The following is a 57,671-nucleotide window of genomic DNA, read 5'->3' on the forward strand; positions in this document are numbered from 1 at the left end:
AAAAAGTTGCTGAAAACAACTTGGTAGCAATCGAAGGCTTGAACTTCGACGCACCAAAAACAAAAGAATTCAAACAAGTTCTTGCTAACTTATCTATCGACTCTAAAGTATTGGTTGTTCTAGAAAAAGGTAACGACTTTGCTGCTTTATCAGCACGTAACTTACCAAACGTTTCTGTAGTAACTTCTGATAATGTGAGTGTGCTAGACGTTGTATCAAATACAAAAGTGTTAGCAACACAAACTGCTCTTACTCAAATTGAGGAGGTGCTTGCATAATGAACTTACTAGACGTAATCAAACGCCCAGTGATCACTGAAAAATCAATGCTTGCCATGGATGACAAGAAATACACTTTTGAAGTGGACACTCGCGCAAACAAAACTTTAGTAAAACAAGCGGTAGAAGCTGCTTTTGACGTTAAAGTCAAAAACGTGAACATCGTGAACGTACGTGCGAAATTCAAACGTATGGGCAAATATGCAGGATATACAAAAAAACGTCGCAAAGCGATCGTTACATTGACTGAAGATTCAAAAGAAATCCAATTATTCGAAGCTGCTGAATAAGCACTAATAGATAACTCATTAAATTAGGAGGGAAAAACGTGGCGATTAAAAAGTACAAACCTACCTCAAATGGTCGTCGTAACATGACAGGTTCTGATTTTGCTGAAATCACAACATCAACACCTGAAAAATCATTGTTACAACCATTGAAAAACCATGCTGGACGTAACAACAACGGCCGCATCACTGTACGTCATCAAGGTGGCGGACACAAACGCCAATATCGCGTGATCGACTTCAAACGTAACAAAGACAACGTTGTTGCAACTGTTCAAACGATCGAATATGATCCAAACCGTTCAGCTAACATCGCGTTAGTACACTATGAAGATGGAGTGAAAGCTTACATCTTAGCACCTAAAGGACTAGAAGTGGGTATGAAACTTGTTTCAGGTCCAGAAGCAGATATCAAAGTCGGAAATGCTCTTCCATTAGAAAACATTCCAGTTGGTACTGTTATCCACAACATTGAAATGAAACCTGGTAAAGGTGGACAATTGATCCGTTCTGCTGGTACAAGTGCTCAAGTACTTGGTAAAGAAGGCAAATACGTATTGATCCGCTTGAACTCTGGTGAAGTTCGTATGATCTTAGCTGCATGCCGCGCAACAATCGGTTCTGTAGGTAACGAACAACACGAATTAATCAACATCGGTAAAGCTGGACGCTCTCGTTGGATGCGTAAACGCCCAACTGTACGTGGTAGCGTAATGAACCCTAATGATCACCCACACGGTGGTGGTGAAGGTAAAGCTCCTATCGGACGTAAAGCACCAGTTTCTCCTTGGGGTCAACCAGCTCTTGGTTACAAAACTCGTAACAAAAAAGCTAAATCAGACAAACTTATTGTTCGTCGTCGCAAAAATAAATAATTACTTTGACCATGTGTCGCACATTTTGAGAGGAGGTTCACCATGGGTCGTAGTTTAAAGAAAGGACCTTTTGTCGATGAGCATTTAATGAAAAAAGTTGAAGCTCAAGCAGGGGTTGAAAAGAAAAAAGTTATCAAAACTTGGTCACGTCGTTCAACAGTTTTCCCAAGTTTTGTTGGATATACCATCGCAGTTTATGATGGACGTAAACATGTACCAGTTTACATCCAAGAAGACATGGTAGGACACAAATTAGGTGAATTTGCACCTACAAGAACTTATCGTGGACATGCTGCTGACGATAAGAAAACGAAACGCTAATTTGAGGGGAGGATAAATCCAAATGGCAGAACAAATCACATCAGCTAAAGCAACTGCAAAAACAGTTCGCACTTCACCTCGAAAAGCCCGTTTAGTAATTGACCTTATCAGAGGTAAAAGTGTCGCAGATGCAATTTCAATCTTGAAATTCACACCAAACAAATCTGCTGGAATCATTGAAAAAGTATTGATGTCAGCAGTTGCGAATGCAGAAAATAACTTTGACTTAGATGTTGAAAACTTGGTAGTAACCGAAGCTTTTGTTAACGAAGGACCTACAATGAAACGTTTCCGTCCTCGTGCAAAAGGATCAGCTTCTCCAATCAACAAACGTACAAGTCATATCACGGTAGTCGTATCAGAAAAATAAGGAGGGATAATCAGTGGGTCAAAAAGTACATCCAATTGGAATGCGTGTAGGCATCATCCGCGACTGGGATGCTAAATGGTATGCTGAAAAAGAGTATGCTGAGTTCTTACACGAAGATTTAAGAATCCGTAAATTTATTTCAACTAAACTTGCTGATGCTGCTGTATCAACAGTTGAAATTGAACGCGCAACAGGTCGCGTAAACATTTCAATTCACACAGCTAAACCAGGTATGGTTATTGGTAAAGGCGGTTCTGAAGTCGAAAGCCTAAGAAAAGAATTAAACAAATTAACTGGTAAAAGAATCCATATCAATATCGTGGAAATCAAAAAACCAGATCTAGATGCAAAATTAGTAGGTGAAGGAATCGCACGTCAATTAGAAAACCGTGTTGCTTTCCGTCGCGCTCAAAAACAAGCCATCCAACGCTCAATGCGTGCTGGCGCTCAAGGGATCAAAACTCAAGTATCTGGTCGTCTAAACGGAGCAGATATCGCTCGTTCAGAAGGATACTCAGAAGGAACTGTTCCTCTTCATACTTTACGTGCGGACATTGATTACGCATGGGAAGAAGCAGATACAACATACGGAAAACTAGGAGTTAAAGTGTGGATCTATCGTGGAGAAATTCTTCCAACTAAAAAAAACACTGAGAAAGGAGGGAAATAATCATGTTAGTACCTAAACGTGTAAAACACCGTCGTGAATTCCGCGGAAAAATGCGCGGGGAAGCTAAAGGCGGAAAAGAAGTAGCATTCGGTGAATACGGTTTGCAAGCTGTTGATTCACATTGGATCACAAACCGCCAAATCGAAGCTGCTCGTATCGCAATGACTCGTTACATGAAACGTGGTGGGAAAGTATGGATTAAAATTTTCCCTCACAAATCTTATACTGCCAAAGCAATTGGGGTACGTATGGGTTCTGGTAAAGGGGCACCTGAAGGATGGGTTGCACCAGTAAAACGTGGTAAAATCATGTTTGAAATCGCAGGCGTTCCTGAAGAAGTAGCTCGTGAAGCGTTACGTCTAGCTTCTCACAAATTACCAATGAAAACTAAGATCGTAAAACGTGAGGAAATGGGTGGTGAATCGAATGAAGGTTAAAGAAATCAGAGAATTAACCACTGCCGAAATGCTTGATCAAGAAAAACAATTAAAAGAAGAATTGTTTAATCTTAGATTCCAATTAGCAACAGGTCAATTAGAAAACACTGCACGTATTAAAGAAGTACGTAAATCGATTGCACGCATCAAAACTGTGTTGCGTGAACAAGCTAAGTAATTATGGAAGGAGGCCATTAAGCGTATGACTGAAGGAAGAAATCAACGCAAAGTTTATCAAGGTCGCGTGGTTTCAGACAAAATGGATAAAACAATTACCGTTGCTGTCGAAACAAAGAAAAACCACCCTATCTATGGCAAACGCATGAACTATTCTAAGAAATACAAAGTGCATGATGAAAACAACACAGCAAAAGTTGGCGACATCGTGAGAATTATGGAAACTCGTCCATTATCAGCTACAAAACGTTTCCGTTTGTTGGAAGTAGTCGAAGAAGCAGTTATTATCTAATAACACGAGATTTTCCTATATAGATTGAATGCAAAATCTGAAAGGAGGATACACAACGTGATCCAAGCAGAAAGTCGTTTAAAAGTCGCTGATAACTCAGGCGCACGTGAAATTTTGACGATCAAAGTCCTTGGTGGATCTGGTCGTAAAACTGCTAACATCGGTGATGTGATCGTTGCTACGGTTAAACAAGCAACGCCAGGTGGGGTTGTCAAAAAAGGTGACGTCGTTAAAGCCGTTATCGTTCGAACAAAATCAGGAGCTCGTCGTACAGACGGTTCATATATTAAATTTGATGAAAATGCTGCAGTGATTATTCGTGATGATAAAAGCCCTCGTGGAACACGTATCTTTGGGCCAGTTGCACGTGAACTACGTGAAAACAACTTCATGAAGATCGTTTCACTAGCACCAGAAGTTTTATAATCTTGAGACACTTATCAAAGGAGGTGCGAAACAGTTATGTTTGTTAAAAAAGGCGATAAAGTTAAAGTTATCACTGGAAAAGACAAAAACAAAGAAGGCGTTGTACTAGCAGCGTTCCCGAAAAAAGATAAAGTTATTGTCGAAGGTGTAAATGTCGTTAAAAAACACCAAAAACCTTCTCAAGCTGCTCCTCAAGGTGGAATTGTTGAGATGGAAGCGCCAATTCATGTTTCTAACGTGATGGTGGTTGACTCTACTGGTGTAGCTGGCCGAGTTGGCTACAAAGAAGTAGACGGCAAAAAAGTCCGTGTTTCTAAAAAAACCGGTGAAGTTTTAGATAAATAAAAGTTTAAGGAAGGAGGGTCTTACTGAATGAACCGCCTAAAAGAAAAATATCTTAAAGAAGTAACTCCATCATTGATGGAAAAATTTAACTATAGCTCTGTTATGCAAACACCTAAAGTTGAAAAAATCGTCATCAACATGGGTGTTGGTGATGCGGTATCAAACGCTAAAAACTTAGATAAAGCAGTTGAAGAATTAACTTTGATCACTGGTCAAAAACCAATGATTACAAAAGCTAAAAAATCAATCGCTGGATTCCGTTTACGTGAAGGAATGCCAATTGGTGCAAAAGTTACATTGCGCGGAGAAAGAATGTACGAATTCTTAGACAAATTGGTTTCTGTTTCACTACCACGTGTACGTGACTTCCATGGTGTAAGTAAAAAAGCCTTTGACGGTCGTGGAAACTATACTTTAGGTATTAAAGAACAATTGATCTTCCCAGAAGTAGATTATGATTTAGTAGATAAAGTACGTGGTATGGACATCGTTATTGTAACAACAGCAAACTCTGATGAAGAATCTCGTGAGTTGTTGACACAATTAGGCATGCCATTCCAAAAATAATTAAAGGAGGCGAACTACGTGGCTAAAAAATCAATGATTGCTAAAAACAAACGTCCTGCAAAATTTTCAACACAAGCTTATACTCGTTGCGAACGTTGCGGACGTCCACATTCAGTTTATCGTAAGTTCCATCTTTGCCGTATTTGCTTCCGCGAACTTGCCTATAAAGGTCAAATTCCCGGCGTGAAGAAAGCTAGCTGGTAAAAAGTAAATTCGCATAAGAAGGAGGTAAAAGATCAATGGTCATGACAGATCCAATTGCAGATTTTCTAACTCGTATCCGTAACGCAAACATGGTTAAACATGAGTCTTTAGAAGTACCTGCATCAAAAATTAAACGTGACATCGCTGAAATCTTGAAACGTGAAGGTTTCGTTCGTGATGTTGAATACATCGAAGATGACAAACAAGGCGTGATCCGTGTTTTCCTAAAATTTGGTAAAAACGGCGAACGTGTTATCACAAACTTAAAACGTATCTCTAAACCAGGTTTGCGTGCTTATGTCAAAGCTGACGAAGTACCAAAAGTATTGAACGGTTTAGGTATCGCAATCATTTCGACTTCTGAAGGTGTTGTCACTGATAAAGAAGCTCGTGAAAAAAATATCGGCGGCGAAGTTATCGCTTACGTATGGTAATCAAGTAGAATCTACAAGGAGGTGTCTTTAAGTGAGCCGTATCGGAAATAAAGTCGTTGTTATCCCTGAAGGAGTAACAGTTACTCAAGACGGAAACAACGTTACAGTTAAAGGACCAAAAGGTGAATTGACTCGTACTTTTTCAGCAGATATCAAAATGAATATCGAAGGAAACGAAGTAACTTTCACTCGTCCAAACGACAGTAAAGAAATGAAAACAATTCATGGAACAACTCGTGCGAACTTCAACAACATGGTTGTAGGTGTCAGCGAAGGTTTCCAAAAAGCGTTAGAACTAATCGGGGTTGGGTACCGTGCACAATTACAAGGATCAAAACTTGTATTGAACGTTGGTTACTCACATCCAGTAGAAATCACACCACCAGCTGGAGTAACTGTTGAAGTACCAGCTAACACACAAGTAATTGTTAAAGGTGCGAACAAAGAAGAAGTTGGCGAATTAGCTGCAAACATTCGTGGAACTCGTCCTCCAGAACCTTATAAAGGTAAAGGTATTCGTTATGTTGGCGAATATGTACGCCGTAAAGAAGGTAAAACTGGTAAATAATCGTTTAGAAAAATTGCATAGAAGCCAGCAGCAGGAAAAAGGCATTTGGCTGAAGTTTACCTTCAAAAAAATATATTTTTACTTGTGCCGCAGCTTCTATTTTTCGAAACGTATTTACTGCTTGAAATAGTAGTACAATAAAAATAAAGAGGTGACAATTGTGATTACAAAACCAGATAAGAACAAAACACGTCAAAAGAGACATCGTCGTGTACGTAACAATATCTCTGGTACTGCTGAGCGCCCACGCTTGAACGTTTTTCGTTCTAACAAAAACATCTACGCTCAAATTATTGATGACGTAGCGGGTGTAACGCTAGCAAGTGCCTCTACCTTGGATAAAGAAATTTCAGGTGGAACAAAAACAGAAGCAGCACAAGCTGTCGGTAAACTAGTTGCTGAACGTGCAGCTGAAAAAGGCATTAAAGTAGTAGTCTTTGACCGTGGTGGATACCTTTACCATGGCCGTGTGCAAGCTTTAGCTGAAGCTGCTCGCGAAAATGGACTAGAATTTTAGAAGAAGGAGGAATACCATTCATGGTTTATATCGATCCAAAACATTTGGAATTAGAAGACCGCGTTGTTGCAATTAACCGTGTAACAAAAGTTGTTAAAGGTGGACGTCGTCTACGTTTTGCTGCTTTAGTTGTTGTCGGTGACAAAAACGGACACGTAGGATTTGGTACAGGTAAAGCTCAAGAAGTTCCTGAAGCAATCCGTAAAGCAATTGAAGATGCGAAGAAAAACTTAGTTGAAGTACCTATGGTTGGTTCAACAATCCCACACGAAGTAATCGGTGCTTTTAGTGGTGGTAGAATCCTAATGAAACCTGCTGTAGAAGGTTCTGGGGTTGCTGCTGGTGGACCAGTTCGTGCCGTATTAGAATTAGCTGGGGTAGCAGATATCACTTCTAAATCTTTAGGCTCAAATACACCAATCAACGTTGTTCGCGCAACAGTTGAAGGTTTGAAACAATTGAAACGTGCAGAAGAAGTTGCAGAACTTCGCGGCAAATCAGTTGAAGAATTAATCGGATAAGGAGGACAACAATAATGGCTGAATTAAAAGTTACTTTAAAACGCAGTATTATCGGACGTCCTCAAAACCAACGCGATACAGTTAAAGCGTTAGGTCTTACAAAGATTAACAGTTCAGTGGTTAAGCCTTCTAATGAAGCAATTAAAGGCATGATCAATACTGTTTCTCACCTAGTGGACGTTGAAGAAATTTAATTTAGAAAAATCATAACTAGAACATTAAGGAGGTGCCAAACCTATGAAACTTCATGAATTAAAACCTGCTGAAGGTTCACGCCAAGTACGTAACCGTGTTGGTCGTGGTACTTCATCTGGTAACGGAAAAACTGCCGGACGCGGACAAAAAGGACAAAAAGCTCGTTCAGGCGGCGGTGTGCGTTTAGGATTTGAAGGGGGACAAACACCATTGTTCCGTCGTTTACCAAAACGAGGATTCACAAACGTGAACCGTAAAGACTATGCAGTCATTAATCTTGATGTATTGAACCGCTTTGAAGACGGAGCTGAAGTAACTCCTGTTGCTTTAGTTGAAGCTGGAATCGTGAAAAACGAAAAAGCTGGAATCAAAGTATTAGCTAATGGGGAACTAAACAAGAAATTAACTGTGAAAGCAGCAAAATTCTCTAAAGCAGCTCAAGAAGCAATTGAAGCGGCTGGTGGATCAATCGAGGTGATCTAATGTTTAGACTATTAAAAGATGCTTTTAAAGTAAAAGACATTAGATCGAAAATCCTATTTACTGTATTTGTGTTGTTTGTATTTCGCCTAGGTGCACATATTACTGTACCAGGCGTAAATGCTGCTTCATTGCAAAACCTTTCTTCTTTGCCATTTTTCAACATGTTGAACTTGGTAAGTGGTAGTGCGATGCAAAACTTTTCCATTTTCTCAATGGGGGTTTCACCATACATTACTGCTTCTATCGTCATTCAGCTTCTTCAAATGGACATCGTGCCTCGATTTGTTGAATGGTCGAAACAAGGGGAAGTTGGTCGTAAAAAACTGAATCAAGCGACTCGATATCTGACATTAGTATTGGCATTTATCCAATCTGTCGGTATCACTGCTGGATTCAATCAATACGCTCAATTAGGTTTCGTGAATAATCCTAACGTAGCAACTTACGTAACGATCGGTTTGATTCTAACAGCCGGTACGATGTTTGTTACTTGGCTAGGAGAACAGATCACAGAAAAAGGTATCGGAAATGGCGTATCAATGATCATTTTTGCAGGTATCATTTCTAGATTGCCTGAAAGTATCAGAGAAATTTATGAAGATTACTTTATAAATATTGATCCTTCAGACATATGGAAATCTGCTATTTTTGTGGCCATTTTACTAGTAGCGGTCTTGTTGATCGTGACATTCGTAACATTTTTCCAACAAGCTGAACGCAAGATCCCGATCCAATATACGAAACGCGTAGCTGGCGCGCCTACAAGCAGCTATCTGCCGTTGAAAGTAAATGCAGCTGGAGTTATTCCAGTTATCTTTGCTAGTTCGTTTATTGCTACGCCAAATGCTGTTTTACAAGCATTGAGCGGTAGATTCGGTTCTGAAAACTGGTACAAAGTGATGATGGAGATCTTTAACTATAATACAGCACCTGGTGCTACGATTTATACGATTCTGATCGTTGCCTTCACTTTCTTCTACGCCTTTGTTCAAGTAAACCCTGAGAAATTAGCGGAAAACTTGCAAAAGCAAGGAAGTTATATACCAAGCGTACGCCCTGGTAAGGGGACTGAAGAGTATGTCTCAAGATTACTGATGCGTTTAAGTACAGTTGGTGCAGTCTTCCTTGGTTTAGTGGCATTGCTTCCAATCATTGCTCAAATGGTTTGGGATCTTCCACAATCAATCGGATTAGGCGGTACAAGCTTACTGATCGTTATCGGTGTAGCTTTAGAAACTGCGAAACAGTTAGAAGGCTTAATGCTGAAACGTAAATATGTTGGATTCATTGAGTAAGAAAGCGTGTTGAGGTTTTCCCTCAACACACGTTCTCACACATTTATTAGGAGGGAAAACAATGAACCTCATTTTAATGGGGCTGCCAGGCGCAGGTAAAGGAACACAAGCTGAAAAAATCATTGATGCTTATGGTATTCCGCACATCTCAACAGGAGATATGTTCCGCGCAGCAATGCAAAACGAAACAGCTCTTGGCCTGGAAGCAAAGTCTTATATGGATAAAGGTGCATTAGTTCCTGATGAAGTAACAAATGGAATCGTGAAAGAGCGACTAGCTGAACCAGATACAGAGAAAGGCTTCTTATTAGATGGCTTTCCACGTACGCTAGATCAAGCAAAAGCTCTGGACGCAATGCTAAAAGATTTGAATAAAAAAATTGATGCTGTCATCGATATCCATGTTGGTGAAGAAATCTTGGTCGAACGTCTAGCCGGCCGATTTATCTGCAGCAATTGTGGAGCAACTTACCATAAAATTTTCAACCCTACAAAAGTTGAAGACACATGTGATCGTTGCGGTGGGCATGAATTCTATCAAAGAGAAGATGATAAACCTGAGACGGTTAAAAATCGTCTGGCTATCAACATCAAAAATAGTGAACCAATCTTGGCTTATTATAAAGAACAAGGTTTGCTAAACACTATTGATGGTGCTCGTGAAATCGATGCTGTATTTGCAGATGTACAAAAAATCATTGAAAAATAGCACGATTGCCCGTAGCCGACTTGCATTATGCAGTTACTCTTGTCAAGTTCAATAAATTATGATAGAATATGTCAGTCCGACTTCTAGAGAATCCTCTAGATGATCCATTTTGAGAATTTTGAGGTGGGAACTGCAGTTTCCGCCATTTTATCGTGTGAAAATGCGAAACAAGTACAAGGAGGTACTGTGCGTGGCAAAAGAAGATATGATTGAAGTCGAAGGTACAGTCGTCGAAACTTTGCCGAATGCAATGTTTAAAGTTGAACTAGAAAACGGACACCAAGTTCTTGCTACTGTTTCAGGTAAAATTCGTATGCATTACATCCGTATCTTACCTGGTGACAAAGTAACGGTTGAATTGTCTCCATACGATCTTAACCGTGGCCGTATTACTTATCGCTTTAAATAATTGTACTCCGTAAAACTACAGGAGGTATTATCATGAAAGTAAGACCATCAGTAAAACCAATGTGCGAACATTGTAAAGTAATTCGTCGTAAAGGACGCGTTATGGTGATTTGCCCAGCAAATCCAAAACATAAACAACGTCAAGGATAATTGGAGGTGCTATAAATATGGCTCGTATTGCAGGAGTAGATATTCCTCGTGATAAACGTGTAGTAGTTTCACTTACTTATATCTATGGTATTGGTAACACTACTGCTAAAAAGATCTTAGCTGATGCTGGTGTATCTGAAGATGTTCGCGTTCGTGAATTAACGAATGAACAAACAGATGCTATCCGTGCAGAAGTAGATAAATTAAAAGTTGAAGGGGATCTTCGTCGTGAAGTGAACTTGAACATCAAACGTTTGATGGAAATCGGTTCTTACCGTGGAATCCGTCATCGCCGTGGATTGCCTGTTCGTGGACAAAACACGAAAAACAATGCACGTACTCGTAAAGGCCCAGCTCGCGCTATCGCTGGCAAGAAAAAATAATTCTTAAGTGAAGGAGGTTAAAACTTCATGGCAGCAAAAAAAGTGAATCGTAAACGCCGTGTGAAGAAGAATATAGAAGCAGGTATTGCACATATCCATTCTACATTCAATAACACTATCATCATGATCACTGATACTCACGGAAATGCATTAGCGTGGTCATCAGCTGGTTCATTAGGTTTCAAAGGAAGCAAAAAATCAACTCCTTTTGCCGCTCAAATGGCAGCAGAAACTGCTACAAAAGCAGCAATGGAACACGGATTAAAGACTGTTGAAGTAACAGTTAAAGGACCTGGTTCTGGACGTGAAGCAGCAATTCGTTCATTACAAGCTACAGGTTTAGAAGTGACTGCAATTCGTGACGTGACTCCAGTTCCTCATAATGGTGCCCGCCCTCCAAAACGCCGTCGTGTTTAATGAGTGCCGCTCATTTTGAGTTTTATCAGTAACGTCATTGAACAAGACACTTTTCGTTTTGAAAGGGGTAAAGATAAGAATGATTGAGTTCGAAAAACCAAGAATCGCAAAAATTGATGAAGAAAAAGATTATGGCAAGTTCATCGTTGAACCTCTTGAAAGAGGGTATGGGACTACTTTAGGGAATTCCCTACGTCGTATTTTATTATCTTCTTTGCCAGGTGCTGCCATCACTAATATTCAAATCGATGGTGTACTGCATGAATTCTCTACCATCAAAGGTGTTAGAGAAGACGTCACTCAAATCATCTTGAACATTAAAGGCTTAGCGCTGAAAATGTATGGCCAAGAAGAAAAAACCCTTGAAATCGATATTACCGGACCTGCTACAGTAACTGCTGGCGATATTATCGTTGATAGTGATGTAGAAATTCTTAACAAAGATATGTACATCTGTAGTGTCTCTGAAGGAGCTACGTTCCATGCTCGCTTAACAGTGAAACCTGGACGTGGTTATGTTCAAGCAGATGAAAATAAAAAAGAAGATATGCCAATTGGCGTTCTTCCAGTCGATTCAATCTACACACCTGTTCGTCGTGTGAACTATCAAGTTGAGAACACACGTGTTGGACACCGTGAAGATTTTGATAAATTGACGATGGAGATTTGGACAGATGGTTCAATTGAACCGTTGGAAGCAATGAGTTTGTCTGCGAAAATCATGACTGAACATTTGGATATTTTTGTGAACTTAACTGATGAAGCAAAAAATGCTGAAATCATGGTCGAAAAAGAAGAAACACAAAAAGAAAAAATGTTGGAAATGACGATCGAAGAGTTAGACTTGTCTGTTCGCTCTTACAATTGTTTGAAACGTGCAGGAATCAATACTGTACAAGAACTTACAAATAAATCTGAGCCTGAAATGATCAAAGTCCGTAACTTAGGACGTAAATCATTAGAAGAAGTTAAAGCAAAATTGCACGACTTAGGTTTAGGTTTACGTAAAGAAGATTAAAACCTTTTACGAAGGAGGGAAACCAACGTGAGTTATCGTAAACTAGGACGCACATCTAGCCAACGTAAAGCGATGTTGCGTGATTTAACAACTGATTTATTAATCAACGAACGTATTGTGACTACTGAAGCTCGTGCGAAAGAAGTTCGCTCAACTGCAGAAAAAATGATCACTTTAGGTAAACGCGGAGATTTGCATTCACGTCGTCAAGCTGCGGCTTTCGTACGTAATGAAGTTGCCAGCGTGCGTGAAGAAAATGAGGACATCGTCATTGAATCAGCTTTACAAAAACTGTTCAACGATATTGCACCTCGTTACGCAGAACGTCAAGGCGGATACACACGCATTTTGAAGACAGAACCAAGACGCGGTGATGGTGCACCAATGGTTGTCTTAGAACTTGTCTAAAATCACACTAATAACATCACTTTATAGATGATTCTTTTAGAGTGTTATGATGTTGGAAGATATTTTTCCGAGTCTAGCTCAGCGCTGCTCCTCAAGCGAATATCGCTTGGGGAGTAAGCACTCATCATAAAGTGTTTTTTTATACCTTCAATTACCTGTCATGACAGATATGTTTGAAGGCATAAAAAAACATTTTAAGCGAGAAATAATTGAAAATTTTGTCTTTTTTTGATAGTGTTAGTAGGAACTTTAGGATGAAGAAGGAGTAATCATGGAGCCAATTATTGAATTAGAAAAGATAAATTATAAATACCAGCCAGATGATCTTCGCCCCGCATTGAAAGATGTCTCCTTTACAATTGATAAAGGTGAGTGGATCGCTATTATTGGACACAATGGTTCAGGAAAATCGACACTTGCCAAAACGATCAATGGATTGCTTCTGCCAGAATCAGGGATCGTGAAAGTGGGAAATCAAATATTGGATGAAGAAAATATTTGGACGATCCGACAGATGGTTGGAATGGTTTTTCAAAATCCAGACAATCAGTTTGTTGGTTCGACAGTAGAAGATGACGTTGCTTTTGGTCTTGAAAATCAAGGGATTCCCAGAGAAGAAATGCTAGTGCGTGTGAAAGATGCACTTGAGAAAGTTAGAATGGCTGAGTTTGCTTCACGCGAGCCTGCTCGTTTATCAGGAGGGCAAAAACAACGTGTTGCCATTGCCGGCGTGGTTGCCTTACGACCTGATATCATTATTTTAGATGAAGCAACCAGTATGCTAGATCCAGAAGGTCGTGAAGAAGTGATCTCTACGATCAAGAAGATCAAAGAAGAAAGTCAATTGACCGTTATATCTATCACTCATGATATTGATGAAGCAGCTAATGCCAATCGGATACTAGTGATGAGACAAGGAGAACTTGTCCGCGAAGGTACACCAAAAGAAATTTTTTCTGCTGGTCCTGAACTGATCGACTTAGGTCTGGATCTACCATTTCCTGAAAAACTGAAGAGCGCACTGAAAGAACGTGGGGTTGATGTGCCAAGTGAATATATGACAGAAGAAAGGATGGTGGATTGGTTATGGACATCCGTTTTGAACAAGTAGACTTCACTTATCAGCCGAATACACCATTTGAACAAAGAGCCTTATTTGACATCAATATGACGATCAAAGAAAACAGTTATACTGCATTAGTAGGGCATACCGGAAGCGGGAAATCAACCTTACTTCAGCATTTGAATGCGCTTGTTAAGCCAACAAGCGGTACAGTCCATATTGGAGAACGAGATATTCAGCCGGATACGGATAATAAGAATTTAAAGCCCATCCGAAAAAAAGTTGGTATCGTCTTTCAGTTTCCAGAAGCACAGCTATTCGAAGAAACGGTAGCAAAAGACATTGCTTTCGGTCCTAAAAACTTTGGTGTCAGCGAAGAAGAAGCACTAGTCCTAGCAAAAGAAACATTAGAACAAGTTGGGCTGGATGAAAGCTATTTGGAACGTTCGCCATTTGAACTTTCAGGAGGGCAAATGCGTAGAGTAGCAATCGCTGGTGTGCTTGCCATGAGGCCGGAAGTACTTGTATTGGATGAACCAACGGCAGGACTTGATCCCCAGGGTAGAAAAGAAATGATGGAGATGTTTTGGCGTCTTCATAAGGAACAACAGATCACTATTGTATTAGTTACGCATTTAATGGATGATGTAGCCAATTTTGCAGATTATGTCTATGTGTTGGAAAAGGGACGAATCGTTAATAGCGGGGAGCCGCAAGAGGTCTTTCAAAACATTGAATGGCTAAAAGAAAAACAACTAGGCGTACCTACTGCCACCGAGTTTGCAGAAGAATTAATGGCTAAAGGGATGAACTTTGCTACCTTGCCTTTGACAGCTGAAGAATTAGCAGACGCTATTGTCCATTATGCTGGAGGAAATGCCCATGATGAATAAATTGATATTTGGTCGTTATATGCCTGGAGATTCCTTGATCCATCGATTGGATCCCCGAGCTAAATTATTAGCCAGTTTTTATTTTATCGGAATCATTTTTTTAGCAAATAATTGGGAAACGTACCTTTTGTTGGCATTTTTCACATTACTTTCTGTCTTCTTGTCAAAAGTAGATTTGAAATTTTTTATCCGAGGCATTCGCCCATTGATCTGGCTAATCCTCTTCACTGTAGCTTTGCAGGTCTTGTTTACAAGTGGCGGAGAAACTTATTGGAGTTGGGGTGTTTTCCATATCACTGAATTTGGTGTGATGAACGGCCTCTTTATTTTCTGTCGATTCGTGTTGATCATTTTTATGTCGACTCTACTCACGCTTACTACACCGCCTTTGGAATTATCGGATGCGATTGAGTACTTGCTTCGTCCATTGAAAGCCGTACGGTTCCCAGTCCACGAAATTTCATTGATGCTGTCGATTGCTCTTCGTTTTGTGCCTACATTGATGGACGAAACAGAAAAGATCATGAACGCTCAGCGCGCTCGCGGTGTTGATTTTGGTGAAGGAAACCTAGTTCAGAAAATGAAAGCAGTCATTCCTTTGCTGATTCCTTTATTTGTCAGCAGCTTCAACCGTGCGGAAGATCTTGCGACTGCTATGGAAGCAAGAGGCTACAAAGGTGGGGAAGGAAGAACGAAATATCGTGTATTGCATTGGCATAATAGAGACACGATGGTTATCATTGCTTTTGTATTATTAACTGTGCTACTGATCTTTTTAAGAGGATAAACGTTCAGTGGGCCGCTATCTATTCTTTTCTTGCTGATCTGTTTGCAAGAAAGGATGCGAGCAGTGTATGACAAGAAATATTAGGGTCTGTGGCAGACTAAGGTCACAGGCCTCTTTCTTTTATCTGAAAAGAAAGAACGAAAAAATTTTATAAAAAAATCATTATTCCAGATAACCTTTTAGGAACAAAGGAGAGAAAAACATGGTACGTTACAAAGCAATCATTGCGTACGACGGAACAAATTTTAATGGATTCCAAAAACAGCCAAATGGGCGTACTGTTCAAGAAGAAGTAGAAAAAACATTACAAAAAATGGCAAATGGAAAAGAAATCACGGTCTTTGGTTCGGGAAGGACAGATGCCGGAGTACATGCGATCGGGCAAGTAATCCATTTTGATTATCCAGAGGAGCGTCCGTTAGAACGAATGCGTTTCGCGCTAGATACCCAGTCACCAGAGGATATTGCTGTAAGACAAGTAGAAATTGTTTCAGAAGACTTCCACGCAAGATATTTGGTTAAAGAAAAGACGTATCAATTTCGAGTGGATATAGGGAAACCACGCAGTCCTTTTCGACGCCATTATGCAAGTTATTTTCCTTACCCTCTTGATTTGGAAAAAATTCAGCGGGCGCTTCCTGATTTATTAGGGACTCACGATTTCACCTCTTTTTGTGCATCAGGAAGCTCGATAGAGGATAAAGTACGTACGATCTACGAGGCTAAGATGGAGGTAAATGAAACAAAAGACGAATTGTTGTTTACATTTAGGGGAAATGGCTTCTTGTATAAGATGATACGGATCTTAGTAGGAACGCTTTTGAAAATTGGCAATGGCCGATTGCCTGAAGATAGTATCCCAGATATTATTGCGAAAAAAGATCGTAATGCAGCAGGACCTACAGCACATCCTGAAGGACTTTATTTGTATGAAGTGAAATATGAATAAGAGGTTGTGACAGAAGTGGTCAGCTTCAAGAAATAAGAAGGAATTTACGAAAATTACTTCTCAAAATTTTGCAAAATTTCGGCTTATTTTCGAAGGAGCTACTTCTGGAACACCGTGAATCAGAGGTTGTGAAAAAGCTATCCTGCATCAAGTAATAAGAACAGCCAAACAAAAATAGCTCGTCATATTTTTCGTTTGGTTGGGCTTATTACCGCAGATGCAAGCTTTTGAACACCGTTTAAGGAAGAGGTTGTGAAATCAGCGTTTTGAGCTAATACCGAAGGTCAGCTGATTGAACACCGTTTAAGAAAGAGGTCGTGAGCCTGTCATTTAACTCTGAGTCACAAGGAACAATTTCAAAAAACAGCTTCTCATCTTTGATGAATATCGTGACTTGTGGACGAGGCGTTGATAAGTGAATCATCTTTTTGTTACCTATTTTTTCTGTAACCAAAAAACGATGGAACGTTGTTTTGATTGCCCTTAATGAGGACAGTCGGAACAGGTTTGTCATTTTTATATTTAAATGGCACAAATTTTTCTAATTATTTGTCATTTAGCGCTGAAAATTTTTGCTATTTATCTAAAAAAGTGATAACTACTTAAGATGAAGCAGAATATTTACGCCATACGGCATACAACCGCGAAAAATATAAAAAAAAGAAAACGATTGAACGCGTTTTTGCAGTCGCAAAGGAAAAGCATGGAATGCGCTACATCAAGTATCGAGACTTGGAAAACAATCAGGTGTATACGCTGATTGTTTTTGCTGCAATGAATCTGAAAAAGTTGTCCACTTGGCAGTTGGAACATATGTCTTCATATCTTTTATTATACAAAAATAGCAAAAGCACCAGTCTACACTCTTAGTAAAGAGGAAACTGATCCTTTTGTCTACATTCTTAAAGTACTTAAACTAAGTACTTTATTTTACTCTTTAGGATTGATACAGTAGCATCTATCCCTTTATTAATAATCTTTTATTTTTTTAAATAAAGATGTTGTCTCCATCTTCAGGCACTAAAACTTTTTCGGAAATTCCTTTTTCTTTATTGAAAGACTTTAATTCTTCTCTTGACAGTCCCCAATGGTTTACAGCTTCCATATGAACGGCAATAATTGTGGAATCTGGTATTGCTTTATGCAATTCATATAAATCGTCTTTCCCCATAATAAGAGATTCTCCAACTAAAAAATGATTATCTCCAGCATTTGCTACTATGATTTCTGGCTTATACTGATCAATAGTTTGTTTAACAGCTTCATACCAAACTGTATCTCCTGTAAAGTATAGTGTCTTCTCAGTCGAATGTTTGAAAACAATACCGCAAACATTACCTACATAATTCAAGATTTCTCCTCTGCCATGTTTGCCTTTTGTTTTAACCAATTGTATAGATTCAAAAACTGTGTCTTCTCGTAGTACCTCCACATTTTTAAAACCATATAGTCGAATTTCATTCGCATCATTTTCATCTTGCACAAATAATTTTATTTCTTTAGGTAGGACCTCTTTCGCTATATCGTCCCAATGATCTAGATGTAAATGTGTTACAATAACAGCATCAATACCGTTGATAATATCTTCGACTGGCATTGGCAAATCAACTAGAGGATTCATTTGATCTTTTCTTGGTGATGGAAAAGGACCTTTCGAAATAAATGGTGGAAGTGTTCCTTTTTCCGCTAACATTGGATCAATTAAAAATTTTTTACCTCCATAGTCTAAGATAGCTGTTGCATTACGAATGTGATGTATATTCATAAACGTTGTCTCCTTTTTGTTGATATGAAATATTTTTAGTATAATTCAATTCCATACAATAAATAAACCGAACAAAAAAAGTCTTTTACTATTTTTACTTAATTTATGAAAGGTTGTTTACCATGTTAGACCAAACAGATATAAATATCATTGAGGAACTATCAAAAAATAGTCGAATCACAATGAAAGAACTTGGAGAAAAAGTACATTTGACTGGACCCGCTGTCTCGGCGAGAGTGACAAAACTAGAGGAAAGTGGAGTTATTGAAAATTATACAGTAAAATTAAATATGGAAAAGCTAGGGTTTTCGATTCACGCTTTTTTAAGTATAATTACGCAAAATTTAAATCATAAACCCTATTTATCATTTATTAAAAATCATGAAAAATTCTTGATTAGAAATTATAAGATTAGTGGAGGGGGCTGTTATCTTTTGGAATGTAGATTTACTTCAAAAAAATCAATGAACAGCTTTTTGGAACAGCTTAATGAATATGCGAATTATAAATTATCTATTGTTATAGATTAATAATAAAACTAGCAGATGGTAAAAATACTAATATGCGAGACACACATTCAACCATAACTATATAACTTATCAATTTAAAACTAAACTGATGGAAACAAGTAAGGCAAAAACATTTATATTTTGCCCTACTTATTTTTTTAATTAAATTCATTGATGATTCATATTTAGAAAATTCTATGAAGGCCAAATGAGTATCCTGTAACTTTTTTAGATAAATAGCAAAAATTTTCAGCGTTAAATGACAAATAATTAGAAATATTTGTGCCATTTAAATATAAAAATGACACCAAGTATATCATGAACGCACAAAAAGACCAACAGGGTATACCTTGTTGGACTAAATAAATGTCAAATTCCGTTCTCAACTGTGCATATTCATTCTATGTTCCATGTACCCCATTATCCTCCTGAATACTCATTCCAATGTTAGTTAATTTTTCTAATTCTTCTACGCTTAGATAAGCGCCATATTTTACAATTTCCTCATCAATGACAATAATCGGTAAACTTTTCAAATCTTTTGTCTGCAACAAGTTAAGAATTTTAGGGTTGCTAATAAAAGGCAAGATAGAGTCACTTAAAAAATATAAATTTGTTTCTATCTGTTTATTCTTAATCCGATTATAAAACTCTTTTAGCATCGTATCCTCATGTAATGATTGAAAAACGAAGAGTCCTTCATCATCACTTCTATTTAAGACATAGTAAGAAATTATCATTTTCCTATTGTCAATCCTCCCGCAGTGCAAGAGACTGACCCTACACCAAATGTATTATAAACTTGCATAGCTAATTTTACACTGTAATATTGTCTTTTCCCAGTAAATGTAAAATACATTCCTCCACCATAACCATAAGAATTAGCTAGGTTTACTGTTTGAGTATATGATTTTGCACTACCTAAACTCAAGCGTGTAGAAATACGATACATCGCCGAATTGGGACTTGTTATAATATATTCTGTCCGCCCCTGCGTATTAGTAATTTTTTTAGTAGATGCGGTTAACCGCAATACATTTGCAGAAAAACGTGTTTTCGGATCTTGAGGCTCTATCTTTTGAGTGTAAAAAGTATCTTTATCACTAAATCCTTTGGATTTGAAGTAACTTTGTTCTTCTGGTGTTAATTGACTAAAAGTTTTTGCCATTTCACTTGTTTGTTCAACCATCGTGCTAGCTTTAACTATATTTCCAGAAGTCCCAATACCAATAAAACCAAATAACAGAATAAAAAGTGCGCTAAATAATTTTTTCATAGTAATCACTTCCTAATTCATTAAATTTTGAGAAAAACGCTTTCTCAATCTCGATTATACATCTCCTTTTAAAAATGTACACCGTTATTTTTTTGAATATTCAGACTTTTTCTTGTTTTTGATAAATGCAACAGATGAAATATTAAGTGTAAATAAAGTTTTTTATACTGTACCAGCTGAAAAGATGTCTCGTGTCAGTTCGGATATTAACACAATAACTAGTAGAATAGGCCTGACTAAAGCAATGCATATGGTACTAAAATACAATCAAGAAGATCCTCCTGTGCCTAAAACCTATGAAGCAATTGACTTAATTATTGTCGATGAAATTGATCGTTTAAAGCTTCAGCATTTAGAACAGCTAAGAGATATTTACGATAGAAATGATCTGGCAATGGTTCTTATCGGTATGCCTGGTATTGAAAAAAGATTGTCTCGTTATCCGCAGCTTTACTCTCGCATAGGATTTGCACATGAATTTGATAACCTTAGTAAGGACGAAACACATCATATTTTGGAATACAAATGGGCAGATTTAGGAATTGATATCAAGCTAGAAGATTTTTCTGATTATGAGGCTATCACAACTATCATTAAGATCACAAAAGGAAATTTTAGGCTTATTCATCGTTTATTTGCGCAGATTGATCGGATTTTAAGAATCAATCAAATGGATAAGATCACTGTAGAAGTTGTCGAAGCAGCAAGAGATAGTTTAGTCATAGGTATATAAAAAACCACCAAAAATCAGGTGGTTTTTGTCATTTAAAGATTGAAATTTTTGCCATTTAAATAGAAGAGTGACACAGGTCCCATCGTTTCTTTATTTTCTACGTCTTCTTCTGTGTGTGTTTCGTGGTTGTTCTTCTATTGCTGGATCAATCGTACCATGAAAGGGGCGATTGCGATTAAGATACCAGACATAAAGAATAAACAATGCAATACATAGGACAAAAAGGATTGCACCTATCGTAAATCCTTCAGGCAGGTAACTGAAAGTGACAGTATGTTTACCTGCTGGAACTTTTATCATCAAGAATGCGTCTTTGAAATTGCTGACCTTGACTGGTTTCCCATCAATTTTAGCTTTCCATCCTTTGTCATAAGGAATAGTTGTCACCAACATGGAATCTTCAGCGGTATTTACAGTCCCAGAAGCTTTTCTGCCAGTGGCTTCCATTTCGACACCTTTTTCTTTGATCTGATTCATTGCGGCTTGATAGGCTACAACATCTAGACCAACGACTTTAGGCTCCATGAAACTTATTTCTTTCGTCCCATAAAAACTTGCAGTAAATGTCACTGTTGTCTCTTGAGGATAATAGCCAAGATCATAGTATTGACCAGAAATGTTGATTTGCGTTTTTCGCGATGTACCATTGACAGTGATCGTCGCACTAGAACTTTCTAATTGTGCAAAATTGGTTGGGAACAAACTTAAGTAAGCTTGTGTATTTGCAGGCACATGGACTTCCCAAGTGAGCTCTTTTGGCTGGTTATCTGCTGTTTCTGAGTAAGTGACGCCAGTCGTTGTCTTTGTGATCGTCGTATTCAACTGATTCTTCAAAGTAGGTGTATAGAATGTAAAATACTGTTCATTTAGACCAGACAATGTATTGATCAAGTTTGTCTGACTGGTCAAATTATCTGTCACTGGCTGCTCAACATCATTAACGGACAACGGTGCAGTAAATGCTAGTGGCAATGCATTGACATTCTGATACAGTGTATAGTCGCCGCTTTGACCAGCTTGGCGGAAGCCATATTTACTGAACGTGCTTTCGTTTTTAGAAATGTTATATTTGATTCCTGTAAACCCATCCATCAGCAAAGTATTATTGTTATAACGGATATTCAAATTTGTCCCTCTTGAACGGAAACCTAATTTATCCAGGTAAGAGGAAGAATTACGATTTCTTATAGAAGAAAACAAACTGATACCACTGTAACCATAGTTGATCGAATCGTTTGCAGATACTGGATCCAGATTTTCCAAGCGGTAAAACGAGTCGGAATCTTTTTTTGTTTCATTTACAAGAGCTTTCAAGTCAGGATAAGGATCAGTATATAGACTGCGGGAAGCATAATTCCAATCATCAAGGATACCATGGATCATGCTGTTCGTATTGACCAGTGCTTCAGCAGACATGATCAATAATAACAATATACTCAGATGATTGAATGAAAGTTTTTTATGCTGATAAAATCCCACAGCAAAAGCATAAATCCCTAAGAAAACCACTGTCAATACAAAAGAAGTCATCGTCACATAGGTGTAGCTTCCTTCAGGTTTGATGCCCCATGCCACCGCAAAGAGAGCAGCTACGACCAAAATGATTCCTAACAACAGCCCACGATCGTCTTGTTCTATCTTTTCCCATCCTTTTCCTGCAAGCAGGAGCACTAAGAAAGAGAACAGATAGGAATAACGGAATAAAAACATATTCGGTGCATGCATACCATGCCAGAACAAATTTAATGGAACAAGATAAAAACTTGCGATAAGTATGGCGAAAAGACTGCCGTACAAAAATTTATTTTTCAACGGTACTTTCCGACTGGCAAAATAAAACAGACAGAGGACTAATGGTAGCAGACCTGCGTAAACGAACGGAATCGATCCGTATTTTGTCGTGTCATAAACACCAATCATATTTTTCATGATTAGATCCAGATAAGAAGCCGCTTCTGTTTTCAACGTAGTGATCTGACTCAGTGCCTCGCCATTTGACCGAAGATCCAGCACTGCTGGCAATACAATGATCATTGAAGCGCCGCCTGCCAGTAAAGAAGTGATACCATAAGGAACAATCGTATTTTTATATTCTGACCAGTTTGTCAATAGACGGGCGATAAAATATAAGAAAGAAAAGACGCCAATCATAAAACCCATATAAAAACTGGATAAAAACAAGAGTAAATAACTGACAAATAAAAGTTTCGGCCGTTTAAGATCCATAACACGATGAATCCCCAAAATCACTAATGGAAGATAAACAAATGCATCCAGCCACATGATGATCTCCGAATGTGCAGTGATAAATGAGATCAATGCGTAACTGACGCTAAGTGCAACATGCCCCCAGCGAGGAATCTTGAACGTACGTGCAAGAAACCAAAAAGCCAATCCGGCACAGCCGACCTTAAGCAAAGTCAGAACATACAGTGCATCTGGCATCATCTGGTTTGGAAAAAAGAACACCAGTGGCGTGAAGATCCCGCCTAGATAGTAAGAAATTAAAGATAAATAATTCAATCCTAGAGAAGCATTCCATGTATAAAAAATACTTTGCTTTCCAAGAAGAACATTTCGGAAGCTGGCATGAAAATTAGAAAACTGTGAAAAGGCATCACTTGCCAAAATACTTCTGCTGCTTCCAGGATAGATCCCGATACTTAGATAAACAAGTGCTAAAATCAAAAACGGAATCAGGAAACTAGCTGCTGCGTAGCGTCCGTTTTCTCTAAAGAATGACTTTAAATTTTTTTTCATATTTATTTTCCACCAAATTTCTATGAAGTTGTATTTAGTTTATCATATCCTTGTTTTTCTCTGCTTAAAAAGAGTCTAGTTTTCACAAAAAAATAAAATTTAGAATAAATAACTTCATAATTTGTTCGTATAACAAAAATAAACGCAAAAAAAAGGGTAGGAATCAAAAGTCCCACCCTCAAAAATTTTTATTAAATAAAAAACCGTTCACTATCTGAACGGTCCAAGTATCATTCAATTAAACGCGTTCAACTTTTCCTGATTTCAAAGCACGAGTTGACACCCAAACTTTTTTAGGTTTTCCGTCGACCATAACGCGAACTTTTTGTAAGTTAGGTTTAACAGTACGTTTTGTTGAGTTCATAGCGTGTGAACGGTTGTTTCCACTTTTTGTCTTGCGACCTGTAAAGTAACAAACTTTTGCCATGGTAATTTCCTCCTTTGCCTTGATTTGGAGCAATAGAATAATTCAGCTCATACCAGACTAACATATCATATAGAATGGGAATTTGCAAGTACATTTTCATAGATACAATTGACAATTGAGAAGAATAATTGTAAATTAAACAAGGTTATACCTGAAATTTTGCAAGGTTTTTGAGTACTTTGGGTAACTGCCTTTTATTTCAAGTTGCGCTATGATAAAATATGATAGAAGAAAAATGGGAGTTTTTTACCCGTTAAGGAGGCTCATTCATGGCTGTAAAAATTCAAACGTCAGCTGGAACCATTGAAATTACCAATGATGTAATTGCAACAGTTGTTGGTGGCGCCGCGACAGATGTGTTCGGTGTTGTAGGAATGGCCAGCAAAAATCAAATTAAAGATAATATTACTGAGATTTTGCGTAAAGAAAATTACTCAAGAGGAGTAGTTGTCCGCCAAGAAGATAATGGTATTGCTGTAGATGTTTATACGATTATCAGCTATGGTACGAAAATCTCTGAAGTTTCCCGCAACGTCCAAGAAAAAGTGAAATACAATCTAGAGGCATTATTAGGCGTAACTGCCAATTCAGTTAATGTCTTTGTACAAGGTGTTCGTGTACTGCCAGACTAGGCAGGAGACTGGCTGGTAACTCAGCAGTCGATCTGAAGGAGGATTATCTAGGTGAGTGTAACAGAAATAAGTGCAAGCCAGTTCCAGGAAATGGTCCAGGCAGGTGCGAATCGTCTGCAAGTAAATGCAGAATACGTCAATTCATTAAATGTATTCCCTGTGCCAGATGGCGATACGGGAACAAATATGAATCTATCTATGACTAGTGGAGCTAAGGCAGTAGTAGATTCAACCTCAGAAAAAGTAGGAGAATTAGCAGCAATGCTTTCAAAAGGATTGCTGATGGGTGCGCGCGGAAATTCCGGCGTTATTTTGTCTCAATTGTTTCGTGGATTTTCTAAGCAAATTCCAGATGTTGTCTCATTAAATGCTTCTGATCTTGCTGCAGCCTTCACTCATGGAGTTGAAACTGCGTATAAAGCAGTAATGAAACCAGTAGAAGGAACGATTTTGACAGTAGCTAGAGAAGCAGCGAAAGCTGGAGAAAAGAAAGCAAAAAGTACTGATGATGTCGTTGAAGTAATGACAGCTGTTGTAAAAGGAGCAAAACGTGCTTTAGCTAAAACTCCAGACTTGCTTCCAGTCCTAAAAGAAGTCGGTGTCGTAGACAGTGGAGGGCAAGGACTGCTGTTTGTTTATGAGGGATTTTTAAGTGCATTGAATGGAGAATTCCAAGCGGATGAAACATATGAACCTTCTCCAGCAGAAATGGATGATATGGTCAATGCAGAACATCATCGCAGTGTCCAAGGTCAAATGGCGACAGAAGATATCCATTTTGGTTACTGTACAGAAATCATGGTAAAAATCGGAGAAGGACCTACAGTTGATAGTACATTCGATTACGAAGAATTCCGTAACTATTTAGATGGTATAGGAGATTCTTTACTTGTGGTCAATGATGACGAGATCATCAAAGTCCACGTGCATACAGAAAACCCAGGAGAAGTCTTGAATTATGGACAAAAATTCGGTTCATTAGTCAAAATCAAAGTCGACAACATGCGCTTGCAGCATGAGACGATTTTGGAACACGATGAAGAAGTGAACGAGTTTGCGAAAAAAGAAACACCACGTATCCCGTATGGTATCGTAGCGATCGCTGCTGGTAAAGGCGTCCAAGAGCTGTTTGAAAGTTTAGGTGCTAATTATGTTATCAGTGGTGGGCAAACAATGAATCCAAGTACGGAAGACATTGTTAAAGCGATTCAAGAAGTAAACGCAGATAAAGTGATTGTCTTGCCAAACAATAAGAACATCTTCATGGCAGCTGATCAAGCAGCAGAAGTAGCAGATATCCCAGTAGCAGTTGTTCCTTCAAGAACGATTTCCCAAGGATTGACAGCTATGCTTTCATTCAACGATCAAGCTTCTTTAGAAGAAAACAAAGAAACGATGACAGAAATGTTGTCTAGCGTTGTGAGCGGTCAAGTCACTCACGCGATCAGAGATACCTCAATTGACGGTGTAGAGATCAAAGAAGGAGACTTTTTGGGCATGATCGATGGAAAAATCCTGATCTCTAACCCAGATATCACAGCAACAGCGTTAAGTACACTAGAACAAATGATCAATGAGGACACAGAGATCGTAACGATCTTGGCAGGTGATGAAGGAACAGTTGAACAAGCAAATGAATTTGCTGAGAAACTAACAGAAAAACATCCTGATTTGGAAATCGAGATCCACCAAGGAGATCAGCCTGTCTATCCTTATCTATTTTCTGCTGAATAATTTCTGTGTCAGAATATCTTTCTAACACAGTATTCATTCATAAAAGGCCTTCGGTTAGTGATCAGGTATGATCGCTGACCAAGTCCTTTTTTTGTTAAAGGAGGGAGGAAAAATTTATGCGTTCTTTAGATGATCCAATCACTATGCTGGCAGGAGTCGGAGAAAAAAGAGCAGCTAGTCTTGCCAGCTTGGGCATCCAAACGATTGAAGACTTACTGACTTATTATCCTTTTCGCTACGAAGATATTCAGGAAAGAAATCTAAACGAGATCCAGGATCAAGAAAAGGTTACTTTGAAAGGAATCGTAGTCTCGCCTCCGGTGATGAATCGATTTGGTTATAAAAAAAGCCGATTGCAATTTCGTATGATGCAAGAACATGATGTGTTCAACGTTTCTTTTTTTAATCAACCTTATCTAAAAGAAAAAGTCATTTTATCGGAGGAAATCGCCGTATACGGTAAATGGGATGCAAAGCGTAAAGCCTTGAACGGGATGAAGATTTTAGGTTCTCAAACAATGGATGACTTTTCCCCGATATATCACGTCAACAAATCAATTCGTCAAACGACATTAGTTGATCTAATCAAAAAAGGGTTTCAAGAATACGGCACATTGATTGAAGAAAATCTGCCAAACAACCTTGTGGAGAAATATCGACTGCTTGACCGTGCTTCTGCTGTAAGAAGTATGCATTTTCCAAAAGACCACGAAGAAAACCATCAAGCCAAACGACGTGTCGTTTTTGAAGAGTTCTTTTTATTTCAAATGCGTCTTCAAGGATTGAAAAAAGCAGAAAAAGCAGAAACGAATGGTTTGGAGATCCTTTATGATGTCCAAAAATTGAAAGAATTTACTCAAAAGCTACCTTTTGAACTGACAAATGCACAAAAACGTGTAACGAATGAAATCTGTCGGGATCTTCGCAGTCCGCAGCATATGCAGCGACTTTTGCAGGGAGATGTAGGTAGCGGAAAAACAGTGGTTGCCGCGATTGCGTTATACGCTACCGTTACAGCAGGTTTCCAGGGTGCGTTGATGGTGCCTACAGAAATCTTGGCACAACAACATATGGAAAGCTTGCAACAGCTGTTTGATCCCAATGAAGTAACCATCGCATTGCTTACGGGGTCAACGAAAGCAAAAGAACGACGTGAGCTCCTTGAAAAACTAGGGCAAGGGGAAATTAACGTCGTGATCGGCACACATGCATTGATCCAAGATGGAGTCGAATTTCAGAATTTAGGTCTAGTTATTACGGATGAGCAGCACCGTTTTGGCGTGAACCAGCGGAAAGTACTTCGTGAAAAAGGCTGGCGACCAGATGTCTTATTTATGACAGCGACTCCGATTCCTAGAACATTAGCTATTACAGCATATGGTGAGATGGATGTATCTATCATTGATGAACTTCCAGCTGGACGTATCCCGATCGAAACACGCTGGGTAAGAACACCTCAATTGGACAGTGTACTGGATTGGACGAAAAAAGAACTGGCAAGAGGACATCAAATGTATGTCATCTGTCCGCTGATTGAAGAATCAGAAGCATTAGATGTAAAAAATGCAGTGGAAATCTATGAAAAACTTCGTGAACTATTTGCACCAAAATATGAAGTTGGCTTGTTACATGGTAAAATGAAGAATCAGGAAAAAGAAGTGATTATGGAAGCCTTCAAAGACAACCAGATGCAGATATTAGTTTCGACTACTGTAATTGAAGTAGGGGTAAACGTGCCGAACGCGACCGTCATGCTGATCATGGATTCGGATCGATTTGGATTGGCACAGCTGCATCAACTTCGTGGACGTGTTGGACGCGGAAGTGATGCTTCCTACTGTATCTTAGTTGCTAATCCTAAAAATGAACTAGGTGTGGAACGGATGAAAATCATGACAGAGACCACCAATGGTTTTGTACTAAGCGAAAAAGATCTGGAATTACGTGGTCCTGGTGAAGTATTTGGCTTCCGTCAATCTGGTCTGCCTCAATTTGCGATTGCTGACTTGGTGACGGATGGAAATGTTTTGGAGGTAGCCAGAGAAGAGGCTGCAGCCCTTTGGCAGATAAAGGATTGGCAGATGCTTCCTGAGTATCAGCCTTTAGCGCAAAGCCTCCAAATAGAAAATCAGGATAATCGTTATTTCGATTAGCAGACTGTGCTATACTTTATACTGATGACGGAAAAAGGAGTGGAAACAATGAAAATTGCCGTAGATGCAATGGGCGGAGATCACGCACCTCAAGCAATTGTAGAAGGCGTGGCTTTAGCGCAGCAAGATTTTCCAGAAGTAGAATTCTTACTTTACGGAAAAGAAGCAGAAATCAAGAAATACTTAACAAATGAAAAAAACATCACGATTATCCATACAGACGAAAAAATCAATAGTGATGATGAGCCAGTAAAAGCAATTCGACGAAAAAAGACTGCATCAATGGTCCTTGCTGCACAAGCAGTGAAAAACGGTGAAGCAGATGCTGTATTTTCAGCAGGGAATACAGGCGCGCTACTAGCAGCAGGGTTGTTCATCGTAGGACGTATCAAAAATATCGAACGCCCTGGCTTGATGTCTACCTTGCCAGTAGTAGGGAAAGAAGGTGCCGGTTTCGATATGCTGGATCTTGGCGCTAACGCAGAAAACAAACCAGAACATTTGTTGCAATACGGTATTTTAGGTTCTTTTTATGCACGTAAAGTCCGAGGTATCGGACGTCCTCGTGTCGCACTCTTAAACAACGGAACAGAAGCAACAAAAGGTAGTGAAGTGACGAAAAAAGCCTATGAACTCCTTCAGAATGAAACAAGCTTGAATTTTATTGGAAACGTAGAAGCTCGTGAGCTACTCAATGGTGTGGCTGATGTAGTGGTCACAGATGGATTTACAGGCAACGCTGTTTTGAAATCTATTGAAGGAACAGCAATGAATATGATGAATCTATTAAAATCTGCTATTCTAAATGAAGGGATCAAAGGAAAAATGGGCGCTATGCTTTTAAAAGACGGCTTACGTTCTTTGAAAGCAGAAATGGATTATTCCAAACATGGCGGTGCCGTTTTGTTTGGCTTGAAAGCACCAGTCATTAAAACTCATGGAGCAACAGGCTCCGATGCTGTTCGCTATACGATCCGCCAAATCCACACAATGCTTGAGACAGATGTAGTTGGACAATTAGTCGAACAATTTGAAAAAAGCGAAGAATAGCATTTGGATATCTGAAGCGATCCGTTCCATTGAAAAAAAGGTGGACATTCCTGAAAAATGCCAGTAAAATTAGCCATGGCGTAGGTAATTGACAAGTGTATGATTCTTGGAGGTGAAAAAGTTGACTCGCGAAGAAGTATTTAACAAAGTAGCGAAAATTATTTCAAATCATTTTGAGATAGATACCGATAAAGTGACGGATGAATTGAACATCAAAGATGATTTAAAAGCTGATTCAATTAGTATTATGGAATTCGTTTTAGAGCTTGAAGATGAATTCGGTACGGAAATTTCAGATGAAGATGCTGAACAAATTGAAACAGTCGGTGGCGCAGTAGATTATATCAGCAGCCATCTTAAATAATTTCAAATAAAAGCAAAGAAGGATAAAAAGCTGCATACAGCTTTTTATGGCTCTTTGTCAAATGATGTTGGTAAAGAGAAATCTTAGAATAATTGGAGATCAAGTGGATCAGTTCCTCTTGATCTTTTTTAGTTGAAAATCAATGCGTTGCCATGACGAATCATGATGCGCAATTTGAAATTATAAAAGCTACGAAAGCCATATGCATTTCGTTTTAACACTTTGATATGGTTGTTCAGACATTCAAGTGGGCCATTTGAATAACTTTGTTGTAAAGCATTTTTGATTTGTGGCAGAAATTTCTGGAACGTTCTCAAGGTCGTCTGATAGCCTTCGGGAAGCATGATATTATTGGTAAGTAGTTCTTCAAACGATACGTAGTCTCGTTCCTTTACAGCGTAAAGAAAGTCTTGATATAACTGATAGCCTACACGCAAAGCAGGGCTCCCTTTCAGTAAGCGATCCACAATATCGGTCTCTGTTAAATGAGCTTTGAAGCCAGGTCGCCAAAGGCGTCGAGTATAATCAAGCTTGCGTTCATCTTTTTGAAGAAGTTTCCAGTATCTTTTAATTGCTTACCTAATTGATAGTGTTTTTGTTCTTTGCTTTTTAATAGTTGGTTCGTTTCTTTGATTCGATGATTGCGAAAGGTACGACCAATATGTTGGACGATGTGAAACCGGTCAATAATCAGCTGTGCTTTTGGAAACAGCTTTTTAACGAGCGATACATAAGGAGCGTACATATCAATCACGATCCATTCGACCGCTTCACGAATTTCTCGTGAAAAATGACTAAAATAACGTTTTAAAAAAGGCAGTTGTCGGTTCTCGACAATGTCCAATAAGCGCTGTGTTTGTCCATCCATCATGATGAAACTCATAGCACCTGAAACACCCCGAACTGATTTGAATTCATCAAAACAAAGTACCTTAGGTAACGGTGTCCGAAAAGGATTCAACGGACGATAAAATCGCTTCATAATACGGTAAACAGAAGAGACCGATAGATTTTTCTGAGCGGCGATCTCTGTCATTGAGGTATTTTTTTTCAGACGAGTCACGACAGACCAGCGGACTTTCTCACTGATGAAACAATGTTTTTTCGCAACAGAAGTATCTGCGACAAAGGTCCGCTGACAAGCTTTGCATTTGAAGCGTTGCTTTTTCAATTCGAGGTAGGTACGGTATTCAGAAACATCGTTCATTAACAACCGGACGGTTGTTGTACCCCAACGCACAATATCTGAAGCAATCTGGTGTTTACAGTGGATGCATTCTTGGGCTGTATAAATCAAGTTTCCACGATAAATATGACAGATTTGCCCTTTGTATTTTTCTTTTGTGAGACAATTTTCGTTAAAAGTAACTGATAAGTCTAGAATATCTAATGTTTCTTTGATAAGGTGAGTGTAAGACATCTTGATTCCTCCTTTTGGGTTGGTTCGCCAAATTAATTCTAAAGGATTTCAAGGTGTCTTTTCTATATGTTTTGGAAAATAAAAAAGATGCTGGTGTCATCCACCAACATCAAAAAGTATAGAGCCCTTTTTATCCTTCTTTTTTTAATCTTTTTGACACATAAAAATCATTTTTCTGATAATTCTGGCGATAAACAGAAATTATGTTGCAAAGTAAAGCGGTTTTCTATATAATTATTAATAATTCATTACACAAAGATAAGAATAACCTTTGTTATAAAACACTTTATTCTGTGTAATGTCCTTTTTTATTAAGAAAAACTTCCATTTAGGAAGCAGAGAGGGGTATTCGATTGTCCGATAACCAATTATTAGAAGTTCAGAACCTACATACAGGATTCCGACTCAAAGATGACTATTACGATGCAGTAGATGACGTTTCATTTACTTTAGACAAAAACGAGATTTTAGCAATCGTTGGGGAATCTGGGTGCGGGAAAAGTACCTTGGCTACTACGATTATGGGATTACTTGATCCTAATAACACAAAAATTACAGGTGAGATTTTATATAACGATCTGAATTTAATCGACCTGAACGAAACGCTCTATAATAAAATCCGCGGAAATGATATCGGAATGATTTTCCAAGATCCGTTGTCTGCATTAAATCCTCTCATGAGAATCGAAGACCAGATCAAAGAAGGACTTTCCTATCACACAAAGATGAATGCAGAACAGCGTCAAGCTCGTGCACTAGAATTGCTAGAACAAGTAGGGATTCCTAATCCTGCGAGAGTTGGACGCCAATATCCCCATGAACTATCAGGCGGTATGAGACAACGTGTCATCATCGCAATCGCAATCGCCTGCAAACCTCCAATCGTCATTGCAGATGAACCGACGACAGCCCTAGATGTAACCATCCAAGCACAGATTCTTGATTTACTGAAAGACCTTCAGGAAGAAACAAAAACAGGGATCATCTTGATCACTCATGACTTAGGAGTCGTAGCAGAAATGGCTGATCGAGTGGCAGTGATGTATGGCGGACAGTTCGTTGAAGTAGCAGGTGTAAAAGAACTGTTTGATCATCCTAAGCATCCTTATACACGCTCTTTACTGAACTCTATACCACAAGAAGGAAATCATGATGCAGAACTCCATGTGATCGAAGGTGTCGTTCCTTCTCTGAAAAACATGCCTCGTAAAGGTTGTCGGTTTGCACCACGTATTCCATGGATACCAGCAAGCGATCATGAAGAAGAGCCTATCCTTCATGAAGTCGCACCGAACCACTTGGTACGTTGCTCCTGCTATAAGCATTTCCACTTTAGAGACGAAAAAGGAGAGGTGTAGATGACAGAATTAATCACAATCAAAGACCTGAAAGTTCATTACCCTATTCGCAGTGGATTCTTCAATCGAGTAACGGATCATGTATATGCTGTAGATGGTGTGGATTTTATTATCGAAAAAGGAAAGACATATGGTTTAGTGGGAGAGTCTGGCTCTGGAAAATCTACTACGGGAAAAGCCGTTGTGGGATTAGAAAAGGTGACAGCCGGACAAATCATGTATGAAGGAAAAGATGTAACGAAGCGAAGCAACCGCAAAAAAATGGGTTATAACAAGGATGTGCAGATGATCTTCCAAGATTCAATGTCCAGTTTGAATCCTAAAAAGCGAGTGTTGGATATCATTGCTGAACCCATCCGAAATTTTGAACGGTTAAGCGATCAAGAAGAAAAGAAAAAGGTAAAAGGACTGCTAGATATCGTTGGGATGCCGGAAGATGCGCTATATAAATATCCTCATGAATTTTCAGGCGGACAACGTCAACGTCTAGGAGTAGCCCGTGCTGTTGCTACCAATCCAAAACTGATCGTAGCCGATGAACCTGTATCTGCTCTGGATCTATCTGTTCAAGCGCAAGTATTGAATTTCATGAAACGAATCCAGCAAGAATACGGCCTCAGCTATTTATTCATTTCACATGATTTAGGTGTAGTAAAACACATGTGCGACAATATCGCAATTATGTACAAAGGTCGATTTGTAGAAATCGGTACAAGAGAAGACATTTATAATGACCCGCGACATATCTATACGAAACGTCTGCTTTCAGCTATTCCGCAAATCGATGTAGAAAATAGGGAAACCCACAAAGAAAATCGACGAAGAGTAGAACAAGAGTATATCCAAAACCAAAAAGAATACTATGATGCGACTGGTCGAGTCTACGATTTGCGTACGATCACAACTACACACAAAGTGGCGTTGAAAGATGGAGGTGCAAGCTAATGTGGAAAACGATTCTGCGACGTGTTTTATTGATGATCCCGCAAGTTATTATTTTAAGTGTTCTGATCTTCTTATTAGCCCAAGCGATGCCGGGGGATCCATTTACCGGTTTGATCAATCCAAATCAGGATCCGGCAGTGATCGAACAGATGCGACAAGCAGCTGGCTTGAATGACCCATGGTATGTCCAGTACTTCCGTTGGATCGGAAATGCTTTGCAAGGCGATTTTGGTCAAAGTTTCTTATACAAACGCTCTGTTGCTGACTTGATCGGCGAACGGATCATCAACACTTTATATCTATCGATCTTGACAGTTGTCCTTACTTATTTGATTGCTGTGCCTCTGGGGATGCTTGCTGGCCGGTATCAAAATTCAATCTTGGATAAGATTGTCGTAATCTACAACTTCTTTAGTTTTGCTGTTCCTTTATTTATCTTCGGCTTGATCATGCTATTTGTTTTTGGTTATCGTTTAGGCTGGTTCCCAACAAGTGGATCACAAACACTAGGTTTGCAAGGTGGATTTATCACTCAATGGATAGACCGTTTGAAATATATTCTGTTACCATCAATTACCCAAGCATTTTTGGCGACTGCCGTCACAATCCAATATCTGCGAAGTGAAGTAATCGATTCGAAATCGCTCGATTTTGTCAGAACAGCCCGTTCCAAAGGGGTACCGACGAATAAAGTATTCAGTCGACATATTTTCCGAAATGCAGCGTTGCCGATGGCTTCTCAAATGGGGTATGAAATCACTTCGTTGATTGCTGGTTCTGTAGTTATCGAAAAGATTTTTGGTTATCCGGGAGTCGGAAAACTATTTATTGATTCCATCGGCCAACGGGACTATACCGTGATCACATCCTTAGTATTGATTTTAGGAATCGCGACGCTAGTGGGGACATTACTTTCAGATATCATCATGAGTATCGTTGACCCGCGTATTCGGATTCAATAAAACCAATCAGAAAGGAGAATGGATCGATGAGTGAAAAAAACAATACAGCAGTTCAAGAAAGTATTCCTCCTATGGGGATACGAATGATTGCTCGAGAATTTAAAAAAGATAAAATTGCTATTTTTTCATTAGGTTTGCTAGTGGTTTTATTATTAGTGATCTTTATCGGTGCGATGCTGACCGATCAAGACAAAGTGATGTATGTTAGTATCTTCGACAAATACGCTGCACCAGGAACAGTTTCGACACAAGGACAAAAGTTCATTCTGGGAGCAGATGAAGGCGGACGTGATGTATTAGGACAATTGATCATAGGTGCTAGAAACTCTGTTACGATCGGATTTGCGATCACGATCCTTACTTCGATCATCGGGGTTGGATTAGGGATCATCTCTGGCTACTACGGAGGGATCATTGACAACATCTTGATGCGGATCGTTGATTTTATCATGATTCTACCGATCATGCTGATCATTATCGTCTTCGTATCGATTATTTCCAGATACAATGTCTGGTCCTTTATTTTCATCATGAGTGCATTTTATTGGGTAGCTAAAGCCCGATTATTCCGAAGCAAGACATTATCTGAAGCAAGAAGAGATTATGTCAGTGCCTCAAAAACAATGGGAACCAATGATTTTAAAATCATGTTCCGCGAAATCATGCCGAATCTAAGTTCATTAATCATTACTAATTTGACGATGAACTTTGCGGCAAACATCGGTATCGAGACAACTTTGACTTTCTTAGGTTTCGGCTTGCCGGCAAATGTACCTAGTTTAGGTACATTGATCGGTTATGCAAGTAACGGAGAAGTCTTAGTGAATCGGCAATGGATCTGGTTACCCGCATCAATCCTTATTTTAGTTTTGATGTTGAGTATCAATTATGTTGGACAAGCATTCAAGCGTTCTGCAGATGCGCGCCAACGGTTAGGCTAGTATAGAAGCGAAGGGGGAAATAGGAATGAAGAAAACGATTTTTGGATTTGCAGCGCTGATGTCTGCTGTCGTTCTTGCAGCATGCGGGGGCGGAGGTACAGATACCTCTGGAAACAACTCTGGAGGCAACGGCAATAACAAAGAGGAATTAACTTTTCCAATTGCAACAAAAAATAATGATGATGCAATCGAAGACGGCGAATTAGAAGCTGCGGTCGCAACGGACAGTCAGTTTAAAGGATTGTTCCAGTGGGAGTTTTACCAAGATTCATATGATGCAGCTTTTATGGCTCCTTCTCATGAACCGCTATTTGCAAACGATGACGATTTCAGAATCACAGACGACGGAGCTGCAACGCTTGATCTAGATGAAGATACGAAAAAAGCGACAATCAAAGTAAAAGACAACGTCAAATGGTCAGATGGTGAAGATGTAACGGCGGACGATGTGATTTTCCCTTACGAAATCATTGGGAATAAAGATTACACTGGTATCCGTTATGACGACAAATTCCGTAACATCGTAGGTATGGAAGAATATCATGATGGAAGTGCCGACACAATCTCCGGAATCAAAAAAATAGACGACAAAACAGTTGAAATCGAATATAAAGAAGTAAACCCAAGCATGCTTCAATCGGGTGGTGGTATCTGGTCATATGCAGCACCAAAACATACGTTAGAAGGTGTAGCAATCAAAGATATGGAATCAAGCGATCAAGTACGTAAAAATCCAGTGACTTTTGGCCCTTATTACATGAGTAATATCGTTGCAGGAGAATCAGTAGAATACTTGCCAAACGAGCACTACTGGAATGGTACGCCTAAATTGAAAAAGATCACGATGAAATCTGTACCGATTGCAAGTGCAACTGAAGCATTGAACTCTAAATTATATGATATGATTTTCCAAATGCCAACAGATACTTACGATACCTATAAAGAAATTGCTGGCTATACAAACTTAGGCCGTGAACAAACTTCTTATACTTATCTAGGATTCAAGTTAGGTAAATGGAATGCAGATACAAAGAGTGTGGAATACAATCCAGATTCAAAAATGGCTGATAAATCATTACGTCAAGCAATGGGCTATGCACTAGATAATGATGCAGTAGGTGAACGTTTCTATGCAGGTTTGAGAAGCAATGCGACTTCATTGATTCCTCCAGTATTCCAGTCATATCATGATGATGAGATGAAAGGATTCACACAAGATCTAGACAAAGCGAAAAAACTATTAGATGATGCTGGCTACAAAGATGTGGATGACGATGGTTTAAGAGAAGACAAAGATGGAAATAAACTAACAATCAACTTTGCTTCGATGTCCGGTGGGGAAACAGCGCAACCATTGGCAGATTACTATATCCAACAATGGAAAGAAATTGGTTTGGATGTCCAATACACAACAGGTCGTCTGATCGAATTCAACTCTTTCTATGATAAATTAGAAAACGATGATCCTGAAATCGATGTTTACCAAGCTGCTTGGAATACAGGAACTGATCCAAATCCAAGTGGACTATGGGGACCAAATGCTGCGTTCAACTACACTCGTTATGAATCAGAAGAAAATACAAAATTGATCAACGATATCAGTTCAAGCAAAGCATTTGATGAAGAGTACCAAAAAGAAGCATATCAAAAATGGCAACAATATGCGTTTGAAGAAGCATTTGCGATTCCAACGTTGTTCCGTAATGAAGTATTGCCAGTCAACGACCGTGTCAAAGACTGGGATTGGTCTTATGATGTACCAAACCCATGGGCAAATGTTTCTGTTACAGCAGATTCACGTTCATAATCACTAAAAATGACCGAAAAAGGGCGATGTCCTTTTTCGGTTTTTTAATATTTTTCTGTTTATTTCTCTAATATTCAGGTCAAGGCGCTGTTTCCATGACTTTTCCAATAAACGGTGTACAAAGTCCAGTTTCTCGGTATTAAGTCAAATTTATGCAAAAATATGGAAAGCCATTTTCACAAAATTTTTTCTTCATACTCGAAACTAAACGAATTTTTCACAACTTTTCGACAATCACTAGGATTATTAAAGCTTTACTTACCTTTTGACCGAACCATTTCAAATTTGACAAAAAACCAGTATAATAAGGAAGTATCGAAAAAATATCCATAAAAGGAATGTGGAAAATGGACAACCAGCTGACAAAAGAACTAAAAGAAAACTATAACATCGTTTTTCACGATCTAAATTTGCTTGAACAAGCTTTTACCCATTCATCCTATGTGAATGAGCATCGCAATCTGCAATTATCGGATAATGAGCGACTTGAATTTTTAGGAGATGCCGTTTTAGAACTGATGGTTTCTCAGTATTTATTCCGTTTATATCCTCATTTGCCAGAAGGAAAATTGACAAAAACACGAGCTGCGATCGTTCGCGAAGACAGCTTGTCGAAATTTGCCAAAGAATGTCACTTTGATCAATATGTTCTGTTGGGCAAGGGAGAAGAGAATTCAGGAGGACGTACGCGACCAGCATTGCTTTGCGACCTATTCGAAGCTTTTTTAGGCGCGTTATATCTTGACCAGGGATTCGACACGACCCATGCATTCATCGAAAAAGTGATTTTTCCTAAAGTCAAAGCAGGTGCTTTTTCACATGAGATGGATCATAAAACAAAACTACAAGAAGTCTTGCAAAAATCAGGTGATGTATCAATCGAATACCGATTGATCAATGAAGAAGGTCCAGCTCATGAACGAGTATTTTGGATCGAAGTTTATGTAGATGATCAATTGATTGGCACTGGACAAGGAAAATCGAAAAAATTAGCAGAACAAGCTGCGGCGGAAAATGCATTGGCAGCACTGTAAAAGTAAGTGAGGGAAAGCTTTGTATTTGAAACGAATTGAAATAGCCGGTTTTAAATCATTTGCAGACAAGACAGTCATTGATTTTGAAAACAGCGTCACAGCAGTGGTTGGACCAAATGGCAGCGGAAAAAGCAATATTACAGAGGCTATCCGCTGGGTATTAGGAGAACAATCTGCTAAAAGTCTGCGAGGCGGAAAAATGCCGGATATCATCTTTGCCGGTTCCGATACCCGTAAGCAGCTGAATATTGCAGAAGTCACAGTGATTTTAGACAATAGTGATCATTATCTGCCATTGGAGTACAATGAGATCAGTGTAACCCGCCGTTATCGACGGACTGGGGAAAGCGAGTTTTTCATCAATAAACAAAGCTGCAGATTAAAAGATATCCAAGAATTGTTCTTAGATTCTGGATTAGGAAAAGAATCGTTCTCAATCATTTCTCAAGGAAAAGTAGAAGCGATTTTCAGTAGTAAACCGGAAGACCGTCGTGGGATCTTTGAAGAAGCAGCTGGTGTCTTGAAATACAAGCAGCGGAAAAAGAAAGCAGAACAGAAGCTTTTTGAAACAGAAGACAACCTCAGCCGCGTCCAAGACATCATCCACGAATTGGAAGAACAGTTAACTCCTTTGGCCGCCCAGAGTGAGGCAGCAAAGGAGTTTTTACGGCTAAAAGAAACACTGACTCAAACCGATGTCTCTTTGATGGTTGCCGAAATCAAGACAGCAAAAAAAGATTGGGACAACAAACAAGCACAGCTTGCGAAATTCAATCTAGAATTAGGCAAACTATCTGAGTCGATCCAAGAACAAGAATCCATTTTGGCGAAGCAGCGTAAAGAAAATGCGCAAGCCGACCGTCTGATCGAAAAAAATCAGCAAGTATTATTAGATCTTTCGGAAAAACTGAAGCAGACAGAAGGACAAAAAGATGTTTTGCAGGAGCGGACAAAGCATACACAAAAAAGCTCGCAAGAATATCAAACTTCATTAGCAGAAGCACAAAAAAAGGTTAAACATTTTGAAAAGCTTCAAGAAAGCTTGTTGAAAGAAGCAGCAGAAAAAGAAACAGAAATCCAAAAAGCTGAAGCAAGTCTCATAAAAACACAGCAAGAATTAGAAAAATACCAAAAATCAACGAAAGAATTACTGGCAGAACTAAGAGATCAATATGTTGATTTGATGCAAGAGCAAGCAGCTGTAGGAAACGAACTGAAGTATCTAGAACGTCAATATGTACAAGAAACAGCAAAAAGTAAGCAGACGTTAGCCAAGCAATCGGAAGTAGAAGCATCAGTAGACCGATTGATCTTACAAAAAGAAGAATTGACACAAAAGCAGGCGCAGCTAAAATCATCTTTAACTGAAACAAAAGAGAAGTTAGAAATGATCCAACAAAACGGGAAAAAGTTCCAAGAAGCATTAGCAAAAGAACAGCCTAAAATGTATCAATTAATGAATCAAGTCCAGCAGCTGCGTGCTCGTCAGAAAAGCCTTCAAGAGATCCAAGAAAACTATTTTGGTTTTTACCAAGGGGTTCGATTGGTCTTGCAGCATAAACAGCAGCTTTCGGGTATTGTCGGAGCAGTGGCTGAACTGATCGATGTTCCTGCAGATTTCACGTTAGCTATCGAAACAGCTTTAGGTGGGGCAGCCCAGCATGTCATCGTTGAAAATGAAAAAGATGCTCGGCAAGCCATCACGTATTTGAAACAGCAAAGAGGAGGAAGAGCAACGTTCCTTCCACTGACGACAATCAAACCAAGACAATTACCGGCTCATATATTGACACCAGCAGCAGCTGTAGAAGGGTTTATAGGGATTGCCAGTGAACAAGTCAGTTATCCCGATCAAATCCAAACTGTGGTTCAAAACCTGCTAGGAACGATCCTTTTAGCCAAAGACTTAACTAGTGCCAATGCAATCGCGCAAACGATCCGCTATCAATATCGAGTGGTTTCCTTAGAAGGTGATGTGATGAATGCCGGAGGATCCATGACAGGTGGAGCGAATAAACGAGGAAACCAAGGCAGTTTGTTTGTACAAAATCAAGAATTGAAACAGTTGACTAGTGAATTTGAAGCAGCAGATAAACAACTCCAAGCACAAGAAAAAAAAGTTCAGGAGCTGCAACAAGAAACAGCTCGTTTAGCCGAAGAACAAGAAGTTTTGCGTACACGAGGCGAACAATTACGTTTTGAAGAACAAGAAGCGACAAATCAGCTGCAAAACATCATAAATGAACTTGAACGTTTTGAAAAAGAAAAGCAAATCTCAACTTTTGAGACACGTGAACTGCAGCAGTTTATCGAAGATTACGAAAAGCAAACGAACGAATTGAAAGACAAACAAACAGATCTTGAATCGCAACGACAAAAAATCGACGAAGAAATCAAATCGTTAAGTCAAGAAAGCGACCAGATGGAAGCCAGAAGAGCACAAGTACAAAGTCAAAAAGCACAAGAACAAGCAGATCTTGCTGTCTTGAAAGAGCAGTTTAATCATCTGCAGATCCAGCTCCGCGGTGCCCGAGTCCAAAAAGCAGAGGCAACCGAACGTCAAGAAGCGATAGAAAAGCAGTTGGCGACATTGACAGCAGACTTTTCTGATCATGAAGTCACAGAAGAAAGTTTGGAAAAACAAATTAACGAATTATCTGCTCAGCGAGAAACATTAAAAGTCGAGTTGGCAAAAGCCAAAGAGCAGCGAGATAGAAGGCAAAAGGAGATCGATAAGCTTGAAGCAGTCTTGGCAGAGCGTAATCGTGAGCAAAAAGCACGACTGTCGGAACAATCCAAATTAGAAGTCCAAAAAGACCGAGCTGAAATGATTTTAGATAATCATTTGACCTATCTGCAGTCAGAATATCAGCTGACATTTGAGAAAGCTTCCCAAGACTATCAAGAAACAACCGATATCGAAGACAGTAGAACAAAGGTTTCATCCTTAAAAGAACAGATTGAAAAACTGGGACCAGTAAACTTAAATTCAATCGAACAATACGAACAAGTCAGTGAAAGACATACATTCTTAGCGACACAGCGAGATGATCTGTTAGCAGCGAAAAACCAATTGTTTGAAACGATGGATGAGATGGATGATGAAGTGCGGACAAGATTCAAAGAAGTATTTGAAGCTATCCGTCAAGAATTCAAAATTGTCTTTCCAAATATGTTTGGCGGCGGTAAAGCTGAATTAGTACTGACAGAACCAACTGATTTGCTGAAAACAGGTATTGAGATTGAAGTACAACCTCCTGGCAAAAAACTGCAAAGTCTAAGTTTGCTTTCTGGAGGAGAACGAGCACTTACAGCCATCGCGCTGCTCTTTTCTATTATCCGTGTCTGTCCTGTTCCGTTTTGCATCTTAGATGAGGTAGAAGCAGCGTTAGATGAAGCAAATGTGAAACGTTTTGGTCGTTACTTGAGTGATTTCCAAGATGACACACAATTTATCGTAGTCACACACCGCAAAGGAACGATGGTCGCAGCAGATGTACTGTACGGAGTGACGATGCAGGAATCCGGTGTATCAAAAATCGTTTCTGTACGGATGGAAGATATCAATGAAGAGGCGAAAATCAACGAAACGAAAGTGTAGGAACGAAAATGATCAAATTAGTAGCAATCGATTTGGACGGTACATTATTAAATGAACAAAAGCTGGTTTCAGATGAGAATAAACAAGCATTAGCACAAGCAAAACAGCAAGGGGTCAAGATCGTTCTATGTACAGGACGCCCCTTAGCTGCGATGGCGCATTATCTGCAAGAATTAGGACTGGTAGATGAAGGTGACTACAGCATCACTTTCAACGGCGGTTTGGTACAAAAAAATGATACTGGTGAAATCATGGAAAAGAAAGTGATGGAAGTATCAGATATCCAACGCTTATACAAACTGGCTCAGCAATTGGATCTGCCACTAGATGTTTTGTCTGACAATGTGGTTTTACAGCTGCCTAGTGCCCCAAGGAAGCAATCCTTGTACAATGTGTTGAATAAGCTGCTGCAATTCCAACCAGCGGATATAAGCGATATTACAGATGAATTTGTGCTTAATAAGGCAGTAATCGCTTATGACCAAGAAGAATTAGATCCTAAAATCAAAGAAATACCAGCAGAATTCCATGAAATGTATGAGATCATCAAAACGAGAAGTATGCTTTTGGAATTTATGCCAAAAGGTGTTACAAAAGCTTATGGTATTTCTTTATTGGCAAAAGATCTTGGTTTGAAACAAGAAGAAATCATGGCAATCGGTGATGAAGAAAATGATTTACCGATGATCCAATACGCTGGACTAGGCGTAGCGATGGAGAATGCTGTGCCTTTCGTCAAAGAAGCAGCAGATTTCGTGACAGCCAGCAATGAAGAAAATGGCGTAGCCAAAGTGATCCAAAAATTTGTATTAGAGTAGGGGGGAGTCAAATGGGATTTTTTGATAAAATCAAGCGTGCTTTTACTGGCGAAGAGAAAACAGAAGAAGTTGAAGTACAGGAGAAGTACGACAAGGGTTTAGAAAAGACGCGTAAAACATTTGGTGAACGGATGAATGAGTTGTTTGCCAATTTTCGAACAGTCGATGAAGACTTTTTTGAAGAATTAGAAGAAACACTTATCGGTGCAGATGTAGGTTTTGAAACAGCGATACGAATAACCGAAGCATTACGTCAAGAAGTGAAACTCAGAAATGCGAAAAAATCGGCAGAAGTCCAAAATGCGATCATCGAGAAACTTGTGGATCTCTATGAAGCGGAAGGAATCAATGAAGTAAATGAACTAAATATCCAAGAAGACGGACTAACAGTTATTTTGTTTGTCGGTGTTAATGGTGTAGGGAAAACAACAAGTATTGGTAAACTTGCCCATCAGTTCAAAAAAGAAGGTAAAAAAGTATTGATGGCAGCAGCAGATACCTTCCGCGCTGGAGCAATCGACCAGTTAGTTGTCTGGGGCGAACGCGCTGGTGTTGAAGTTGTTCGTGGCAATGCAGGCGGCGATCCAGCAGCTGTCGTATTCGATGCTTTGGAAAGAGCAAAGACAGAGCAGGCAGATGTTTTACTAGTTGATACTGCAGGCCGACTGCAAAATAAAGTGAACTTGATGAACGAATTAGAAAAAATAAAACGAGTAATCCAGCGGGAATTACCAGAAGCACCCCAAGAAACACTTCTTGTACTAGATGCAACAACTGGTCAAAACGCGATGGTTCAAGCAAAACAATTCAAAGAAACAACAGATGTGACCGGTCTTGTTTTGACAAAATTAGATGGTACAGCAAAGGGCGGTATCGTACTTGCTATCCGTAATGAATTGCATTTACCAGTGAAATTGGTCGGTCTTGGTGAAGGAATCGATGACTTGGAGCCGTTTGATCCAAATGATTTTGTCGTTGGATTGTTCAAAGGATTACTAAAAGAAGAATAACCCATGTCTAAAAAGCAGGAGCTGTGACAAAAGTTGCAGCTCCTTGTTTGAATGATTGTTTTAACATAGCTGTGTTTTTGATGCCTTCATTTTTATACTTATTTGTAAGCGGTCCTCAAACAATTTCGTTCTTTTTCTTAGACTTTTTGATTATAATTAGATTCATATGAATTGGAGGTCACTTAATGATGAATTTTAAGCAATTATTATTGCATGTCAATGCGCGCCCTTTTATCGACCAAGCTCGATTTGGTATAGAACGGGAAGGACAGCGGGTTGATCTTGCAGGAAATCTAGCAAAAACCGATCATCCAGCAATCTTTGGCGATCGATCCTATCACCCCTATATCCAAACAGATTTTAGCGAAACACAAACAGAGATGATCACTCCTGTTACCGATTCTATTCCCGAATTATTTCAGTATCTCGCTGCTGTTTATGATGTGACTGCTCGTTCTATACCGAAAGAAGAGATGATCTGGCCATTAAGTATGCCACCTGCCTTACCGGAAAAAGACGAAGAGATCATTATTGCAAAATTAAAAAATTTTGAAGATGTCTTGTATCGACGTTATTTAGCAAAAGAATACGGGAAGCGAAAACAGATGGTAAGCGGTATCCATTTCAATTTTGAATTTGGCGATGAGTTGCTAAGAACATTGTTCAGCCATCAGGAAGAATTTCAAGATTTTTCCGAATTCAAAACAGAACTTTATTTGAAAACAGCGAGAAACTTTATGCGCTATCGCTGGATGATCACTTATTTATTCGGTGCTTCACCAATGAGTGAGAAGAACTACTTTTTAGATGAATCACATCCGCAAGAACCTGTTCGCAGTATTCGCAACAGTGCGCTGGGCTATACGAATCATCCAAATGTGAAAGTTTCCTATGCTTCTATGAAACAGTATTTAGCAGATATCGAGCGAATGATCGAAGAAGGGAAACTTTCGGAGGAGAAAGAATTTTATACACCGCTTCGTTTCCGAGGCGGAAAGAAAGTCGCAGATTTAGCAACAACAGGTGTTCGTTATATTGAATTGCGGAATATCGATTTGAATCCTTATGCAAGATTGGGTATCAATCCAGAGCAAGTTCGGTTCTTACAATTATTCCTGATGTACATGTTATGGACAGAAGAAAAAGAAGACTGTGACCAATGGGTAGCAGAAGGTACGACTCGAAATAACAAAGTAGCACTAGAACAACCATCAGATCAAACAGAATTTCATCAAGAAGGTAGAGAAATTCTTGAAGGGATGAAGCAAATGCTGGTTGAATTGGATTGGTTGGATTCTCTTTATTTAGTAGAGGAAGCATTGTCTCAAATGGATCATCCTGAACAAACGTTAGCAGCGAAACTCTATCAAGAAGCACAGCTATCGAGTCAGCAAGAAGTTGCTGTGGCATTGGGACATCAATATTATAAAGAAAGCCATGAACGTCCCTATCAGTTGGCCGGTTTTCGCGAAATGGAACTTTCTACTCAGATATTTATGTTCGATGCCATCCAAAAAGGTGTCCAAGTCAAAGTATTAGATGAGTCGGATCAATTTTTGCGTCTGCAATTCCAAGACCATGTAGAATATGTGAAAAATGCAAACATGACAAGTAAGGACAGCTATATCGTCCCACTTATCATGGAAAACAAAACAGTAACGAAAAAAGTCTTAAAAGAAGCTGGGTTCCGGGTACCAGGAGGCGCAGAATTTTCATCCATGGAAGAAGCGGTAAAAGCTTATCCGAGATTTGCCGAGCAGGCATTTGTGATCAAACCTAAATCAACCAATTACGGGTTAGGTATCACGATTTTCAAGGAAGGAGCTAGTCTGGAAGATTATCAAGCAGGTTTAGCCATTGCTTTTCGTGAAGACAGTTCGGTTTTAGTAGAAGAATTTATGCCGGGAACGGAATATCGTTTCTTTGTGATCAACGGAGAAGTCCAAGCCATCATGTTGCGAGTCCCTGCTAATGTTATTGGTGACGGTATCCGAACAGTGAAAGAACTTGTTGAAGAAAAAAATAGTGACCCTTTGCGTGGAACGAATCATCGTGCACCTTTAGAATTGATCCAATTAGGTGAATTAGAACAATTGATGTTGAAAGAACAAGGGTTGACGATCGAATCAGTTCCCCAAGCCAATCAAATTGTTTATCTAAGGGAGAACTCAAATATCAGTACAGGTGGTGATTCGATCGATATGACTGATGAATTTTCTGAAGCTTACAAAAAAATCGCCGTTTCTGCGGTAGAAGCACTAGGAGCTAAGATTAGTGGTATTGATTTGATTATACCAGATAAAGAAATCGATCCTACAACTGATAAAAAAGCATATGGGATCATCGAAGCAAATTTCAATCCAGCGATGCATATGCATGTTTATCCCTTTGCAGGAAAAGGCAGAAGATTGACGATGAATGTATTGAAATTGTTATATCCTGAAGTATTTTAAAAGAAAAAGCTTTTGACAGATTGTCCTATTTGATGTCAATCTGATCAAAAGCTTTTTTGCATGTAAAAATTTATGTGTTTTTTCGTTTTAAAATAAACGATCCCAGAAGCTTTTTTTCTTTTTTGGTTTTTCTTTTTCAGCTGGCGAAGAGTTTTCTTCTGGGTATTTTTTTTCGATATCAATCACAGGTTCATTTACTGCTTCTTTTGCTGTTAAGAGCAATCCGAATTCCTCAGGATTTGCAGTGACGTAATCGTTGACTACAGTAAATCGGCTATTGTTTTTCGTTGCTAGCTGGATATATTGGTTTTGGACAGAAAGGGGTAGAGCCCCATTCAAGAGTATGGAAGCATCTGGATGTTTTTTGAGTTCTTTTAAAAAGTTTTCTTTGTTTTTTGGTTGGATCATTTCAGCAACAGTCATACTAAGATAGCAGCGTTCCCTGAATGTCCCTAAATATTTATGCTGTTCTTCAGGGTTCACTAAAGGTGTGCCATAAAGTCCCTTATCCAAATGGCTTTTTACATCATCTTGTGCCATAAAAAATACCCTCCTTCTTCTCTTTGTCTTTCTTACGATTATAGCATATTCCCAATAATACCTAAAACATATGAAAAAGCGGTTGCTTTTGTTCAACGATTCACTTAAAATAAGAATGAAAATCATTCTCAGTTAGAAAGGTGGATTGGATGCGCTACGGACGACTAGTAGCATTATTAGTTATTTTAAGTAGTATTTCATTGTTCATCGGAGTATCGAATGTACAATTGTCAGAACTGCTCCAGTTAGATGGGCAAAGCTTACAAATCTTGCTAGCGACTCGTTTGCCACGAACGATTTGTTTGATCCTTGTGGGAGCGACCAGTAGTATTTGTGGGTTGATCATGCAACATTTGACCCAAAATAAATTTGTTTCACCAACGACTGCGGGCACGATGGATAGTGCGCGTTTAGGTATTTTAGTGGCTATGATTTTCCTACCTGGTGCATCCTTGATTGTCCGATCCTTGACAGCATTTTGCTTTGCTTTTGCAGGAACATTGCTTTTTTTATCCCTTACGCGATTGTTCCCCCAGAAAAATCAATTGATGCTTCCGTTGATTGGGGTCATGTTAGGGAATATCATTGGTTCAGTTGCTACTTTTTTTGCTTATCAATTCCAGTTGGTACAAAATATGACTTCATGGCTTCAAGGGAATTTTGCAACTGTGATACGAGGAAATTATGAGTTATTGTATGCTGTTGTTCCATTGTTGCTCTTGGTTTGGCTATTTGCTTACCGATTTACGATCATTGGTCTGGGCGAATCGTTTGCAGTAAATTTGGGAATAGATTACCAGAAGATGCAGTTTTTAGGCATTGGCTTAGTATCATTGGCTAGTGCAGTCATGTTGATCATGGTAGGAAGCATTCCTTTTATCGGAGTGATCATTCCGAATCTTGTCTCTAGAATATATGGAGATCAAGTGCACAAAACAATTGGCGTAACTGCTTTAGCAGGTAGTTTGTTCTTAGTATTTTGCGATCTTGTCGCTCGCGTGTTGATTTTTCCTTATGAAATACCAGTCAGTGTGATCGTTGGAATCATCGGTGGGGCTATCTTCCTTTATCTTCTGATAAGGGGGCGACGATATGCTTAAAAAAAAGCCATCTATTTTTATTGGTATGCTTGTTCTTGTTTTATTTGTTACAGGAATGTACTTGACGATCCATACATATGGAAACTGGCATTTTGCATGGGCATTGAGGAGTAAGAAAATTTTTGCATTTATCCTTGTCTCGCTAGCTGTCAGCAGTGCCACAATCAGCTTTCAGACAATTACGCATAACCAGTTTTTGACTCCTTCAGTATTGGGACTTGAGTCGTTATATGTCCTTGTCCAAACGGTCCTTTTCTTCTTTATCGGAGGAGTGACGATGCTTCAGCAGACAGGCACAGGTTTTTTCTTATTGAACGTTGGGCTGATGGTCGGGCTGAGTCTGTTGTTATTTTTCTTTCTTTTGAAAAAAATGAGAGCGAATCTTTTTTTATTACTGATGTCAGGGATGATTTTAGGTACGCTTTTTGGTAGTGTCAGTACCTTTTTACAAGTCATCATGGATCCGAATGAATATGATTTGCTTCAAGGCAGATTATTTGCAAGCTTTGGCAATATCCAGAGTCAGTATCTTTTGCCTGCTTCTTTGATCATTATCGGCTGCTGGTACCTGTTATTTCGATATCGACATGTGCTAGACGTTTTCCATCTCGGAAATGAACAAGCAGTAAACCTCGGGATAGACACAGATCGTTTTGAATTTTTGATTTTATGTTGTGTCAGTCTTTTGACAGGGACATCAACGGCTCTTGTGGGTCCAGTTACTTTTTTAGGGTTTATTGTCGCAAATATCAGTTATCGTGTCTTTTCTACTTATCGTCATGGTCAGCTATTTATCGGAAGCTTTCTGGTAGCTATGCTGTTTCTGACAGGAGGACAGCTCGCAGTAGAGCAGATTTTCGGCTGGAATACAACAGTGAGTATTGTCGTTGAATTTGTCGGAGGAATTTATTTTGTCACAAAATTGATTCGCGAAAGGAAGAGTATCCTATGATTGATTTACAAAAGGTCAATAAACTGTACCATGGAAAATCAGTGGTTAAAGATGTACAGTTAACGATTCCTGAAAAGAAGTTGACTGCTTTTATCGGTCCAAATGGTGCTGGAAAGTCAACGGTGTTGTCGATGATCAGTCGTTTGATACCAAAAGATACAGGTGAAATCTATTTAGACCATAACGAAGTAAAGGCTTGGAAATCCAATGAATTAGCCAAAAAATTATCGATCCTACGACAATCGAATGAAATAAATGTCCAAATCACCGTGAAAGAATTAGTAGAATTTGGACGATTTCCTTATACGAAAGGAAAATTGACGACAAAAGACGAGGAAATCGTTCAGGAATCACTGGAACACCTTGGGTTAGAAGAAATAGCGGATCAATCGATTGACACTCTTTCAGGCGGTCAACTCCAACGTGCGTATATTGCAATGGTACTAGCGCAAGACACGGATTATATTTTACTGGATGAACCTTTGAACAATCTAGATATGAATTTTGCGGTTCAAATCATGCAGATCTTAAAAAAATTAGTACAAGAAATCGGGAAAACAATTGTTATCGTTCTTCATGATATCAACTTTGCTGCAAGTTATGCAGACGAAATTGTTGCAATGAAAGATGGACAGTTATTTACGCAAGGAACGACCCAAGAAATGATAAAAAAAGATGTACTGGACGAATTGTACGAAATGGACATACGAATTTGTGAGATTGAAGGTCGCAGATTCTGTCTTTATTTCTAAAACTAACATTAGGAGAGAAGAGATGAAAAAATTAGTAGTAGGTATCTTGATTCTAGCGTCATTTGGTTTAGCAGCATGTGGAAATAGTGATAACACCAGTCAGTCGGACACAAAAAAAAGCAGCACACAAACTGAAACTACATTGACGATAACAGATAGTAATGGAGACCAAATCGAGGTGCCAAATAATCCAGAAAAAGTCGTCGTATTCGACAATGGTTCTTTAGATACGATGGATGCTCTTGGTGTTGGAGATAAGGTAGTTGGAGCAGCTACAAGCAGCCTTCCTGAGTATCTTTCATCCTATAAAAAAGTGGAATCAGCAGGTGGGATCAAAGAACCACACTTAGAAAAAATCAATCAGCTTCAGCCAGACCTGATCATCATTTCTGGCCGGCAAAGAGATTTTCAAAAAGATCTAAGTCAAATTGCTCCGACCATTTTCCTTTCTTTAGATGCGAAAAATCCATGGGAATCTTTCCAGCAAAATGTCACTATTTTAGGGGAGATCTTTGGTAAGCAAGAAGAAGCTAAAACTCAATTAGAGGAATTATCTAGTGCAATCGATCAGACGAAAAAGAAAGCAGAAGCTACTGACAAAAAAGCACTAGTCACACTTGTGAATGAAGGGCAATTATCAGCCTACGGATCTGGTTCTAGATTCGGTTTCATCCATGATTTATTTGGCTTTGAACAAGCAGATGATCAAATCGAAGCATCCACTCACGGTCAAAGTGTTTCTTATGAATATGTGCTAGAAAAAAATCCGGATATCTTATTTGTGGTAGACCGAACAAAAGCTATTGGTGGAGACGACAGCAAAGATGATATTTCTGCCAATGAACTGGTAGCACAAACGAATGCTGGTAAAAACCAGCAGATCATCTCCCTTGAACCAGATGTCTGGTATTTAAGCGGGGGCGGTTTAGAATCAATGAAACTGATGATCGAAGATGTGAATCAAGCATTTAAATAGCATAAATAACAGAGGATTAAACTCTCATACTATGTAACAATAATGTTTCTTACATTCTTAAATAGCAAGAGCCTATCCTCAAAGAAGTTATCAAAAACCATCCGTAAAATCGTATTGATGATTTTACGGATGGTTTTTATTTATTTGGGAAATCTTTTTTCAACGTGAATTCATTCTCTACATCATACGGGTTGATTCTAGAATGGGGAGTGGCAAAAAATAGTGTGATCCATTTTTTCAGCATCAAGATCGCCTCCTTTGATTTGAATCAAAGGTACAAAGCGAAACTTAGATAAAACTTAAATTTAGATATTTTTATTTTGTACCGATCTCTTCTTTAAACGATGTTCCATCTGCTGCTTCTCGGCAATAAGTCCACTAGACTAGAAAATATGAGAAGCTATTTACTGTCCAGCGTTCTTATTACTCAAAGCAAATCGCAGTTGTCACAATCTCTTCTAAACGATGTTCCATCTGCTGCTTCTCGGCAATAAGTCCACTAGACTAGAAAATATGAGAAGCTATTTACTGTCCAGCGTTCTTATTGCTCAAAGCAAATCGCAGTTGTCACAATCTCTTCTAAACGATGTTCCATCTGCTGCTTCTCGGCAATAAGTCCACTAGACTAGAAAATATGAGAAGCTATTTACTGTCCAGCGTTCTTATTACTCAAAGCAAATCGCAGTTGTCACAATCTCTTCTAAACAATGTTCAATCAGCTGACCTTCGGTATTAGCTCAAAGCACTGATTTCATAACCTCTATTTAGGCATGTGTCTCAGCAAGCGGTTGATAGTTGATGATCTGCATTTTTCGATAAAAATCGGCGGGAAGCTTACTCCACCGTTTTAATAATTGATAGAAATAACTTTCTTCTGCTTTGATTTTATATTCGCTTAATATCAATCCAAAACTATTCGTTTTTTTGAAGCTAATTTTTTATAAATATCCAATGCTTTGGTTTTATCTTCATTGACAAAGAGTGTTTTTACTTCAATATAAGAACCCTCGATATTTTGTGTTTCTTCGATAAAATAGATGTTTTTTATATATTCCTTCATAGTGATTCCTCCAAAGAAGTCTTTTATTTGATAAGTTTACTCTACCGAAGAGTTGTTAATAATCCGTGAACAAAAAGTAATTCTTTTTCCAATAGTTGTTAAAGGTTTTTTATTTTTTATAGTATTTTTTGTTATTTAAGAAAGGAATAAGGTTAAACAAATAACAGGTTGCTTTTTGGGTCTTTTTCCGTTCAAGAAACTGAACGAAGAAAAGGGAAAGTTGTCTCTTTTGTGATATGAGAAATCATAATAAACGAATGACTTACTTTCCAATAAATTGAGAACAGTCAGAACCAGACAAATTAGTTGCATCTGATGAATAAAGTGATTATTCTATGACATGAGGTGATACAGATGAAATTAGAAGTGACAAAAGAAGCACAAGAAGTATTGAAGAATAAATTAGAAGCAGACGATCAACTTTTATTAGATATCGAAAACGGTGACGGTCCATTTGCAGAAAGCCAAGTCAGTTGCCAATTGGACACGGCATTTCGATTGATCATTGTCAAAAAAGATACACAAACAGATCTAAGTCTTTATTCTGTAGTGGCTGATACACCAGTTGGACCAATCAAAATCAAAGACAGTGCAATACTTTACATGGATGATCCATCCACACTTGCTTTAGAACCAACTTATAATAGTTTACAATTAAAAGGACCAAGCGGCTTGAGAAAAGGCAACTTGCAAGTTGTTCGAAAAGACTAGAGGGATAAAATGGGAAAATTGGCGATCATCAGCGACCTACATGTGGACATCAATAAATTTGGCGAACCAGAGCTAATGCAGCTTTGGCAAGTTTTGCAAAAGCACAAAATCACTCGGCTTCATCTAGCCGGAGATACGGCTAATAAAGTAGATCGCTGCCTAGCGGTTGTCGAATTTTTCGCCAATAAAGGATTATCTACGACATTTCATTTCGGCAATCACGAGTTGGCAGATGTGCCCAATGAACAGATGATGGACCATTTTCCAGACCCACATTTTTTAAATGAACGGTATATTGCTTTAAATGAGCAGACCGTTCTTTTAGGGATGAATGGCTGGTACGACTATCAGTTTTCCGAATTGAAAGATTACGAGGCAATCGTACGAATGAAGCGTTTGTATTGGTATGATCGGTTCATCCAGCGTGGGAAAACAGATCTCGAGGTCAATGCAGAAATGCTTGCAGCTGCAAAAAATTTGCTAGACCAGCTGGAAGCAAAAAAACTTGAGGTGATTTTATCCACTCATTTCGTTCCTAAACGGGCATTTATCATGTATCAATCTGCTCCTTATGAGCGTTGGAACAAATTAAATGCATTTTTAGGATCAGAATCATTCGGAGAATTACTTGACCGTTATTCAAATATCAAACAAGTAGTTTTTGGCCATACGCATCGTCGCTTTGAAGATAAATCCATCGGTCACACGATTTACAGCTGCAGACCTTTTGGTTATTATTATGAATGGCAGCTGACCCGAGATTTTGTCTTGAAAGAACAGCTGTTAGATAGCTATGAACCCATGAAATTACGTGTCCTCTTGCGTGCCCATCATCCGGCCTTTCCTTTCAAGCCTATCAAACACAACATTTGCAAGAGGAATTTGAACAGGCGATGACAATCGTTCCGTATTGAGACAGCATTAGTAATGTGTAAAAGAAAATACTTTGTAAAACATAAGGATAAGTAAGAGCAGTAGATCCATTTATCGTGGATATGCTGCTTTTTTTGTGGAAAATAATCAGCGAATGTTTATTTGATCGGATGATTTGTAACTCGCAGAGTACTAGATGCAAGCGTTTATTCTTTTTTTGAACGATAATCACAAAAAAAATATAATATACATTTTTTATTTAATTATAATTAATATTGATTGAAGTCTAGGAGAGTATAAAATATTTTGTGTAAATGAAAAAATCCATACAAAAAAGGAAGTCCCTTCTGTAGAATAAAGTTAACGACAACCAATTCACAGAAAAGAGGACTTCCCTATGAATGATTTTACTACAGAAATTGTGCAAACTCTAGTCACTAAAGGCGATTTAAATGAATTATTCCGTTCGCACTTAGAAAAAGCGATAAACACACTCCTACGGACTGAATTAACGGCTTTTTTAGATTACGAAAAATATGATCGCACTGGTTTTAATTCAGGTAATTCGAGAAACGGTTCTTACTTTCGATCAATCAAAACCGAATATGGTGAATTAACATTGGAAATACCTAGAGATCGTAATGGTGAGTTTAAACAACAAACTTTACCAGCCTACAAAAGAACAAACGATACATTGGAAACCACTATTATCCATTTATTCGAAAAAGGTGTTACGATGTCTGAAATTGCTGATTTGATCGAAAAAATGTACGGTCATCACTATACTCCACAAACCATGTCCAACATGACTAAAGTTCTGACTGAAGAAGTAAATGCCTTTAAATCCAGAGCCTTAAATGATAAGTATGTCGCTATTTTTATGGACGCTACTTACATTCCACTAAAACGTCAAACTGTATCCAAAGAAGCGATTTATATTGCCATTGGTATACGAGAAGACGGCACTAAAGAAGTACTGAGTTATGCGATTGCTCCAACTGAATCAACATACGTTTGGAATGAGCTGCTACAGGATATTAACTCCAGAGGAGTTCAAGAAGTCTTGCTTTTTATTACGGACGGCTTAAAAGGCATGAAAGATACTATCCATCAAATTTATCCTAAAGCAAAATATCAGCATTGTTGTATCCATGTATCTCGTAATATCGCTCATAAAGTACGTGTCAAAGACCGAAAAGAAATCTGTGATGACTTTAAGGCTGTTTATCAAGCTAACTCAAAAGAAGAAGCGAATACCTTCTTATCCGGCATGATTGAGAAATGGAAGAAAAACTATCCTAAAGTGACGCAGTCACTCATAGAAAACCAAGACTTATTAACTTTTTATGATTTTCCACCTAGCATTCGTAGAACCATTTACTCAACCAATCTAATCGAGTCTTTCAATAAGCAAATTAAAAGATACAGCCGTAGAAAAGAGCAGTTTCAAAATGAAGAATCACTAAAACGCTTTCTAGTCAGCATTTTTGATACATACAATCAAAAATTTCTAAACAGAAGCCATAAAGGTTTTCAACAGGTAACCGATACATTAGTTTCAATGTTTACTGAGTAACTAATTATTTTGCAGGAGGACAATTTATTTACACAAAATTATTGACGCTCCCAAGTCTTAGGCAGTCAAGTCACATTTTGATAGATAGGAGGGGGACTTACGAATTATTTTAAAGGCTATGACAGCTGTATTTCTAGATTGTGTTTGCATCAAGTTGCAATAAAAACTAGAAATCAAATCGGGCTGATAATCATTTATAACTAATCGATACATAGGACCAAATATAGGTCTATGTTCTTTTATTTCATAAGTATCGTAAAACAGAATTTTGCTATGGATTAATCCAATCGACTGATATGTTTAGTAAATAAAGAAAGAGGAATGTCAATGATGAAAAAAGAAATCGTATTAACAGCAACAACGATGTTATTCAGCATGGTAGCAAGTACGACTTTTGTTTCTGCAACTGAAGTATACCCAAAGGAATATAACACAGAAGGAACGATTACATTTGAAGCAGGAGATGAGGGTGTAACTCCTCCTGTTGATCCAGAGAATCCTGATCCCAATAAACCTGTCGATCCATCAGATCCTCCAAGCCCTGGAACAGGAGGGGCATTATCGATTGATTATGGATCAAAATTCAAATTTGGGACTCAAAAAATTTCTACTGCGGATAAAACGTATTATGCAGCTGCTGATGTGATGAACGATGGGTCTAGAAAACCGACATATGTCCAAGTGACAGATAGGAGAGGTACCTTATCTGGGTGGAAATTAAGTGTCTCTCAACCAGAACAGTTTAAAACTGCCAGTGGGAATGAACTAGTTGGAGCACAGCTGCAATTTACGAAAGGGCAGGCTGTTTCTTTGGTTGATTCAACATATACGCCGCAAACGGTGAATTCTGAATTAACGTTGACACCGGGAGGAAACAATACGTTAGCAATTAATGCTAAATCAGGAACAGGTGTGGGGACTTGGGTCTATCGATTTGGTGCAAATGAAAATGAAAATCAAGATGCGGTACAGCTTTCGGTACCCGGTAAATCTGTCAAGTTAGCGCAACAATATTCCACTAAATTAGTTTGGACATTAGAAGATACACCTAACAACTAGTTTACTGAAAAGAACTGTTAAAAATAAATACGTAGTCATATTGTCTTGCGAGGTAATCGAGCAAAAATTGTCAAAGGCTAGGCTAAATTTGTTTGGATACGAATAGTTCATCTAGGAATTTAACGATCAGGAGGAAAAGATATATTGAAAAAGAGGAGGATCGTGCTCATTTTAAGCAGTCTCTTAGTGACTAATATCTTTCCGATCATAGGGTACTCTTTGGAATTGAATCAGTTGGAGCATGGAAATAGAAGAGACGAAGAAAGCAAACTCACTTCGACATTCGACAGTTTAATAGAATCCAACCAGACACAAGAAAGCAGTGAGGATTTAAGTATTTCGAGTAGTGGAGAGACCACTGACAACGTAGAAGCTGAGGGTTCGGACAAACAAGGACTGGAAGATGCACCAATTTCTGCGGTTGAGCTGCCTGACGATCCCAATATTATTTCTATCGATAAAATTTTTCAAACACCTATCGGTACTAGCACGTCCATATTGGAAAATGGGAAGTTACTGCAGTTGAACCCAGCAGAAAGGTCTCAAAGAGGTGCTATTTGGTCAAATAAGAAGATTAGTTTACTCTCGGATTTTACATTTAAATCTTATTTATACTTAGGAAATCAACGAGATAGAGCGGGAGATGGCATGACCTTTACATTGACTGGCGATCCTAGAATGGCTAGTAATCCCAGTCAAGTTATTGGATCGCCAGGTATGGGAATTGGCTCATATTCTACTCGTTCTGGCCAACCTTACATTGCGAATGCGCTCTCGATAGAGTTTGATACGTATAAAAATAGTGGTTCTTCTGATCGAATGGATCGAGAGATAACTGCTGATAATAGAGGGCATGGACATGTCGCTTTTGTCACGCCTAAACCAAATAATAATAATTATTCTGGAGAGCATACTGGCGTGACGGTAGCTCCTACATTTCTTTCTAATGGCACATGGCGCTTGTTAATAATTAAATGGGACGCGGAGCAAAGAAGTCTTACTTATGATTTGGAAGGGTCGGTCGCTCTTCTCGGATTATACCTGATCTCATTAGGCAGTTCGGTTCTACAGAAGTAAATTGGGGGTTTACTTCTTCAACAGGTACTTTTTTTCAAGAAAATGCTGTCGCTGTCACGCGACTTCCATCGAATGTCACATCAACAGCTGATGTAAAAGTCAACGATAGTGATTATGGAGCCATCGCTGAAGCTGGAGGAAACGATAAGATAACTATCAGAAATACATTGAAGGTCGAGGGGGATTTTCTTGAATATAAGAAAATGCAGACTAGTATCGACCTCCCACAAGAATTAACTATTCCCGAGCATATCTTGATCAATGGAAATCAAATTGATGCCAAAGATATCTTGATAACCGGAAATCGAGTCACGCTAAATCTGACAGATTATTTTATTGCTGGAGATACGTTAATAATCGAATTGGAGACAACTTTGCAGGAAGTAATTCCTGAAAAAGTACTCACTATGCATTTTGAATACCTTGAAAACGGGAATTTGATTGAGCAATCGAATGAAATAAACCTAAAGATCGCAAAGCTGAAGGAGATAGATATCCATGTTTATTATAAAGATAAAGACAGTCAGATTGATATTGCTGAAATGAAAACAATCACTGGGAAAATAGGAGAGAAGTATAAAGAAACTCCTATTGATATTGAAGGGTATGTCTTTGACTCGGATTCAGCGAATACAGAAGGCATCTTCTCCGAAAATACAGAGGATATCTATTTTTATTACAGAAAAGGCAAACTTTATCTCTCAACTGCTCCTCAATATGTCAATTTTGGAAAACATAAAATATCCAGTAGACCATTAAGTGAATTCGGACAGTTTTCAGGTGGGTTGAAAATTAT

Annotated in this window: 61 protein-coding genes and 5 pseudogenes (2 of these 66 cut by a window edge); 58 read left to right on the top strand and 8 right to left on the bottom strand. The window is 38.7% G+C overall.

Going from position 1 to position 57,671, the window contains the following annotated elements; all coding sequences use genetic code 11:
• The 32 genes and pseudogenes from rplD to RBL01_RS00420 all read left to right on the top strand — a co-directional run.
• Window positions 1–278 carry the 3' portion of a 50S ribosomal protein L4 gene (gene rplD, locus RBL01_RS00265; RefSeq protein ID WP_002290446.1) on the top strand. The gene continues 346 nt to the left of window position 1, outside the view, so only the last 278 of its 624 coding nucleotides appear in the window; its start codon lies off the left edge, out of view; the stop codon is at window positions 276–278.
• Complete coding sequence (rplW, locus tag RBL01_RS00270) at window positions 278–568, top strand: 50S ribosomal protein L23 (protein ID WP_002290449.1); 291 nt, start codon at window positions 278–280, stop codon at window positions 566–568. Before rplD ends, rplW begins: the two co-directional genes overlap by 1 nt.
• A gap of 38 nt (window positions 569–606) precedes the next feature.
• The gene (gene rplB / locus RBL01_RS00275; RefSeq protein ID WP_002290451.1) at window positions 607–1,440 is read left to right on the top strand and encodes a 50S ribosomal protein L2; all 834 of its coding nucleotides are present in this window, start codon (window positions 607–609) and stop codon (window positions 1,438–1,440) included.
• A 42-nt stretch (window positions 1,441–1,482) separates the two neighbouring features.
• Entirely contained in the window at window positions 1,483–1,761 is a 279-nt protein-coding gene (gene rpsS, locus RBL01_RS00280; protein ID WP_002288655.1) for a 30S ribosomal protein S19, read from the top strand.
• A gap of 22 nt (window positions 1,762–1,783) precedes the next feature.
• Window positions 1,784–2,131: a 50S ribosomal protein L22 gene (rplV, locus tag RBL01_RS00285; protein WP_002290452.1), complete on the top strand. Its 348-nt coding sequence runs from the start codon at window positions 1,784–1,786 to the stop codon at window positions 2,129–2,131.
• Window positions 2,132–2,144: 13 nt separating this feature from the next.
• Window positions 2,145–2,801 (top strand): 30S ribosomal protein S3, encoded by a 657-nt coding sequence (rpsC, locus tag RBL01_RS00290; protein ID WP_002288659.1) that lies wholly within the window; start codon window positions 2,145–2,147, stop codon window positions 2,799–2,801.
• 2 nt (window positions 2,802–2,803) lie between these two features.
• Complete coding sequence (rplP, locus tag RBL01_RS00295; protein WP_002288661.1) at window positions 2,804–3,238, top strand: 50S ribosomal protein L16; 435 nt, start codon at window positions 2,804–2,806, stop codon at window positions 3,236–3,238.
• The gene (gene rpmC / locus RBL01_RS00300) at window positions 3,228–3,416 is read left to right on the top strand and encodes a 50S ribosomal protein L29 (protein ID WP_002288664.1); all 189 of its coding nucleotides are present in this window, start codon (window positions 3,228–3,230) and stop codon (window positions 3,414–3,416) included. Before rplP ends, rpmC begins: the two co-directional genes overlap by 11 nt.
• Before the next feature lie 24 nt (window positions 3,417–3,440).
• On the top strand, window positions 3,441–3,707 hold the full coding sequence (gene rpsQ, locus RBL01_RS00305; protein ID WP_002288668.1) for a 30S ribosomal protein S17: 267 nt from the start codon (window positions 3,441–3,443) through the stop codon (window positions 3,705–3,707).
• Window positions 3,708–3,764: 57 nt separating this feature from the next.
• Window positions 3,765–4,133, top strand: a complete 369-nt coding sequence (rplN, locus tag RBL01_RS00310; protein WP_002288669.1) for a 50S ribosomal protein L14 — start codon at window positions 3,765–3,767, stop codon at window positions 4,131–4,133.
• A gap of 36 nt (window positions 4,134–4,169) precedes the next feature.
• Window positions 4,170–4,478, top strand: coding sequence for a 50S ribosomal protein L24 (gene rplX, locus RBL01_RS00315; RefSeq protein ID WP_002288670.1), 309 nt, complete (start codon window positions 4,170–4,172; stop codon window positions 4,476–4,478).
• A gap of 27 nt (window positions 4,479–4,505) precedes the next feature.
• Complete coding sequence (gene rplE, locus RBL01_RS00320) at window positions 4,506–5,045, top strand: 50S ribosomal protein L5 (RefSeq protein WP_002288671.1); 540 nt, start codon at window positions 4,506–4,508, stop codon at window positions 5,043–5,045.
• Window positions 5,046–5,063: 18 nt separating this feature from the next.
• On the top strand, window positions 5,064–5,249 hold the full coding sequence (locus RBL01_RS00325; protein ID WP_002288673.1) for a type Z 30S ribosomal protein S14: 186 nt from the start codon (window positions 5,064–5,066) through the stop codon (window positions 5,247–5,249).
• A 35-nt stretch (window positions 5,250–5,284) separates the two neighbouring features.
• The gene (gene rpsH / locus RBL01_RS00330; protein WP_002288675.1) at window positions 5,285–5,683 is read left to right on the top strand and encodes a 30S ribosomal protein S8; all 399 of its coding nucleotides are present in this window, start codon (window positions 5,285–5,287) and stop codon (window positions 5,681–5,683) included.
• 31 nt (window positions 5,684–5,714) lie between these two features.
• Window positions 5,715–6,251, top strand: a complete 537-nt coding sequence (rplF, locus tag RBL01_RS00335; protein WP_002288677.1) for a 50S ribosomal protein L6 — start codon at window positions 5,715–5,717, stop codon at window positions 6,249–6,251.
• A gap of 160 nt (window positions 6,252–6,411) precedes the next feature.
• Complete coding sequence (gene rplR / locus RBL01_RS00340) at window positions 6,412–6,768, top strand: 50S ribosomal protein L18 (RefSeq protein ID WP_002288679.1); 357 nt, start codon at window positions 6,412–6,414, stop codon at window positions 6,766–6,768.
• Between the two features lie 20 nt (window positions 6,769–6,788).
• Window positions 6,789–7,289 carry a 30S ribosomal protein S5 gene (gene rpsE / locus RBL01_RS00345; RefSeq protein WP_002288681.1) on the top strand — a complete coding sequence of 167 codons (501 nt, stop codon included), beginning with the start codon at window positions 6,789–6,791 and terminating at the stop codon, window positions 7,287–7,289.
• A 14-nt stretch (window positions 7,290–7,303) separates the two neighbouring features.
• Window positions 7,304–7,483, top strand: a complete 180-nt coding sequence (gene rpmD / locus RBL01_RS00350; protein WP_002288686.1) for a 50S ribosomal protein L30 — start codon at window positions 7,304–7,306, stop codon at window positions 7,481–7,483.
• A gap of 43 nt (window positions 7,484–7,526) precedes the next feature.
• Entirely contained in the window at window positions 7,527–7,967 is a 441-nt protein-coding gene (gene rplO, locus RBL01_RS00355; protein ID WP_002288687.1) for a 50S ribosomal protein L15, read from the top strand.
• A complete protein-coding gene (gene secY / locus RBL01_RS00360) occupies window positions 7,967–9,262 on the top strand; it encodes a preprotein translocase subunit SecY (RefSeq protein WP_002288688.1) in 1,296 nt (431 codons plus the stop codon). The genes rplO and secY overlap by 1 nt, the downstream gene beginning before the upstream one ends.
• 61 nt (window positions 9,263–9,323) lie before the next feature.
• Entirely contained in the window at window positions 9,324–9,971 is a 648-nt protein-coding gene (locus tag RBL01_RS00365; RefSeq protein WP_002288690.1) for an adenylate kinase, read from the top strand.
• A 190-nt stretch (window positions 9,972–10,161) separates the two neighbouring features.
• Window positions 10,162–10,380: a translation initiation factor IF-1 gene (gene infA / locus RBL01_RS00370; protein WP_002288695.1), complete on the top strand. Its 219-nt coding sequence runs from the start codon at window positions 10,162–10,164 to the stop codon at window positions 10,378–10,380.
• Between the two features lie 32 nt (window positions 10,381–10,412).
• A complete protein-coding gene (rpmJ, locus tag RBL01_RS00375; protein ID WP_002288710.1) occupies window positions 10,413–10,529 on the top strand; it encodes a 50S ribosomal protein L36 in 117 nt (38 codons plus the stop codon).
• 17 nt (window positions 10,530–10,546) lie between these two features.
• Window positions 10,547–10,912, top strand: a complete 366-nt coding sequence (gene rpsM / locus RBL01_RS00380) for a 30S ribosomal protein S13 (RefSeq protein ID WP_002288713.1) — start codon at window positions 10,547–10,549, stop codon at window positions 10,910–10,912.
• Between the two features lie 27 nt (window positions 10,913–10,939).
• Entirely contained in the window at window positions 10,940–11,329 is a 390-nt protein-coding gene (gene rpsK / locus RBL01_RS00385) for a 30S ribosomal protein S11 (RefSeq protein ID WP_002288714.1), read from the top strand.
• Window positions 11,330–11,408: 79 nt separating this feature from the next.
• Window positions 11,409–12,347 carry a DNA-directed RNA polymerase subunit alpha gene (locus tag RBL01_RS00390; protein WP_002288715.1) on the top strand — a complete coding sequence of 313 codons (939 nt, stop codon included), beginning with the start codon at window positions 11,409–11,411 and terminating at the stop codon, window positions 12,345–12,347.
• A 27-nt stretch (window positions 12,348–12,374) separates the two neighbouring features.
• Window positions 12,375–12,755 (top strand): 50S ribosomal protein L17, encoded by a 381-nt coding sequence (gene rplQ / locus RBL01_RS00395; RefSeq protein ID WP_038811050.1) that lies wholly within the window; start codon window positions 12,375–12,377, stop codon window positions 12,753–12,755.
• Window positions 12,756–13,026: 271 nt separating this feature from the next.
• Window positions 13,027–13,866, top strand: a complete 840-nt coding sequence (locus RBL01_RS00400; RefSeq protein ID WP_002288720.1) for an energy-coupling factor ABC transporter ATP-binding protein — start codon at window positions 13,027–13,029, stop codon at window positions 13,864–13,866.
• The gene (locus RBL01_RS00405; RefSeq protein ID WP_002288722.1) at window positions 13,842–14,711 is read left to right on the top strand and encodes an energy-coupling factor ABC transporter ATP-binding protein; all 870 of its coding nucleotides are present in this window, start codon (window positions 13,842–13,844) and stop codon (window positions 14,709–14,711) included. The genes RBL01_RS00400 and RBL01_RS00405 overlap by 25 nt, the downstream gene beginning before the upstream one ends.
• Window positions 14,701–15,498, top strand: a complete 798-nt coding sequence (locus RBL01_RS00410) for an energy-coupling factor transporter transmembrane component T family protein (protein WP_002288724.1) — start codon at window positions 14,701–14,703, stop codon at window positions 15,496–15,498. Before RBL01_RS00405 ends, RBL01_RS00410 begins: the two co-directional genes overlap by 11 nt.
• A 202-nt stretch (window positions 15,499–15,700) precedes the next feature.
• On the top strand, window positions 15,701–16,447 hold the full coding sequence (gene truA / locus RBL01_RS00415; protein WP_002298563.1) for a tRNA pseudouridine(38-40) synthase TruA: 747 nt from the start codon (window positions 15,701–15,703) through the stop codon (window positions 16,445–16,447).
• Between the two features lie 606 nt (window positions 16,448–17,053).
• Window positions 17,054–17,248 (top strand): annotated as a pseudogene (locus tag RBL01_RS00420) (transposase); the annotation flags it as partial.
• A 187-nt stretch (window positions 17,249–17,435) separates the two neighbouring features.
• Here RBL01_RS00420 and RBL01_RS00425 read toward each other — a convergent pair.
• Complete coding sequence (locus tag RBL01_RS00425) at window positions 17,436–18,212, bottom strand: MBL fold metallo-hydrolase (protein ID WP_002294305.1); 777 nt, start codon at window positions 18,210–18,212, stop codon at window positions 17,436–17,438.
• Between the two features lie 122 nt (window positions 18,213–18,334).
• On the opposite strand from RBL01_RS00425, the gene RBL01_RS00430 reads away from it, so the two are divergent.
• Complete coding sequence (locus RBL01_RS00430) at window positions 18,335–18,742, top strand: Lrp/AsnC family transcriptional regulator (RefSeq protein ID WP_038810297.1); 408 nt, start codon at window positions 18,335–18,337, stop codon at window positions 18,740–18,742.
• Window positions 18,743–19,122: 380 nt separating this feature from the next.
• Here RBL01_RS00430 and RBL01_RS00435 read toward each other — a convergent pair whose 3' ends face one another.
• Together RBL01_RS00435 and RBL01_RS00440 are read right to left on the bottom strand one after the other, a co-directional pair.
• The gene (locus tag RBL01_RS00435) at window positions 19,123–19,461 is read right to left on the bottom strand and encodes an arsenic metallochaperone ArsD family protein (RefSeq protein ID WP_002317041.1); all 339 of its coding nucleotides are present in this window, start codon (window positions 19,459–19,461) and stop codon (window positions 19,123–19,125) included.
• Complete coding sequence (locus RBL01_RS00440) at window positions 19,458–19,997, bottom strand: hypothetical protein (protein ID WP_002301170.1); 540 nt, start codon at window positions 19,995–19,997, stop codon at window positions 19,458–19,460. Before RBL01_RS00440 ends, RBL01_RS00435 begins: the two co-directional genes overlap by 4 nt.
• A 112-nt stretch (window positions 19,998–20,109) precedes the next feature.
• Between RBL01_RS00440 and RBL01_RS00445 the strand changes: the two genes are divergently transcribed.
• Window positions 20,110–20,730: an AAA family ATPase gene (locus tag RBL01_RS00445; RefSeq protein ID WP_002317547.1), complete on the top strand. Its 621-nt coding sequence runs from the start codon at window positions 20,110–20,112 to the stop codon at window positions 20,728–20,730.
• 90 nt (window positions 20,731–20,820) lie between these two features.
• On the opposite strand, the gene RBL01_RS00450 is transcribed toward RBL01_RS00445, so the two are convergent.
• Together RBL01_RS00450 and rpmB are read right to left on the bottom strand one after the other, a co-directional pair.
• Window positions 20,821–23,490 carry a YfhO family protein gene (locus tag RBL01_RS00450; protein WP_307780835.1) on the bottom strand — a complete coding sequence of 890 codons (2,670 nt, stop codon included), beginning with the start codon at window positions 23,488–23,490 and terminating at the stop codon, window positions 20,821–20,823.
• 238 nt (window positions 23,491–23,728) lie between these two features.
• Complete coding sequence (gene rpmB / locus RBL01_RS00455) at window positions 23,729–23,917, bottom strand: 50S ribosomal protein L28 (RefSeq protein WP_002290463.1); 189 nt, start codon at window positions 23,915–23,917, stop codon at window positions 23,729–23,731.
• 269 nt (window positions 23,918–24,186) lie between these two features.
• Here rpmB and RBL01_RS00460 point away from each other — a divergent pair, with 269 nt between their 5' ends.
• The 5 genes from RBL01_RS00460 (at window position 24,187) to acpP (ending at window position 29,850) form a co-directional block, all read left to right on the top strand.
• Window positions 24,187–24,549, top strand: a complete 363-nt coding sequence (locus RBL01_RS00460) for an Asp23/Gls24 family envelope stress response protein (protein WP_002294298.1) — start codon at window positions 24,187–24,189, stop codon at window positions 24,547–24,549.
• 51 nt (window positions 24,550–24,600) lie between these two features.
• The gene (locus RBL01_RS00465; protein WP_002301169.1) at window positions 24,601–26,283 is read left to right on the top strand and encodes a DAK2 domain-containing protein; all 1,683 of its coding nucleotides are present in this window, start codon (window positions 24,601–24,603) and stop codon (window positions 26,281–26,283) included.
• A gap of 116 nt (window positions 26,284–26,399) precedes the next feature.
• The gene (gene recG, locus RBL01_RS00470) at window positions 26,400–28,436 is read left to right on the top strand and encodes an ATP-dependent DNA helicase RecG (RefSeq protein ID WP_038811038.1); all 2,037 of its coding nucleotides are present in this window, start codon (window positions 26,400–26,402) and stop codon (window positions 28,434–28,436) included.
• Window positions 28,437–28,484: 48 nt separating this feature from the next.
• The gene (gene plsX, locus RBL01_RS00475; protein WP_038809569.1) at window positions 28,485–29,486 is read left to right on the top strand and encodes a phosphate acyltransferase PlsX; all 1,002 of its coding nucleotides are present in this window, start codon (window positions 28,485–28,487) and stop codon (window positions 29,484–29,486) included.
• A 121-nt stretch (window positions 29,487–29,607) separates the two neighbouring features.
• Complete coding sequence (gene acpP, locus RBL01_RS00480; RefSeq protein WP_002294295.1) at window positions 29,608–29,850, top strand: acyl carrier protein; 243 nt, start codon at window positions 29,608–29,610, stop codon at window positions 29,848–29,850.
• 128 nt (window positions 29,851–29,978) lie between these two features.
• Here the strand turns inward: acpP and RBL01_RS00485 are convergent.
• Window positions 29,979–31,270: pseudogene (locus RBL01_RS00485) on the bottom strand (ISL3-like element IS1251 family transposase).
• Between the two features lie 353 nt (window positions 31,271–31,623).
• On the opposite strand from RBL01_RS00485, the gene RBL01_RS00490 reads away from it, so the two are divergent.
• The 10 genes from RBL01_RS00490 (at window position 31,624) to gshAB (ending at window position 46,199) form a co-directional block, all read left to right on the top strand.
• A complete protein-coding gene (locus RBL01_RS00490) occupies window positions 31,624–32,628 on the top strand; it encodes an ABC transporter ATP-binding protein (RefSeq protein WP_002287889.1) in 1,005 nt (334 codons plus the stop codon).
• Window positions 32,629–33,573, top strand: a complete 945-nt coding sequence (locus tag RBL01_RS00495; RefSeq protein WP_038809568.1) for an ABC transporter ATP-binding protein — start codon at window positions 32,629–32,631, stop codon at window positions 33,571–33,573.
• On the top strand, window positions 33,573–34,535 hold the full coding sequence (gene opp4B / locus RBL01_RS00500; protein ID WP_002287892.1) for an oligopeptide ABC transporter permease: 963 nt from the start codon (window positions 33,573–33,575) through the stop codon (window positions 34,533–34,535). Before RBL01_RS00495 ends, opp4B begins: the two co-directional genes overlap by 1 nt.
• Window positions 34,536–34,561: 26 nt before the next feature.
• On the top strand, window positions 34,562–35,476 hold the full coding sequence (locus RBL01_RS00505; RefSeq protein WP_002287893.1) for an ABC transporter permease: 915 nt from the start codon (window positions 34,562–34,564) through the stop codon (window positions 35,474–35,476).
• 25 nt (window positions 35,477–35,501) lie between these two features.
• The gene (locus RBL01_RS00510) at window positions 35,502–37,283 is read left to right on the top strand and encodes an oligopeptide ABC transporter substrate-binding protein (protein WP_038809567.1); all 1,782 of its coding nucleotides are present in this window, start codon (window positions 35,502–35,504) and stop codon (window positions 37,281–37,283) included.
• Between the two features lie 347 nt (window positions 37,284–37,630).
• Window positions 37,631–38,317, top strand: coding sequence for a ribonuclease III (gene rnc / locus RBL01_RS00515; protein ID WP_002287896.1), 687 nt, complete (start codon window positions 37,631–37,633; stop codon window positions 38,315–38,317).
• Window positions 38,318–38,336: 19 nt separating this feature from the next.
• Window positions 38,337–41,918 carry a chromosome segregation protein SMC gene (smc, locus tag RBL01_RS00520; protein ID WP_307780834.1) on the top strand — a complete coding sequence of 1,194 codons (3,582 nt, stop codon included), beginning with the start codon at window positions 38,337–38,339 and terminating at the stop codon, window positions 41,916–41,918.
• An 8-nt stretch (window positions 41,919–41,926) separates the two neighbouring features.
• A complete protein-coding gene (locus RBL01_RS00525; RefSeq protein WP_002319440.1) occupies window positions 41,927–42,736 on the top strand; it encodes a Cof-type HAD-IIB family hydrolase in 810 nt (269 codons plus the stop codon).
• Between the two features lie 11 nt (window positions 42,737–42,747).
• Complete coding sequence (gene ftsY, locus RBL01_RS00530) at window positions 42,748–43,746, top strand: signal recognition particle-docking protein FtsY (protein WP_002317046.1); 999 nt, start codon at window positions 42,748–42,750, stop codon at window positions 43,744–43,746.
• Window positions 43,747–43,931: 185 nt separating this feature from the next.
• Complete coding sequence (gene gshAB / locus RBL01_RS00535; RefSeq protein WP_307780833.1) at window positions 43,932–46,199, top strand: bifunctional glutamate--cysteine ligase GshA/glutathione synthetase GshB; 2,268 nt, start codon at window positions 43,932–43,934, stop codon at window positions 46,197–46,199.
• Window positions 46,200–46,286: 87 nt separating this feature from the next.
• On the opposite strand, the gene RBL01_RS00540 is transcribed toward gshAB, so the two are convergent.
• Window positions 46,287–46,739: a YueI family protein gene (locus RBL01_RS00540; RefSeq protein ID WP_002287902.1), complete on the bottom strand. Its 453-nt coding sequence runs from the start codon at window positions 46,737–46,739 to the stop codon at window positions 46,287–46,289.
• 149 nt (window positions 46,740–46,888) lie between these two features.
• Here RBL01_RS00540 and RBL01_RS00545 point away from each other — a divergent pair, with 149 nt between their 5' ends.
• From RBL01_RS00545 to RBL01_RS00560, 4 genes are read left to right on the top strand one after another with little or no spacing between them, the layout of a single operon-like run.
• Entirely contained in the window at window positions 46,889–47,839 is a 951-nt protein-coding gene (locus RBL01_RS00545) for an ABC transporter permease (RefSeq protein WP_002297787.1), read from the top strand.
• Window positions 47,832–48,791: an iron chelate uptake ABC transporter family permease subunit gene (locus tag RBL01_RS00550; RefSeq protein ID WP_038809281.1), complete on the top strand. Its 960-nt coding sequence runs from the start codon at window positions 47,832–47,834 to the stop codon at window positions 48,789–48,791. The genes RBL01_RS00545 and RBL01_RS00550 overlap by 8 nt, the downstream gene beginning before the upstream one ends.
• Complete coding sequence (locus tag RBL01_RS00555; protein ID WP_002297790.1) at window positions 48,788–49,543, top strand: ABC transporter ATP-binding protein; 756 nt, start codon at window positions 48,788–48,790, stop codon at window positions 49,541–49,543. The genes RBL01_RS00550 and RBL01_RS00555 overlap by 4 nt, the downstream gene beginning before the upstream one ends.
• A gap of 22 nt (window positions 49,544–49,565) precedes the next feature.
• Window positions 49,566–50,519 carry a siderophore ABC transporter substrate-binding protein gene (locus tag RBL01_RS00560; RefSeq protein ID WP_038809280.1) on the top strand — a complete coding sequence of 318 codons (954 nt, stop codon included), beginning with the start codon at window positions 49,566–49,568 and terminating at the stop codon, window positions 50,517–50,519.
• A gap of 764 nt (window positions 50,520–51,283) precedes the next feature.
• On the opposite strand, the pseudogene RBL01_RS00565 reads toward RBL01_RS00560, so the two are convergent.
• A pseudogene (locus RBL01_RS00565) lies at window positions 51,284–51,579 on the bottom strand (hypothetical protein).
• 354 nt (window positions 51,580–51,933) lie between these two features.
• Here RBL01_RS00565 and RBL01_RS00570 point away from each other — a divergent pair.
• The 5 genes and pseudogenes from RBL01_RS00570 to RBL01_RS00590 all read left to right on the top strand — a co-directional run.
• Window positions 51,934–52,290, top strand: a complete 357-nt coding sequence (locus RBL01_RS00570) for an iron-sulfur cluster biosynthesis family protein (protein ID WP_002287910.1) — start codon at window positions 51,934–51,936, stop codon at window positions 52,288–52,290.
• A 9-nt stretch (window positions 52,291–52,299) separates the two neighbouring features.
• Window positions 52,300–53,204, top strand: a pseudogene (locus tag RBL01_RS00575) (metallophosphoesterase).
• Between the two features lie 356 nt (window positions 53,205–53,560).
• Complete coding sequence (locus RBL01_RS00580; protein ID WP_212462982.1) at window positions 53,561–54,739, top strand: IS256-like element ISEf1 family transposase; 1,179 nt, start codon at window positions 53,561–53,563, stop codon at window positions 54,737–54,739.
• Window positions 54,740–55,069: 330 nt separating this feature from the next.
• Complete coding sequence (locus RBL01_RS00585; protein ID WP_058128438.1) at window positions 55,070–55,798, top strand: WxL domain-containing protein; 729 nt, start codon at window positions 55,070–55,072, stop codon at window positions 55,796–55,798.
• A gap of 144 nt (window positions 55,799–55,942) precedes the next feature.
• Window positions 55,943–57,671, top strand: a pseudogene (locus RBL01_RS00590) (lectin-like domain-containing protein); it runs 298 nt beyond the window's last position.

The organism is Enterococcus sp. SB12 (assembly GCF_030910025.2).
GTDB classification, from domain to species: domain Bacteria; phylum Bacillota; class Bacilli; order Lactobacillales; family Enterococcaceae; genus Enterococcus_B; species Enterococcus_B faecium.

What these genes read in the sequence shown, in the direction of transcription:
- rplW (WP_002290449.1), top strand. Translation starts at nt 278, where the DNA reads ATGAACTTACTAGACGTAATCAAACGCCCAGTGATCACTGAAAAATCA.
- rpsS (WP_002288655.1), top strand. Translation starts at nt 1,483, where the DNA reads ATGGGTCGTAGTTTAAAGAAAGGACCTTTTGTCGATGAGCATTTAATG.
- rplV (WP_002290452.1), top strand. Translation starts at nt 1,784, where the DNA reads ATGGCAGAACAAATCACATCAGCTAAAGCAACTGCAAAAACAGTTCGC.
- rplP (WP_002288661.1), top strand. Translation starts at nt 2,804, where the DNA reads ATGTTAGTACCTAAACGTGTAAAACACCGTCGTGAATTCCGCGGAAAA.
- rpmC (WP_002288664.1), top strand. Translation starts at nt 3,228, where the DNA reads ATGAAGGTTAAAGAAATCAGAGAATTAACCACTGCCGAAATGCTTGAT.
- rpsQ (WP_002288668.1), top strand. Translation starts at nt 3,441, where the DNA reads ATGACTGAAGGAAGAAATCAACGCAAAGTTTATCAAGGTCGCGTGGTT.
- rplX (WP_002288670.1), top strand. Translation starts at nt 4,170, where the DNA reads ATGTTTGTTAAAAAAGGCGATAAAGTTAAAGTTATCACTGGAAAAGAC.
- rplE (WP_002288671.1), top strand. Translation starts at nt 4,506, where the DNA reads ATGAACCGCCTAAAAGAAAAATATCTTAAAGAAGTAACTCCATCATTG.
- rpsH (WP_002288675.1), top strand. Translation starts at nt 5,285, where the DNA reads ATGGTCATGACAGATCCAATTGCAGATTTTCTAACTCGTATCCGTAAC.
- rpsE (WP_002288681.1), top strand. Translation starts at nt 6,789, where the DNA reads ATGGTTTATATCGATCCAAAACATTTGGAATTAGAAGACCGCGTTGTT.
- rpmD (WP_002288686.1), top strand. Translation starts at nt 7,304, where the DNA reads ATGGCTGAATTAAAAGTTACTTTAAAACGCAGTATTATCGGACGTCCT.
- rplO (WP_002288687.1), top strand. Translation starts at nt 7,527, where the DNA reads ATGAAACTTCATGAATTAAAACCTGCTGAAGGTTCACGCCAAGTACGT.
- secY (WP_002288688.1), top strand. Translation starts at nt 7,967, where the DNA reads ATGTTTAGACTATTAAAAGATGCTTTTAAAGTAAAAGACATTAGATCG.
- RBL01_RS00365 (WP_002288690.1), top strand. Translation starts at nt 9,324, where the DNA reads ATGAACCTCATTTTAATGGGGCTGCCAGGCGCAGGTAAAGGAACACAA.
- rpmJ (WP_002288710.1), top strand. Translation starts at nt 10,413, where the DNA reads ATGAAAGTAAGACCATCAGTAAAACCAATGTGCGAACATTGTAAAGTA.
- rpsM (WP_002288713.1), top strand. Translation starts at nt 10,547, where the DNA reads ATGGCTCGTATTGCAGGAGTAGATATTCCTCGTGATAAACGTGTAGTA.
- rpsK (WP_002288714.1), top strand. Translation starts at nt 10,940, where the DNA reads ATGGCAGCAAAAAAAGTGAATCGTAAACGCCGTGTGAAGAAGAATATA.
- RBL01_RS00390 (WP_002288715.1), top strand. Translation starts at nt 11,409, where the DNA reads ATGATTGAGTTCGAAAAACCAAGAATCGCAAAAATTGATGAAGAAAAA.
- RBL01_RS00400 (WP_002288720.1), top strand. Translation starts at nt 13,027, where the DNA reads ATGGAGCCAATTATTGAATTAGAAAAGATAAATTATAAATACCAGCCA.
- RBL01_RS00405 (WP_002288722.1), top strand. Translation starts at nt 13,842, where the DNA reads ATGGACATCCGTTTTGAACAAGTAGACTTCACTTATCAGCCGAATACA.
- RBL01_RS00410 (WP_002288724.1), top strand. Translation starts at nt 14,701, where the DNA reads ATGATGAATAAATTGATATTTGGTCGTTATATGCCTGGAGATTCCTTG.
- truA (WP_002298563.1), top strand. Translation starts at nt 15,701, where the DNA reads ATGGTACGTTACAAAGCAATCATTGCGTACGACGGAACAAATTTTAAT.
- RBL01_RS00425 (WP_002294305.1), bottom strand. Translation starts at nt 18,212, where the DNA reads ATGAATATACATCACATTCGTAATGCAACAGCTATCTTAGACTATGGA.
- RBL01_RS00430 (WP_038810297.1), top strand. Translation starts at nt 18,335, where the DNA reads ATGTTAGACCAAACAGATATAAATATCATTGAGGAACTATCAAAAAAT.
- RBL01_RS00435 (WP_002317041.1), bottom strand. Translation starts at nt 19,461, where the DNA reads ATGATAATTTCTTACTATGTCTTAAATAGAAGTGATGATGAAGGACTC.
- RBL01_RS00440 (WP_002301170.1), bottom strand. Translation starts at nt 19,997, where the DNA reads ATGAAAAAATTATTTAGCGCACTTTTTATTCTGTTATTTGGTTTTATT.
- RBL01_RS00450 (WP_307780835.1), bottom strand. Translation starts at nt 23,490, where the DNA reads ATGAAAAAAAATTTAAAGTCATTCTTTAGAGAAAACGGACGCTACGCA.
- rpmB (WP_002290463.1), bottom strand. Translation starts at nt 23,917, where the DNA reads ATGGCAAAAGTTTGTTACTTTACAGGTCGCAAGACAAAAAGTGGAAAC.
- RBL01_RS00460 (WP_002294298.1), top strand. Translation starts at nt 24,187, where the DNA reads ATGGCTGTAAAAATTCAAACGTCAGCTGGAACCATTGAAATTACCAAT.
- recG (WP_038811038.1), top strand. Translation starts at nt 26,400, where the DNA reads ATGCGTTCTTTAGATGATCCAATCACTATGCTGGCAGGAGTCGGAGAA.
- plsX (WP_038809569.1), top strand. Translation starts at nt 28,485, where the DNA reads ATGAAAATTGCCGTAGATGCAATGGGCGGAGATCACGCACCTCAAGCA.
- RBL01_RS00495 (WP_038809568.1), top strand. Translation starts at nt 32,629, where the DNA reads ATGACAGAATTAATCACAATCAAAGACCTGAAAGTTCATTACCCTATT.
- opp4B (WP_002287892.1), top strand. Translation starts at nt 33,573, where the DNA reads ATGTGGAAAACGATTCTGCGACGTGTTTTATTGATGATCCCGCAAGTT.
- RBL01_RS00505 (WP_002287893.1), top strand. Translation starts at nt 34,562, where the DNA reads ATGAGTGAAAAAAACAATACAGCAGTTCAAGAAAGTATTCCTCCTATG.
- RBL01_RS00510 (WP_038809567.1), top strand. Translation starts at nt 35,502, where the DNA reads ATGAAGAAAACGATTTTTGGATTTGCAGCGCTGATGTCTGCTGTCGTT.
- rnc (WP_002287896.1), top strand. Translation starts at nt 37,631, where the DNA reads ATGGACAACCAGCTGACAAAAGAACTAAAAGAAAACTATAACATCGTT.
- RBL01_RS00525 (WP_002319440.1), top strand. Translation starts at nt 41,927, where the DNA reads ATGATCAAATTAGTAGCAATCGATTTGGACGGTACATTATTAAATGAA.
- ftsY (WP_002317046.1), top strand. Translation starts at nt 42,748, where the DNA reads ATGGGATTTTTTGATAAAATCAAGCGTGCTTTTACTGGCGAAGAGAAA.
- gshAB (WP_307780833.1), top strand. Translation starts at nt 43,932, where the DNA reads ATGATGAATTTTAAGCAATTATTATTGCATGTCAATGCGCGCCCTTTT.
- RBL01_RS00540 (WP_002287902.1), bottom strand. Translation starts at nt 46,739, where the DNA reads ATGGCACAAGATGATGTAAAAAGCCATTTGGATAAGGGACTTTATGGC.
- RBL01_RS00545 (WP_002297787.1), top strand. Translation starts at nt 46,889, where the DNA reads ATGCGCTACGGACGACTAGTAGCATTATTAGTTATTTTAAGTAGTATT.
- RBL01_RS00550 (WP_038809281.1), top strand. Translation starts at nt 47,832, where the DNA reads ATGCTTAAAAAAAAGCCATCTATTTTTATTGGTATGCTTGTTCTTGTT.
- RBL01_RS00555 (WP_002297790.1), top strand. Translation starts at nt 48,788, where the DNA reads ATGATTGATTTACAAAAGGTCAATAAACTGTACCATGGAAAATCAGTG.
- RBL01_RS00560 (WP_038809280.1), top strand. Translation starts at nt 49,566, where the DNA reads ATGAAAAAATTAGTAGTAGGTATCTTGATTCTAGCGTCATTTGGTTTA.
- RBL01_RS00570 (WP_002287910.1), top strand. Translation starts at nt 51,934, where the DNA reads ATGAAATTAGAAGTGACAAAAGAAGCACAAGAAGTATTGAAGAATAAA.
- RBL01_RS00580 (WP_212462982.1), top strand. Translation starts at nt 53,561, where the DNA reads ATGAATGATTTTACTACAGAAATTGTGCAAACTCTAGTCACTAAAGGC.
- RBL01_RS00585 (WP_058128438.1), top strand. Translation starts at nt 55,070, where the DNA reads ATGAAAAAAGAAATCGTATTAACAGCAACAACGATGTTATTCAGCATG.